Genomic DNA, 57,671 nt, shown 5'->3' with positions numbered 1-57,671 from the left:
GTCGCCCAAAAGCCGGGTGCGCGATAGAAATTCACGGCTTTCCAGCAGACGTGAAATCTCGCCGAACAGATTGTGGCGGCGAACGAAGGCGGTGTAGACGTCGGCGGGAATTTCCAGAACCTGGACGAAATTGACGGCGCAGCAGGTTTCCGACGGCGGCAAGCCGTGCAATCCGGTCAACTCGCCCAACAGCGCGCCGGCCGACAGCACGGCACGGAAATCGCTTTCGTCGTCCAACATCTCCACCTGACCGGTCAGCAGCAGATAGATGTTGGCATGGGCCTGACCGGCCTTGAACAGGATGGTTTCCGGGTTGAAGGTGGTCAGGGGCCCGTTCAGCACCGCCCCCAGATGGTCGCCCGACACAGTGGGGAAGTATTCCGCCATCAGGTGATAGGCCGAGCGGCCTAAAAAGTCGCGGTGCCCGGTGATCAGCACGTCGACGGTGCCGAAACTGGCGCCCGAGCCGATTTTCTTCTGTTCCGGCGTCAACGGCTGGGCGGTGTGGGCCAGGATCATCTTGCCCGAACGGTCGTCCTTGAAATCCTGGGCGCAGCCGTGGATCAGCCCACCGCCGATATCCACCTTCTTGACGTCGGCGGGTTCCAGATAATCCGCCACCACCTTGTCGTACCAGGCCTGCGACAGACCCGGCTGGGTCGGATCGTCGGTGATCATGCGCTCCAGAATATCCAGCCCGACCACGTCGGCCAGATGGGCATAGCTGCGCCAGCCGCCGGCGGCCATGGCGCGGAAATGGAAGATCGTGGTTTCCACCGGATGGGGAGAGAACACCGGCTTGACGTCCAGGCCGTCGACGTCGTTCCACTGGCCCATGACCAGATCGCGGACATTGAAATAGTCGTTGAAATCGTCCTCTTCGATGGACAGCAGCGCCGACAGCTTCTTGGCCACCGCCGAACGCACCATGGGCACGGCGAAATAACTGATACGGCGATCGGCCTGCATCAAGGTGGTCAGGCCGGCGAAATGGTCATCGTGGGAATGGGTGTGAAAGATGCCTTCGATCTCGTTGATGCCGATGCCCAGAGCGGTCAGCGAATGCAACAGATTGGGGCCGGCATCGACCAGATAGATGCGGCCCTGGAACGACAGCACCGAGCCCATGCTGGGCCGGCGCACGTCCCAGCCGTCGCCTTCGCCGGAATGGACCACGGCGAAATAATCGCGGCGGAACTGGAACGACCCCAGCGGGAACGGACATTCATGGGTCTGAAACGGCGGCAGGTTCAAGTCGATGTTCACCGTCTCGCCGTTATAGCTGAACTCGAAACGGTTGAGGCCGATGCGGCGCACGCACACGCCCGCCTTGATCTCCACCGGCTTGTCGTCGTCCAGCGCTCGCCCATCCAGCAGATCGCGCGGGTGGCTGATGCGGCCAAAGGCGAATTTCAGCTTCAGCCGCATCATGTCGCGGGCGAGATCGGGAGCCACCCCGGCCTCGGTCAGTTCCTGTTCCGAGATCAGGCCGTAATTGCCGCGATAGATGTACTGCATCTGGGCGTCGACCTGATCGCGCCGTCCGATGATGATGGGTTTCGACCCGTCATTGTTGGGATGGCCCGGCAACAGCAATCCCTGGCGGTAAAACATCTGCAACACCGGAAACTCGGCCAGATTGCAGAACACGCCGTTTTGCACCATGACGTCAGACAGCAAGATGGCGTTGGGGCCGGTCTCGAACTTGACGCCCTTGGCCTCCATCGGGCGGATCAGGCCGCGCCGCATCAGGTGCTTGACGCTGTCGGCGGGACAGCCGCACAAAACCCGCACATCGGCATCGGGGACGTGAATCCACGACATGCCGGCCATGACCTCGATCTTGAACAGGCTGGCCATGGGTTCAGCCGTCCACCATGAAGAACGCCGACCAGATGTAAGGCGAACTCCACTGACCGATGCGCAGCATTTCAAGCTGAGCGTCGCGCAGGGCCTGATGCGGTGGTTGCCCCTTCATCAGGCGCGAGTAAAGCGCGCTCATCAGCGCCTGGGTGCCGGCGTCGCTGACTTCCCACAACGACGACACCACCGACGACACCCCGGCTTCCTGGAAGGCGCGCCTGAGACCATAGACGCCCTCGCCCTCGTGGATTTCACCCAAGCCGGTTTCGCAGGCCGACAGAATGGCCAACCGGGTGCCGGCCAGATTGAGGTCCAGCACTTCCAGCGCCGTCAGCACGCCGTCATTGTCGGTGTCGATCTCACCCAAGACCGGGGCATTGGCATTGATGCCGGCAAAGGCCAAGCCCGCCCGCAGCAACGGATTGTCGCCCGGCGGCGGGATCTGGATATCGCCGCCACGCTGCAATTTCAGCAAGCGCTTACGCAAGGTGTCATCGGCTTTCAAGAAGAAGCCGTGGGTGGCGATGTGCAGCACCTCGGGCGCTTCGGTCATCTGCCGCAGCACCGATTCCTGGGCGCTGCCCTTGCTGAAGATGGTGCTCTTTTTCCCCTGCTGATCCACCGTGGTGCGGATGATCTGGCCTTCGCGCTCGGCGCCGGGCAGCGGGTCGAAACGCAGGCCGCGCATGCCCGACGACATGCCGCGCAGACCGTCCGACAGGCCGGCGGCCCGGCTTTTGCCGCGCACGCTGTCCAGCTTTTCCTTGCCGGTGACAGCGTCGGTTTCGTAATCGGGGCCGGCATTGATCATATAGCCGCCCTTGGCCGCCTTCAGCCGTGACGGCAACAGATTGCGCGACGAGGTGAAGATGTGCAGGTCCAGCCCTTCGATCAGATATTTGCCGTCGCTTTCCACCAAGGCGGCGAAGGGCATGATGTTCAAGACGCCATCGGGAATGATATAGGCCACCGGCGCCTGACCGATGGTCTTGGCGATGGGCTTCCAGATCAGGTCATAGGAATCCTGGCCGCTTTCCAGCAATTCGTCGAAATCCAGTTCTTCATCCTGGATGTCCTTGCGGTACTTCAGCACCGAATCGGCGACCTTCTTGGCATCGGCATAGGGCACCATGCCGAACACCGCCTTGCCGTCCTTTTTCGTCAAGGTCGCCGCCACCAGCTTTTGCTGGCCCTCGACCCCGTACAGCAGATAATCCACCAACACCGCCTTGTCGGCCAAGGCGGCGACCAGTTGGTCGACGCTGATCTTGTCGGTGGTTTGCAGGAACCGCGCACTGGCACGGCCCAACTGGCCTTGCAGGATGTCGATGCGGTCGCGCAGATTGACCAGGATTTCGGCGTGACGTTCGCCGGTTTCCGGCACCGGGCCGGACAGGGTCAGCGCCCCCAGCTTCTTGCGGGTGGCTTCCAACTCATTGGTCAGTTTGGCCAGTTCCGGGTTGCCGGACAGGCGGTTGGCCTGCTGGATTTCCGACGCCACCTTCAACAGCAGTCCCTTGCGGTACAGGCTGATCTCGATCAGGGCACGCCCGGCATCGGCGCCGCCGTGACGAACCAGCAGGTCCATATAGGCGGCCAGTTCCGGGTTGTGCAGGCGGATATAGCCCTCGCGCGCGTTCTCGCCGGTGACATAAAGCATGGTGTTGAGGAAGTCGTTGCGGCGAACGAAGGTTTCGCGCCGGATCTTCAAGGCGGCGGCGAAATCGCCCTTGTCTTCCAGAACCCCGGCCAGCGAGTTCAGCGTCTCGAAGGTATAGGGATGGACCTTGCCCAACACCGCGTCATCGGCGGCCAGGGTCTGTTCCAGCAGCGTGCGCGACGCATCGGCGCGGCCCTGCTTGCGCAACAGCACCCCCATGTCATGCATCGAGCGCAAGGTGTCCAGATGCTTGTCGCCCAGACTCTGACGGCGCGCCGCCAGGGTCTTGGTCAGGATCGGCTCGGCCTCGGCCAGTTTACCCTGGCCCATCAAGGCGCGGCCCAGATTGTTGGTTGCCTTCAGGGTGTCGATATGGTTGGCCCCGTTCAACTGGGTCCATTCCGCCACCACGCCCGCGAATTCCGTCGCCGCCTGCTCGTAACTGCCTTGCAGCATATGCAAGTACGCCAGATTGTTGGCGAAGGCCACCGTGTTGGGGTGCTTGCCGCCCAGACGGCGGGTGTGCACGGCCAGAGCCGATTTATAAAGCGCCTCGGCCTTGTCGAACTCGCCCTGGCTTTCATGCAGCAGGGCCAGATTGTTCATGCCGATGACGGTGTTGACATGATCGTCACCGTAAAGCTTGCGCGAGGCTTGCAGCGCATCGCGCAAATAAGGCTCGGCCCGGTCGAACAGACCGGCCTTTTCCAGGATTTCGCCCAGATTGTTGGCGGCGATGATGGTGAATTGATGATCGGCGCCCAAGACCTTCAAGAAGCGCTCATGCGCATCCTTGAAGGTGGCCTCGGCCTCGCGCAAGTTCCCTTGCTGGCGCTGGATGCTGCCCAGCGAAGACAGCGCCGACACCGTGGCCGGATGATCGGGACCATAGGCCTTGGTGTTGAAGGCGATCACCTCGCCGATGGTGGTTTCCGCCCCGGCATATTCACCGATGGCCACCAGCACGTCGGCCAGATCGCTCTTGCCGGCGATGGTGCGGGTGGTGTCGCCGGCGGCGCCGGCCTCGGCCACCACGCCCTCCAGCAAAGCGCGGGCCTGGGGGGCGTCGCCGCGCTTCAAGGCGATGCGGGCCGCTTCCAGCCGCGCATCCAGATTGGCTGCCTCGCCCGGCGGGTTGGTCACCCGCAGGACCAGCACCGCCTGGGTGGCGGCGGCGGCGGCTTCGGCCAGATTGCCGGCACCGCGCGACACGGCCGCCTGCAATGACAGACACTTGGCGGTGGTCGGGTGGAAGTCGGTGAACAGGCCCTTCAACTGGCCGCACACGTCCTGGGTGATCTTGTCGGCATCGGCATAACGACCGCCGTTGAGCAGCGGCGTCACCACCGCCAGCCGGGCGGCCAGCGCCTGCGGATGAGCGGGGCCGAAATCCTTGACCGCCGCGTCGGCACTGAGTTGGGCGATTTCCGCCGCTTTGTCGTATTGGGCCAGGGCGGCGAAATGATTGGCCAAGGCCGTGTTCAGCGCCAGGGCTTCCGGGTGGCCGGCGCCCAAGGTCTTGCCAGCCGCATCGATGGTCTGGCGCAGCACGGCTTCCGCTTCTTCCGCCTTGCCGGCCATACCCAGCACCCGGCCCAGATCGCCACCGCTGGCCAGCGTGGCCATATGGCCCTCGCCCAGATTGTCGCGGGCGATGCCCAGCGCCTGACGGGCGCGGCTTTCGGCAGTGGCCAGATCGCCACCGCCGGCAGCCGTGCTGGCCGCCTGCCGGGTGCGCTGCCACATGGCGACGATGCGGGCCTTGTCGTCACTGACGCCAGAGGCGGCCTGGGTTTTCTGCGCCACCCAGGCCGGCGGCACGTCCACCAGCTTGGTGATCTCACCGGCGTAAAGGATTGCGTCATCCGTCGCCTTGGCGGCGATGGCCAGGGGCAGGGCGGCCTTGAACAAAGGCAACGCCTGATCGGTCTTGCCCAACGCCATGGCCAGCGAGGCGGCGTTGTGGACGTGGTTACGGTCCGACGGCACCAATTGGTGCGCCTTGAGATAATCGGCATAGGCCTGTTCGGCATTGCCGGCGGCCAGGGCTTTCTTGGCCTGGACGACCAACTTGTCGGCCTGCGACTTAGCCTGGGCCGAAACCTTGACGGCAGCGGGGACGGCAGCCGGTTCGGCGGCGACGGCCATGCTCGGCGCCACCAGCAACAAGGCGGCGGCCAAAGCGGCGGAATGGTACAGAGCCTTCATTCTGATGCTCCTAGGGTGTGCCTTACTTTTCCTTGGCGGTATAAGAGCCATCCCAATCGGCGGGCGGCGGCTCGGCTTCATAATGGGCGATACGGTCGAGATAGATTTTATAAAGCATGCGGTTGGGTTCGAGTTCGGACAAGGCCTGAAACTCTGCCTTGGCCTCACTAAAGCGGGCAGCGCGATAAAGCGCCAGGGCCGCCGTATAGCGGGCCAGGATATCCAGCGTCTGCTGATCCACATCGCCGTCGAAGCCCAGGGGCTCGAAGGTGCGCACCGGCTGGTCCTTGCCCTTGACCTTGACCAGATCGACCTCGCGGGCGATCAGGCCGGGCACCTGGGCCAGGGTGTATTCGCTGATCTGGGTGAAGATGCCGTATTGCTTGGTCAGGCTTTCCAGGCGCGAGCCCAGATTGACGGCATCACCCATCACCGTATAGGCCAGCCGGAAGTCGGATCCCATGTTGCCGACGCTCATCACCCCGGTATTGAGGCCGACACCGATCTTCAACGGCTTCCAGCCCCGGGCGATGAAACTTTCCGACAATTCGTCCATGGTCTTGCCCATGGCCAGGGCGGCGCGCACCGCGTGTTCGGCGTGGTTCTCGTCGCGAAGCGGCGCCCCCCAGAAGGCCATGATGGCGTCGCCCATATACTTGTCGATGGTGCCGCGATTGGCCTGGATCACCCGGGTCATGGGCGACAGGAAGGCATTCATCAAGGTGGTCAGATCTTGCGGGCTCAGGCCTTCGGAGATGGTGGTGAAGCCGCGCACGTCCGAGAACAGCACGGTCATTTCCCGGCTTTCGCCGCCGACCGAGACTTCCTGGCCGCTTTCGTTCATTTCCTTGACCAGTTCCGCCGGGATGTACTGGCCGAAGGTCTTGGATATCTGCTTCTTCTGGTTACGCTCGACCATATAGGCGCGATACTCGATCAAGACGTAAGACAGGATGCCGGCGGCCAGGGCATAGGACAGCGGCAGCACCAGTCCGGCATGCACATAGACCGCGGTGACGGCGACGACGAAACCGCCCAGGATGATGACGGCGCCGACGGCGCGAAACACCGGACGGCTGAAGGCGACCGCCAGCAGGATCATCAGCATCATCAACACCGAGGTGACGGCGGCGGCCAACGGCGTGCCGGCGGCGCGCAGCGGCGCCCCCTTGAGGATCGAGCTGATGGTGTCAGCGATGATTTCCACCCCATAGACCATACCGACCGGGGTATCGAACCAATCATGCGACACTTCCGAGGTGTCGCCGACCACCACGATCTTGTCCTTGACCCAATAACCCAGCTCTTCCTTTTCCGCCTCGTCCAGTTGCGAGATGTCGAGAAACTCAAGGGCGCTGATTCCCGCCGACTGGCTGAGGAAACGGGTGCCGCTGGGCAGGGGCGGGAAGTCGATATAAAGATGGTTGCCGTGATCCAGCGGCACCTTCAGGTCGCCGAAGGACAGGACGTTGTTTTCCAGTTTGGGCTGTTGTCCCAGATACATGGCGACCGCCTGCACGGCGAAGGGCCAGCCGTGGCGTTCCTTGGTGATGTCCGGGTGAATCTTCAGCCGCGACAGCACGGTCAGCAGGGCCGAATTGGAGGAGATGTTCGTATAGCCGCTGACCGAGGCCTCGTCCAACAGCTTGGTCGGATAGTTGAGCTTGACGAACTTGCCGTGCTCGAACTGCCCTTGCGCCACCAAGATGGTGTTGCCGGCATCCTTCAACGCCGCCGCCAAGGTGGGGTCTTCATTATAAGAGCTGGGGAAATCCATCAGCATGTCGACGGCCACCACTTTGGCGCCGAGTTCCTTGATGTTGCTGATGATGGCACCGATATCGGTACGGCGCAGGGGATAGCTGCCATAGGCCTTGAAGAACGGTTCGTCCACATTGACCAGGACCACGTCCTTGGAAATGCTTAAATCCTTCTGGTCGCCATAGGCGATGCGCATCTGGTGGCGGAACGAATTGGCCTGATCCTCCAACAGGGCGAACCATTCAAAATGCTGCGCCGGCAAGGCCAGCAGAAACAGCAGCACGGTCAGCAGCACATCGCGCCTGGCCAGAAAACCCATCTTCCCTCTCCCCACGCCCACTCACGAAAAGAACGGCGGACACTCAACGAAAAAAGCGGCGGGACTGTTCGTCCCGCCGCTTCGGTCCGATCGATCAGTTGCCTTCCAACTGCTCGTTATAGACCAGAGCTTCCTTTTGCCGCAGGTCGCGCAGCTTGAGGTCGTTATAGGTCTTGATCAGCAGCGGACGCATGTCGTTGTCGTCCTTATGAGAAGCGAAGTGCTTGCGATAGGCATCCATGGCGGCAACGGTGACGCCCTTGGAGTCGAGATAATTGCCAAGCGCGAATTCATCGCCGGTCGAGGCCGCCTTGACGCGGGCGACGCCGTCGACCAGGGCCTTGTCCTCGGTCGCCGACAGCCAGACGATGGTGCCACCCTTTTCGGTCTGACCAACGGCCTGGCCGCCTTCGGTGACGGTGACGCCGAAGGAATGCGCCCCCGGGGTCAGGCTGGGCACGCGGAAGCGCACCATCTCGCCGCTGGTCGCCGGCACGGCATGGGAAGTGCCGTCGATGACCAGGGTATAGCCGTACTGGGCCCCCATGTTTTCCCACACCAGATCGGGATAGGTCGGGCTAAGGGTGATGTCGGAGGCGACGCGCAGCTTGAGGTCGGCGGCTTCCTTCTTCACCGAGCGACGCACGGTGGTGTATCGCTGGGCCTCGGCGAAGCGGTTGGACAGACCGGCGACCAGATCGCCGCTGGCCGCTTCGGGGGCCGACAGGCTGCCCGACACCGCCTTGGGGCCGGCGGCGGTGATTTCCACCACCGAATTGGCGCCGATGGTCTGGGCCATGCCGGAATTCTGGTCGATCAGCTTGCCGCCGCCATCGGCACCGGTGCGGACCTGAGTTCCGACGAACAGGAACTTGTTGCGGGTGACCGGCGCCCATTTGTCGCCGCCCTTGCTGGTCTCGACCGCGCCGGCAACCTGCATCAGCATGGAAACCGGCGGCTCCGAGGCCTGTACCGCCTGGGTCCATCCCATCATCATCAGGCCTGCCGCCAAGGCCACTGCGAGTATTCTGCTCATTGCCTGCTCCGTCGGTTAATGCCGCCCGGGCACCGCCCGGGCCGGATATCCGGATTGGATATCAAGATCGTTGCCCCGCACATCACGGGTTATAGTTCTTCATTATGCCCCCAAGCGCAAAAGAATGCATCAGGTGAGCACCGGAAGAATCGCCGGGTGATGAACTTTAATTTTAAGGACACCGGGCAAAACCTTTGGTTTTCAGCGGCACTCAACGGCCATTACTATAAAGGGTTGTGGCGCATCACCCCAAACAGAACCGAGTATGCACACCAAAGACAGCCTCGCTCCACTCTGTGCATATTGAATAAATACGCACAGCAGTTTGGTTATATTGCGTCAACCATTGTTGAAAACTTGACGTTTCCAAACGACCAAGACAAATTACATACGCGTAATATGTCCATGGGCATTGATGATTTGGGGACAGGCAATGCTGCAAAATCTACGTTTGTGGGCCAAGATCACCTTGGCCATGGGGATTTCCGTTGCCCTGGTTGTGGCCGCCCTAACCGCCGTCAACCTGGGCAATCTGGACGACGTGGTCGCCCAGGCGGAAAAGTCCGAGCTTGACGGCCATGTCCGCGCCATCGCCCAAGCCATCGCCATGGAAAGCCGTACGGCGGAAGCCTTGTCGCAATTCGTCGCCGCCATGCCCCTGGTCCAGGACAAGTTCAGCGACGGCGACCGTAACGCCCTGACCAACCTGTTCCAGGCCACTTTCAAGCCCATGGCCAGCGGTTTCGGCATCGAGCAGTTCCAGTTCCACACACCGCCGGCAACCTCGTTCCTGCGTCTGCACAAGCCCGAGAAGTTCGGCGACGATCTGTCGTCGTTCCGCTTCACCGTAGTCAACACCAACAAGACCGGCAAACCCACCCGCGGCCTGGAAGGCGGCGTCGCCGGCTTAGGGATTCGCGGTGTGGTGCCGGTGTTCGGTCGTTCCGGCCCGGTGGGCTCGGTGGAATTCGGCATGACCTTCGGCCAGAGCTTCTTCGATTCGTTCAAGACCCGCCAGGGTGTGGACGTGGCCCTGCATCTGGTGGCCGATGGCAAGCTCAGCACCTTCGCCTCGACCATGGGCAAGGACCCGGTGATGGCCAAGGACCTGCTGATGAAGGCCTTTGCCGGCGAGGCCCAATTGGCCCACCTGGAACTGAACGGCGCCCCCAAGGCGGTCTATGCCGCCACCATGCAGGATTATTCCGGCAAGGCCATCGGCGTCATCGAAGTAGCCATGGACCGCAGCCATTACCTCACTTCGTTTCAGCGGGCGCGCAACACCTCGATTTTGGTCGGGCTGGTCGCCCTGGCCGCCGGCTTGGCGCTGGCGCTGTTGACCGCCCGCGGCCTGACCCAGCGCATCGGCGCCCTGATGGAAGGGGTGCGCCACGTGGCCAAGGGTGACCTGACCGTACAGATCACCGCCGATGGCCAGGACGAATTGGGCGATCTGGCCCGCGCCGCCATGGACATGCGCGAACAACTGCACAAACTGGCGCTGGAAGTGCGCGCCCACGCCCAGGCGGTGCACGCCGCCGCCCAGGAAATCGCCGGCGCGGTCGAGGGTCAGGCCGCCACCTCGTCGGAGATGTCGGCCTCGGTGGCCGAGATCACCTCGACCATGGAGGAATTGTCGGCGTCGTCGACCCAGATCGCCGAACATTCCAAGTCGGTGGTCGATATCGCCAACACCACCTATGACAATTCCCGCAAGGGCACCGAGGCCATGGCCCAGGTGCTGGGCAAGATGGGCGACATCCAGCAAGACAACCAGCACTCGCTGAAGGAAATCCTGGACCTGGGGACACGGTCCAAGGAAATCAGCAAGGTGATGGAAATCATCAACGCGGTGGCCGACCAGACCAAGCTGATCGCCTTCAACGCCGCCCTGGAAGCGGCCAGCGCCGGCGAGGCCGGCCGCCGTTTCGGTGTCGTCGCCGCCGAAATCCGCCGTCTGGCCGACAGCGTCACCGATTCCACCGGCGAGATCGAAACCAAGATCAGCCAGATCCAGGATTCCATCTCGCGGCTGGTCATCACCTCGGAAAAGGGCGCCGCCGGCATCGACGCGGGCATGACCGCCACCGGCCACACCTCGGACCGCCTGGACGAACTGGTCGAGGCGGCGCACCACACCAGCAGCGCCGCCCAACAGATTTCGCTGTCCACCCAGCAGCAACGCACCGCCAGCAATCAGGTGGTGGTGGCCCTGCGCGAGATCGTCACCGCCTCCAGCCACACCGCCCAATCCATCACCCGCATTTCCGACGTCAGCCGCGACATGACCCGGCTGTCGGCGGAACTGGACACCCTGGTCAACCGCTTCCGCCTGGACCCCGGCTGAAAACGGCGGCGCCCCGGTGATGACCGCCCCCCCGATCCGCGTGCTGCTGGCCGATGACAGTGCCTTGGCCCGCGGGCTGCTGCGCGGCTTCCTGGAAGCCGATGGCGGTTTCCAGGTGGTGGGCGAGGCCTGCCATGGCCGCGAGGCGGTGGAGATGGTCCTCGCCCTGCGCCCCGATCTGGTGACCATGGACCTGGAAATGCCGGTCATGGGCGGGCTCGAGGCCATCGCCGAAATCATGGCCAGCAAGGCGGTGCCCATCTTGGTGGTGTCGTCGGTGGCCGATGCGGCCAACGCCTATGCCGCCGTGGCCAAGGGCGCCGTCGATGTGGTCAGCAAGCCCAGCCTGGACCCGGACGAGCAACGCGACTTCGTCGCCAAGGCCCGTTTGGTGTCGAAAATTCCGGTCATCACCCATGTCCGCGCCCTGCGCGTCGGCGCCCCGACGGTGGAAGCGCCGCCACCCCGGTCGCAACCGGCGCTGCCCGTTGATCTGGCCGCCGCCAGCGGTCGGGCCTTTTTCATCGCCTCGTCCACCGGCGGGCCGCAGGCCCTGGCCCATTTACTGACTCGTTTGCCGGCGGATTTCCCCTGTCCGGTGCTGGTGGCCCAGCATATCGCCGACGGTTTCGCCGCCGGCATGGCCGACTGGCTGGGCAGTCTTGCTCCGCTGCCGGTGCGGCTGGCGACCCAAGGCGATCTGGTCGCCCCCGGCATCATCTATGTGGCGCCGTCGGAACGCCATCTGGCCGTCACCCACAGCCGCCGCCTGACCTTGCTGGAGCGCCAGTCCAAAGATGTCTACCGCCCCAGTTGCGATGCGCTGCTGGAAAGCGGCGCGGCGGTGTTCGGACGCCGCGCGGTGGGCATCATCCTCACCGGCATGGGCCGCGACGGCGCCAGCGGCATGGCCGCCATCAAGGAAGCCGGCGGCACCACCATCGCCCAGGACGAGGCCAGCTCGGTCATTTACGGCATGAATCGGGTCGCGGTAGAGCAAGGGGCGGTGGACCGGGTGCTGGCCCTGGACGCCATCGCCGCCGCCATGGCCGAACTGGCGGGGAGGAACGGATGACTGGCCCAACCCTGCAAGGCTTCAAGGATCTGGTCAGAGGCCGCTGCGGCCTGATGCTGGAAGGCAATGGTGAGGAAACGCTGAAAGCGGCCATAGCCGCCCGCATGCAGGCCACCGGCGTGCTGGGCGAACAGGCCTATCTCGCCCGGTTGACCACCAATGAGGCCGAGTTCCAGGAACTGGTCACCTTGCTGACCATCAACGAGACCTATTTCTTCCGCGAGCCCGAGCAACTGGCCCTGCTGACCGAAAAGATGGTGCCGCGTCTGCTGGCCTTGCGCGGTCCGGGCCGGCCCATCCGCATCCTGAGCGCCGGCTGCTCCACCGGCGAGGAACCCTATTCCATCGCCATGGCCCTGTTGGACCAATACGGCGAGGCCATGGGGTCGCTGGTCCGCCTTTATGCCGGCGACATCGACCATCTGGCCCTGGCCAAGGCCCGCGCCGGTCATTACAGCGCCTTCTCCTTCCGCGCCCTGTCGCCCGAGCGCCAGCAGCGCTATTTCGCCCCCATCGGTCGCCACGGCTTCGCCCTGGCCGAAACCGTGCGGACACGGGTCGAATTCCATCACCTCAATCTATTGTCGGCGGAACCACCCGCCAGCCTGCATGATTTCGACATCGTGCTGTTCCGCAACGTCTCCATCTATTTCGACGCCGACACCCGCCGGGCCATCCAGCACAATCTGGCGCGGATGATGACATTGGACGGGGTGCTGCTGGTGGGCACGGCGGAGACCCTGGCCAATGATCTCGGCGTCCTGCGGCTGGTGGAAGAAGACGGCCATTTCTATTTCGCCAAGGGCGCCGCCGCTCCACCGCCGCCCAGGCCGTCGCGCTCGCCGCCGCCAGCACCACCAGCACCGCCGCCCAAGCCGAACCGCCCGGTGCCGGCCCCCGTCGTCGCCACCGTCGTCGCCACCGCCGCACCGGCTCCCGACCTGGACACCGCCCGCCGCCTGATCCGCGACAAACGCCACGACGAGGCCGGCGCCTTGTTGCGCGGCATTCTGGCCCAAAGTCCCGACCATCTGTCGGCGCTGGTGCTTTTGGCCCATGTCCAGGTGCTGCGGCGCGATCACCCGGCGGCCCAGACCTTGGCCCAACGGGCGCTGGAGCTTGATTCCTGGTCGGTCGAGGCCATGGTGGTCCAAGGCTTCGCCGCCAAATGGCAAGGCGACCACGACGCGGCCATCCGCTGGTTCAAGCAGGCGGTCTATACCCGCCATCATTGCTGGGTGGCGCAATATTATCTGGCGGAATCCTATCGCGCCGCCGGCCAACCCGATCTGGCCCGGCGTACCTATCGGGTCGCATTGCAGCACCTGACCCAGCACCCCGACGGCGACGGCGGCCTGAGCCTGCCGCTGGGCCTGCCGGTGGCCGAGGTGCGCTTCCTGTGCGAACGTCACGCCGGCGGACGGGGATAGACCATGGCCTTGGACGTCAAACGCTTTGTCGCCCGGTTCGTCGAGGAAGCCCGCGACCATCTGCGCCGCCTCGAGGAAGGCTTGAGCCTGTTGGCCGGCGGCAGTGCCGATACCGAGGCCATCAACGCCATCTTCCGCTCGGCCCATACGGTCAAGGGCTCGTCGCGCATGCTGAAACTGACCGCCATCACCGAAACCGCCCACAAGGTGGAAGACGTGTTGGGGGCGTTGCGCGACGGCAGCCTGAAGCCCAGCCCCGATCTGTGCCGGCTGTTGCAGCGCGGCGTCGATGCCATGGCCGCCCAGGTGGATCAGGTGGCCGAAACCGGCACCCCGTCGCCCGCCGATGCCGATCTGTGCGCCGCCCTGACCCAAGTGCTGGCCGGCGGCGAGACCGCTCCCACCCCGTCGCCGCCAGCGGAAGCGCCGCCGCCACCTCCACCGCCGCCCGAGGTCAAACTGAAATCGGCGGAAACCGTCCGCGTGCAATTGTCCAAGCTGGACGAGTTGATCAAGCTGATGGGCGAGGTGGTGTCCAGCCATGCCCGCCTGCGCCAGCGTCTGGTCGATTTGCGCGGCATCGACCGCGCCGCCGGTGAAACGGCGCCGTTGCTGCAAACCTTCGGCCGCGACCTGCGTGACGATGTCTTCACCCAGGAATTGCTGATGGAGGAGCTGCACAAAAAGGCGCTGATCATGCGCATGCTGCCCTTGTCCATCGTCTTCGAGCCGGCGGCGCGGATGATCCGCGACCTCGGCCGCTCGCTCGGCAAGGACGTGCAATGCGTCACCACCGGTATGGACATCGAACTGGATCGCCAGTTGATCGACCGCCTGTCCGACCCCATCGTCCATCTGCTGCGCAACGGCGTCGATCACGGCATCGAAAGTGCCGAGACCCGGCACGCCGCTGGCAAGCCTGCGCACGGAACGCTGAAATTGTCGGCGCGCCAGGACGGCGGCTTCGTCGTCGTCGAGGTCAGCGATGACGGCGGCGGCCTGCCGGTGGAGTTCATCCGCGACAAGGCGGTGAAGAAAGGCCTGCTGACGCCGGAACAGGCGCAAGCCATGACCGAGACCGAGATCATCGACCTGATCTTCCTGCCCGGCTTTTCCACCTCGTCCATCATCACCGATGTCTCCGGTCGCGGCGTCGGCATGGATGTGGTCAAGCGCTGCGTCGTCGACGACCTGCAAGGCTCCATCGCCGTGGAAACCCGCCCCGGCCAGGGCACCACCTTCGCCATGCGCCTACCCCTGTCGCTGGCGGTGATGCGGGTGCTGCTGGTGGAGGCGGGCGGCCAGACCTTCGGTTTCACCGCCCAATATGTCGCCCATCTGCTGGACGTGGCCGATGATCGCATCATCACCGTGGCCGAACGCAAGGCGGTGATCATCCAAAACGAATTCGTCCCCGTAGTGTCGCTGGCCGAACTTCTGGGCCTGCCCGCGCCCGCCGTCGCCCGGCGCGGCGGCAACCTGCTGGTGGTGGTGCGAGTGCGCAACGAAAAGCTGGCGCTCAAGGTCGGGCAGTTGCTGGACGAGCGTGACATGGTCATCAAGCCGCTGCCTGAACATCTGCGCCAGTTGCCGCTGGTGTCGGGCATGGTGATGACCGGACGCAACGATCTGGTCAGCGTGTTGCAGGCCTCGGCCTTGCTGGAGGCGGCACGGCGTCAGCGCGGCGGCGCCACCGCCATGACCGCGCCCGATGGCGGGCGGGCGGGTATCCGCGTGCTGGTGGTGGACGATTCGCTCAACACCCGCGAGATCGAAAAGGACGTGCTGGAAGCCCAGGGCTTCATCGTCACCTTGGCCGAGGATGGCCAGGACGGCCTCGACAAGGCCCGGTCCGGTCATTTCGACGCCGTGCTGACCGACGTGGAAATGCCCAACATGGACGGCTTCACCCTGACCGCGGCGCTCAGGCGCGAGGATCGCTACCGGGATATTCCCATCATCATCATCACCTCGCGCGAGAAGGCCGAGGACAAGCGGCGCGGCATCCAGGTGGGCGCCGATGCCTATATCGTCAAGGGCGATTTCGATCAAAGCAATCTGGTCGACACGCTGAAAAGTCTGCTGGGGTAAAGGATGGGCGCGATGAAGATTCTGGTGGTCGACGACGACGTCCTGGCCGGCGAGATGACGGCGGCGGTGCTGGAGGATGCCGGGTACGGCATCGTCCTCGCCGAAAACGCCATCGAGGCCATGGAAAAGCTGAACGACGAGGCGGGCATCGCCTTGATCGTGTCGGACATGAACATGCCCATGGTCAGCGGCATCGACCTGTTCCGCGACCTGCGCGAGCAGGGCGTGGACATTCCCTTCATCCTGCTCACCGGCGACGCGCCGGGGCCGCTGAAGGCAGCCGAGCCCAGGCTGGATGATTGCCTGACCAAGGACTTCACCTTGGAGACCTCGCTGATCCAGTCCATCAACGCGGTGATGGCGCGCCGCGCCTGAGACCTGGAAGCAGAAGCACGACCATGGAAAATCGATCCCCCTCGTTGCGCGAAAAGGTCAAACAGCTTCGCCGCACCTTCGTCGACAAGCTGCCGGGCACGCTGGCCGAAGCCCGCCGCCTGTGCGACCTGCTGGTGCGGGTGCCGTCCGACGATTCCACCTTGGATGATCTGTACCGCACCTTTCACAGCATCAAGGGCACCGCCGCCTCGTTCGGATTGCTGGAAATCAGCGCCGAGGGCGCCGGCGGCGAGCAATTGGTGTTGCAATTGCAGGGTCTGGAAGGCGGATCGCGCGGACAACAATTGCCGGCACTGCTGCCCGGCTTCCAGCAACGGCTGGAACGGCTGGAGGAGTTGTGGAAGCTGGCCCGCCAAGCCGATGAAAGCAACAGCAGCCCCGAATCCCCCAGCTTCGACCTGGGTAAGGAAGGGGCCAAGGCGGCAAGCAAGAAATTGTTCATCTGCGACGACGACGAAGCGCAGGCCGAGATTTTGGCGGCGCAATTGTCGTGCTTCGGCTATGGCGTGACCATCTTCACCAGCCCGGACAGCATGCGCGCCGCCTTGCTGGTGGCGCCGCCCGATGCGGTCATCATGGACATCGTCTTTCCCGGCGGTGTCAACGGCACCGACGTGGTCGCCAATCTGCACCGGGAAATGCGGGCGCCGCCGCCGGTGGTGTTCGTCTCGTCCCGGCGCGATTTCGAGCCGCGCCTGCGCGCCGTCCAGGCCGGCGGCGAGGCCTATTTCCCCAAGCCGGTCAAGGCCATCGAACTGGTGGAAATCCTCGATTCGCTGACCCTGGGACAAGAGCCGGAACCGTTCCGCGTCTTGGTGGTCGACGACGAACCGGAAGTGGCCGCCTATCACAGCTTCATCCTCGAACAGGTGGGCATGACCACCCGCCTGCTGCACGAACCGGCGACCATCTTGGACGTGCTGACCGAGTTCAAGCCCGATCTGGTGCTGATGGACATGTACATGCCCACCTGCACCGGGCGCGATCTGTCGCGGCTGATCCGTCAGGTGCCGGAATTCATCAGCCTGCCCATCGTCTTTCTGTCGAGCGAGACCAACAAGGTCAAGCAGGTGTCGGCGCTGCGCGTCGGTGCCGAGGGCTTTTTGACCAAGCCGATCCAGCCTGAAGACCTGATCAGCGCCGTGGCCATCCGGGCCGAACGCATGCGCACGCTGCGATCCTTGATGGTGCGCGACAGCCTGACCGGATTGTTCAACCACACCTTCATGTCGCAATTTCTGGAAACCTCGCTGGCCTCGGCCCGACGCGACGACGGCATGTTGTGCTTCGTCATGATCGACGTCGATCATTTCAAGCAGGTCAACGACACCTACGGCCACCCCGCCGGCGATCAGGTGCTGGTCGCCCTGGCCCGGCTGCTGCAACAGCGCCTGCGCAATTCGGATATGGTCGGGCGCTATGGCGGCGAGGAATTCGCCGTCATCTTGCAAGATATCGGCACCGACGAAGCCAGGCGCATCGTCGATGATCTGCGCGCCGATTTCGCCAAGGTGCGCTTTACCGCCGGCGACGGCGACTTTTCCTGCACCTTCAGTGCCGGCATCGCCGGCTATCCGGGCAAGGCCCAGGCCGATCTGTTGCTGGAAAGCGCCGATCAGGCGCTGTACGTGGCGAAGAAATCCGGTCGCAATCAGGTCCAGGTGGCGCCATGACCGACGACATGTCCCCCGACGACGACATCCTTGCCCTGGATCAGGTGCTGGCGGTCAAACGCAGTGCCGCCGGGCCGGTGGTCGATGTGGACGAACCATCGGTCAAGCTGGTGGTTTTCGTCCTCGGCACCGACTGGTTCGCCTTTCACGGCGAGCGCATCAAGGAAGTGCTGTCCGATTGCCCGGTCTATTTCCTGCCCGGTTGCCCGCCCAGCCTGGAAGGGGTGATCAATGTCCGCGGCGACATCGAATCGGTGATCCGCCTGCGCGTGCTGCTGCGTCTGGCCGAAGACAACGGCGCCATGACCGGATCACGTATCCTGCTGGGCCAAGGCGCCGCCATGCGCAGCGGCATCCGCGTCGACCGCGTCGAGGAAGTGATGGATGTGCCGCAAAGCGCCATCCAACCGCCGCCGCATACCATCGCCGAGCATCTGCGGCCCTTGGTCCTGGGCATCGTGTCGTTCCAGGACCACATGGTGACGGTGCTCGACCTGGAACGCATCTTCCAGGATTACCGGGCCGGGGGCCTTTAGGTCGTGGATCTGACCGGACATGGCGTGCGGATGGTGCGTTTCAGCGCCGGCGGCCACGCTTTCGCCGTCGAGGCCCGCCACGTCCGCGCCATGCTGACCACTGCGCCGGAACAGGCACGGCAGGCGGAAGATTTGCTGGGGCTGGCTCTGCTGCCCGGTCCGCGCCGCTGGCTGGTGATGGAAGCCGACGGCGTCCCCCACTGCATCGAGGTGGCCGAGCCGGTCCGGTTACAGGTCATCGACGCCCAGGATATCCACCTGCCGCCGCCCCTGCTGGCGGCCCGACTGACTCTGCCGGCCCTGATCGCCATCGCCTTCGATCACCAAGGGCCGGTGCTGGTGCTCGACCCGCTGTCCCTGTTGGTCAGATAAAGCAACAGCCGGCCCCAGGACCTGGGACCGGCTGCCATGGAACGGATCGGAAAAGCCCCGATCAGGGCCGACCGATGCTGATATAGGTGAAACCGGCTTCCTGCATTTCCACCGGGTCGTAGACATTGCGCAAATCCACCACCACCGGGGATTTCAGCGCCGCCTTCACCTTGGACAGGTTGAGGGCGCGGAATTCATTCCATTCGGTGACGATCACCAGGCAATCGGCCCCAGCCAGGGTGGTATAGGCATCGTCGCAATAGGTGATGCCGGACAGCATCTTCTTGGCTTCTTCCATGCCCTCGGGATCGAAGGCCTTGACCACCGCCCCGGCTTCCACCAGTGCCGGCACGATATCCAGCGACGGGCTGTCGCGCATGTCGTCGGTGTTGGGCTTGAAGGTCAGGCCCAACACGGCGACGGTCTTGCCCAAGACCGAGCCGCCGCAGGCGGCGACCACGCGCTCGGCCATGGCCTTCTTGCGCTTGTCATTGACATCGACCACGGTCTCGATGATGCGCAAGGGGGCGCCGAAATCCCGCGCCGTCTTGACCAGGGCCAGGGTGTCCTTGGGGAAGCACGAGCCGCCATAGCCGGGACCGGGATGCAGGAACTTCTTGCCGATGCGGCCATCCAGGCCGATGCCCCTGGCCACGTCATGGACGTTGGCGCCGACCTTTTCGCACAGATCGGCGATTTCGTTGATGAAGGTGATCTTGGTCGCCAGGAAGGTGTTGCCGGCGTACTTGATCAGTTCCGAGGTGCGGCGCGAGGTGAAGACGATGGGCGTCTCGATCAGATAGAGCACGCGGTAAAGCTGCTTCATCACCGCCCGGGCCTTGTCCGATTCGGTGCCGATGACCACGCGGTCGGGCCGCATGAAATCGTTGATGGCCGAGCCTTCGCGCAGGAATTCCGGGTTGGAGACCACATCGAACTGGGCGTCGGGCCGGCGCTTCCTGATGATCGCCTCGACCTCGTCGCCGGTGCCCACCGGCACGGTCGACTTGGTCACCACCACCGTATAACCGGTCATGGCATCGGCGATTTCCTCGGCCGCGGCATAGACATAGGACAGATCGGCATGGCCGTCGCCGCGCCGCGACGGCGTGCCGACGGCGATGAATACCGCGTCGGCGTCCTTGACCGCCGCCTTCAGATCGGTGGTGAAGGACAGGCGCCCGGCCTTGACGTTGTCGGCGACCAGTTCGTCCAGACCCGGCTCGTAGATGGGCATGACGTTTTCGTGCAGCAATTCGATCTTGCGCACGTCCTTGTCGACGCAAACCACGTCGATGCCGAATTCCGAGAAACAGGTCCCCGACACCAGACCCACATAGCCGGTGCCGATCATGGCGATACGCATGAGGTGCGATCCTTAAAGGTTAGAGCATGTTCACGCGAAGCGTGGATATGCGATGAGCCCGGAATCGTAGACGTGTGCCCCGCACACGGTGGCGCCTGCCCCCCCGGCACGGGCCATTCGCACGTCTAGAATTTATACTTGGCCAGGGCTTCGCGCACGGCATCGCCGGTATCCTCGCGCTCGAGAGCGAAGGCGATATTGGCTTCCAGCCAACCCACCTTGTCGCCGCAATCGAAACGCTGGCCGTCGAAACGCAGGCCGTGAAACGGCACCATGCCGATGGTCTGGCTGATGGCGTCGGTCAGCTGGATTTCACCGCCTGCACCCTTTTCCTTCTTGTCGAGGACGTCGAACACCGCCGGATGCAGGATGTAGCGGCCGATGATCGACAGCGTCGACGGCGCCACCGCCGGATCGGGCTTTTCAACCAACCCCTTGGCCTTGGCGACCCGACCGTTGTCGTGTTCCACATCCAAGATGCCGTAGCGCTTGGTGTGTTCGCGCGGCACGTCGGTGACGGCGACCACATGGCCGCCCAGTTCGGTGTGGGCGGCGACCATCTGCTTCAGACACGGGGTCTTGGCCAGGATCAGGTCGTCGGGCAGCAGCACGGCGAAGGGCTCGTCCTCGACCAGATCGCGGGCGCACCACACGGCGTGGCCCAGGCCCAGAGGCTCGGTCTGGCGGGTATAGCTCATCTGACCGGATTTAGGCATCCACGAGGTCACCGCCTCGACCAGATCGAACTTGCCGCGCTCCTTCAGCGTGCGCTCCAGTTCAGGGTTGTGGTCGAAATGGTCTTCCAAGGCGTTCTTGCCGCGACCGGTGACAAAGATGAAATGCTCGCAACCGGCGGCAGCGGCTTCTTCCACCGCGTATTGGATCAGCGGCTTGTCGACCACCGGCAGCATTTCCTTGGGCATGGCCTTGGTTGCGGGCAAAAACCGGGTGCCCATGCCGCCGACGGGAAACACTGCCTTGCGAACACGACGTGCCATGTACCAGCTCCTAGAATTCGTTAATCCACAATGATGGTGCGGATGGCCGCTGTTTTGCCATGGCCTCGCGCCGGACGCAACGAAAGCGTAGGATTTTTACGACAACAAGCGGTCGCGGGCCTGGTTCAGCCGCGCCGCGATCCAGGTCGAACCACCGCGATCGGGATGGTTGGCCTCCATCAGCCGGCGATGCGCCGCCTTGATGGCGGCCACATCGGCTTTAGCATCGATACCCAGGATTTCGCGGGCTTCCTCGAGGCTCATGCCGCCCGCATTCATCGGTGGGCCGGACGATGATCGGGGCGGCGGCTCGGCCCGCTGGCCCAGACCGCGCAGGCTTTTCCACACGGCATGGGCCTTGAGCGCGCGTTGCAGCCAGATCCACAGACCGGCGCCGATGGCGGCCAGACCGGACAGCTTGCCGGTCAGCACCAGAAACGTCCCGGCCAGCAGCAGCAGGCCCGCCCCCAATCCGGCCATCACCTTGGCGGCATGGCGAGGATGGTGGCGCTTGAGCCAGCCGAACAACAGCCAGGCGGCGGCGGCAAGGGCGACAAGAAGGGCAAGAGGCGCGAACATGATCCCTGGAGTATAAGCGCGAACGACCGGGATCAAGTATCCCGGCAAAAAATTCCCCCCGAAAAGCACGTGATCCCGGTAGGCGTTTTTTGCCCACCGGGATCACCATCCACCATCAGAAGGGCAGGATCACATCCAGCAATTGCTGACCATAGCGCGGCTGGGTCAGGTCGGAATTGACACCACGGCCGCCGTAATAGATGCGGGCCTCGGCGATCTTGTCGTAGGTCACCGAATTGGCGGACGAAATATCCTCGGGCCGGATGATGCCCTGGACGTTCAGTTCGCGCATTTCGTAGTTGACCCGGATTTCCTGCTTGCCGGCGATGACCAGATTGCCGTTGGGCAGCACCTGGGTGATGATCGCCGCCAGACTGACGGTCAGGCTTTCATTGCGTTCGGTCTTACCCGAATTGGTGTTGGTGCTGGTGCCGGTGGCCCCCACCAAGGTGGCCGGATTGACCGCGTCGGGCAAAATCTTGTTGAGCGAGTTCTCGAAGCCCAGCAGACCGGTGATACCGGCATCTTCCTCGGCTTCGCGCGACCGGGTCAACTTGCTCTCGAAGCTGGCGGTTTCGTTGGTGATGGCCACCGCCACGGTCAGGATGTCGCCGATTTCCTTGGCCCGCTGGTCCTTGAAGAACGCGCGCGAGCCTGGACGCCACAGGGAATTGGCGTTTTGCGGCGGCGCCACCGGCTGCGGCATGGGCATGACCACCGGTTGGTAACCGGCCCGCTGGGTCGGATCCTCGATCTTCGACACGGTGGGGCCGGAGCCCACTTCCGACAGCCGCGACAGGGCGTTGCACGCCGACAACGAGCCCACGGCCAGGGCGATCACGGTGGTGCGGAGAAGAATGCGGGAAATCATGATCGGTCGCTCCTGATCGAAACGGACTTAGTTGGACAGCACACGGGGACCGCCGGGGGTCACCGACACCAGGCCGGGACCTTCGACGACGGCTTCCACCGTGCGCTTGGATTGCAGATTGGTGATGCGGATGACGTCGCCCTTGCCGCCGGCCTCGGTGGCCTTGGCCTGGCTGGTCAGCGACATGTTGGCGGTCTTCAGCGTCACCGTGACCATGGCGTTGCGCTCCACCAGCACCGGGCGGCGCAGTTCGCTGGCCCGCAACGGCGCGTCGGCGCGTACCGGCTGGCGCGGCTCCTGACCGATGATCTGATCGACGTCGATGATGATGTCGCGCCGCGCCACGTCGGCACGCAGTTCGACCCACTTGATGTCGGCTTCGGTGATGATGTCGCCGCGGTTCAAGGGCCGCGCCAGCACCGGCACCTTGGCCACCGGGAAAAACCTGCCGTTGACGCGCTGACGCACGGCGTTGGGGCTGTTGGGGCTGTCGGCGGGCACCTCGACGGTGGCGGCGAAACGGTTGTTGCGGACATCGACGGCGACGTCGCGGATGGCGATCAGGCCCGAGACATTGGCCGGCACCATGATGTTGAGGGCGGAACGGTTGGAGACTTCCATCTCGAAGGCACCGGGCAGGCCTTCCATGGCCAGGGCGTCGCGCAGTTCCGCCTCGATCAGGCGCATGTCGACCAACTGACCGGGGCGTTCGATGACGATGCGGTCGAAACCCGAGGACGGCTGCCAGTTGATGGCGTTGGCCTGGGCCACGGCGGCCAGCCAGCGGGCATCGGCGACGATGCGCTTGCCCGGCTGCGGCGCCCCGGCCAGAACCACGTCAGCCTTGGCTCCCAGGTTGTCCCACAAATCACCCAACTTGACCACGTCGCCTTGGATGGTGGCGGTCTGCTTCAGGCTGACCGGCAAATCGGCGGCCCAGGCTTGGGCGGCGCAGAGGGTCAGGATGGTGGCGGCAAGGATGCGCTTCATGATCCGCCTCACTTCAGCTGGTTGATGGTGGACATCATTTCGTCCGAGGTCTGGATGACCTTCGAGTTCATTTCATAGGCGCGCTGGGCGCTGATCAGATTGGTCACCTCGGCCACCACGTTGACGTTCGAGGTTTCCAAGAAGCCCTGCAACAGCGTGCCGTAACCGGGCGAACCGGGATTGCCGGCCAAAACCCCGCCCGAGGCCGGGGTTTCCAGGAACAGATTGTCGCCGCGGGCTTCCAGGCCGGCTTCGTTGGCGAAATTGGCCAATTGCAGCTGACCGACCACGGTCTGATCGATGGAGCCATCGACCTTGACCATCACCTGACCGGAAGCGTTGATGGAGATGCCCACCGCGTTGTTGGGAACGGTGATGCCGGGCAGCACGGTATAGCCTTCATGGGTGACGATCTGGCCGGCTTCGGACAACTGGAACGAGCCGTCGCGGGTATAGGCGGTATCGCCCGAGGGAAGGCGGATCTGTAAGTAGCCCTTGCCCTGAATGGCCACGTCCAGCGTGTTGTCGGTGGATTGTACCGAACCCTGTTCGGTGATGCGGTAAACGGCGGTGGTCTTGACGCCCAGGCCAAGCTGCACGCCGGTCGGCACGATGGTGCCGGCGTCCGACGAGGCGGCGCCGACGCGGCGCAGGTTCTGATACAACAGGTCGCTGAACTCGGGCCGCCGCTTGGTGTAAGCGGTGGTGTTCATGTTGGCGATGTTGTTCGAGATGACTTCGACGTTGGTCTGCTGGGCCAGCATGCCCGTGGCGGCGATATTGAGCGAGCGCATCCTGATAACTCCTTCAAACGGGCATTAATTACGAGAGACGAAGACTTCCATGGCCTTCATCTGTCGTTCGTGTTCTTTTTCCAGGATGTTCTGCAACGCCTGATACTGGCGCAGAACCTCGGTCATCTTGGTGATTTCCACCACCGGCTGAACGTTGGATTCTTCCATCATCCCCTGGACGATGCTAGGCCGGGCGATGGTGTCCGGGTCCTGGGTGGTCTCGTACAGGCTGTCGCCGATCTTGCGCATGTCCTGGTCATTGGCGAAGCGCACCACCTTGATCTTAGCGACGATGCCGTTTTCGGTGGAAACCGAGCCATCGGGGGTGACGGTGATGCGGGTTTCGTTGGGGGCCAGGATGATCGGATTGTCGCCCGTGTCCATCACCGCCGCACCCTGGGAATTGACCAGCATGCCGCCTTCGTCCAGGCGGAAATGGCCGTTGCGGGTATAACGCATGCCGGCTTCGGTCTCGACCTGGAAGAACCCGTCATTGTGCAGCGCCAGGTCCAGCGGGTTGTCGGTCTTGGTGAAGGCACCTTCGCGGGTGTCACGCAGCAGGCCGATATCTTGCACGTAAGACAGCTTCTTGCCGGTGGCGCGGTCGGACGAGCGGGTGTCCATCAGATATTCGCGGAACATCATCTGTTCGCTCTTGTAGCCGGGCGTGTTGGCGTTGGCCATGTTGCCGGCGATGACGTCGAGCTGACGCCACAGGGCGTTCTGACGTGATAGCGCGATGTAAGATGTGTTTTCCATGATCGGATACCTGATTGCCAAACGAGCCAAAACCATCTTGCATTTGCCGTGCCAAGTCCTGGAAACCGCCGATTTCCGCCATTTCACTTTTTTGCACCCGCTCACTTGGCAAGGCCTGCCGGGCAGATATTGCCGCCTAGTCCATCTATGGCTATGGTCTGGGCGGCGGTCGGGCCTGGAGCCGGGGCAGAAGCCGGTGCAGAAGCCGGTTCCTGGGGCAACGTTCTGTTAACCCCGGAAGGCGTAGTTTAGAGGTCCGGGCGTGCGACCGGCCGCGACGCATGCGTGGACCTTATTTCGTCAGGCAGGGAAACATGGCCGAAGATCTGGAAGAAGATTTCGACGAAGGTGAAGGCCTAGAGGATCTGCCGTCATCAAGCTCGAAGAAGCCGCCGATCAAAAAGATTCTGATGATCGTGCTGCCCATCTTGCTGTTGCTGGGTGCGGGCGCCGGTCTGTTCTTCTCGGGCGTGCTCGACGGGTTGATGGGCAAGGGCGACCACAAGGCCGAAGCCCCGGTCGAGGCGCCCAAGGGCGACGCCCCCAAGGCCATCGGCCCGGCGCACTTTTATAACCTGCCGGAAATGCTGGTGAACCTGCAAAGCAACGGTCGCAAGCAGGCCTTCTTGAAGATTTTGGTCGCCCTCGAGCTGGAAAGCCCGTTGGATGAGCCCAAGGTGCAGGTGGTGCTGCCGCGCATCGTCGATTCGTTCCAGGTCTACCTGCGCGAACTGAGGGTCGAGGATCTGCAAGGTGCCGCTGGCATGCATCTGCTGCGCGAGGAATTGCTGACCCGCGTGCAGGCGGCGGTCAAGCCGGTCAAAGTAAACGATGTATTGTTCCGCGAGATGCTGGTCCAGTAGGCGAAGCACATGGCGATGGATGAAGATGGCGGCGAAAGCCGCTCGGCAGACGACGAAGAAGCCCTGATGAAGGAATGGGCTGCCATGGCCGGTGACGACACCGGCAGTGGCGGCGGCGAGGGCGGCGAGTCCGATGCCATGGCGGCGGAATGGGAAGCCATGCTGGGCGGCGGCGGCGGCGGCGACGAAGCCGACGACACGCCCAAGGATTCCACCCGCGTCCTCAACCAGGACGAAATCGACTCGCTGTTGGGCTTCGATGACGACCACGGTCGCGGCGACGACCGCTCGGGCATCCAGGCCATCCTCAATTCCGCCCTGGTGTCGTACGAACGCCTTCCCATGCTGGAAGTGGTGTTCGACCGTCTGGTGCGCATGATGTCCACCTCCATGCGTAACTTCACCTCCGACAACGTCGAAGTGTCGCTGGACAACATCCTCTCCTTGCGTTTCGGCGATTACCTCAACTCGATCCCGCTGCCGGCCATGCTGGCGGTGTTCAAGGCCGAGGAATGGGACAATTACGGCCTGCTTACCGTGGATTCGTCCCTGATCTACTCCATCGTCGACGTGCTGTTGGGCGGACGCCGCGGCACTGCGGCCATGCGTATCGAAGGCCGGCCCTACACCACCATCGAACGCAATCTGGTGGAGCGCATGGTCCACGTGGTGCTGTCGGACCTGTCCGCCGCCTTCGACCCGCTGTCGCCGGTCACCTTCCGTTTCGACCGTCTGGAAACCAATCCGCGCTTTGCCACCATTTCGCGCCCCAGCAACGCCGCCATCGTCGCCAAGCTCAGAATCGACATGGAAGATCGCGGCGGTCGCCTGGAATTGCTGCTGCCCTACGCCACCTTGGAACCGGTGCGCGAATTGCTGCTGCAGATGTTCATGGGTGAAAAGTTCGGTCGCGATTCCATCTGGGAGACCCACTTGGCGGAAGAGCTGTGGTTGACCGAGGTGCAGATGGAAGCCGTCCTCGACGAGCAGGTCATGGGCCTGCGCGACGTGCTGAACTGGAAGGTGGGGTCGAAGATCCTGCTGAACGCCCAGCCCAATTCGCCCATCGACCTGCGCTGCGGCGACGTTTCCATGTTCCGCGGGCGCATGGGGCGCAAGGGTCCGCATATCGCCATCCGCGTCGACGACAAGATCAAGGGCTAGGCCATGTTGGATTGGAAGATCATCCTCGACTTGCTGGTCTCGGTCCTGTTGGTGGCCACCATCGGCTATGCGGTGATGCTGAACCAGCGGCTGACCCAGTTGCGCAAGAACCGCGACGACCTGGCCAAGATCATCGTCAGCTTCAATGAAGCCACCGTGCGGGCCGAATCGTCCATTCCCAAGCTCAGAAAGGCGGCGGAAGATGCCGGCCAATCGTTGCAGGAACGGGTGGAAAAGGCCCAGTCCCTGCGCGACGACCTGGCCTTCATGATCGAACGCGCCGACACCATGGCCAACCGCCTGGAAAATGCCGTGCGCTCGGCCCGGACCGAGGTCAAGGGCGCCCCGGCGGCAGTGCCGCCGCCGGCCCCGCGCGCCCAGACCGGTGGTGCCGCCCAAGCTGGCGCCATGGGCTCGGCCATGGGCTCGGGTGGTGGCGGCTTCTCGCCGTCCTCGGCCCGCGCCGCCACCATGGCGGCAGCCGCCGCCGCCAGTGAACAGGACGTGGACGAACGCTCGGAAGCCGAGCGCGAGTTGCTGCGCGCCCTGCAATCCATGAGGTAACGCCATCATGGCCCGCGCCGCACAGCCCAAAGCCAAAGTCAAAGCCAAAACGCCCCGCACCCCGTTCTTCCGCCTGCTGCCGGTGCTGATCGCGGTGGCGGCGCTGATGCTGTCGGTACGGGTCATCGACATCAGGAACGGCTTCGTCGACCTGTCCAGCGTCCGTCTGGCCGGCGAGTTGCAGGCCCAGCAGGCCGAACCCAAGGCGACCGAGGCCCCGCCGCCGGCCCAGACCAACGGCGGCAACACCCCGCGTCCCCCGGCCGCCGCCCCAACCGCCGCGTCCTCGCCCCCCCCCGGCCCAGCCCCAGCCCCGACGCCCCGGTCGGAACAGCAGGCCTCGGTGCCGTCCGATGCCGGCGTCTTCAGCCAGACCGAATTGGAGGTTCTGCAGAAACTGCAGGAACGTCGTGGCACCTTGGATGCGCGCGAACGCGACATCGAGCGGCGCGAAGCCTTACAAAAAGCCGCCGAGAATCAAATCGAGCGGAAAATAACCGAAATGAAGACGCTGCAAAGCACCATCGAGGGCTTGCTGCGCCAATATAACGATCAGGAAGATTCAAAGATGCGATCCCTGGTCAAGATTTATGAAAACATGAAACCCAAGGATGCGGCCAAAATCTTTGAACAGCTGGAAATGGGCATCATGCTCGACGTGGTCGAACGCATGAAAGAGCAGAAAGTTGCCCCGATTTTGGCGGAAATGGACCCCACCAAGGCGAAAAACCTGACTTCGGAACTGGCTGTACGCCGGCAAATGCCGACGACCAAGCCAGCAAATGGGGGATAAGTGTTCTTTTATTGGCGAAACGGGTGAAAAATGCCTTGCGTGACCCTGCTTCCCTACCTTAACTAATCAAACTCGCGCCGGCGGTCTGTTGGATTTGGCGGCTAGTGCCTCGAAGGAGCTTTTGGATGTCTGTCGACAAGAATATGAACGTGCTCATCGTCGACGATTACAAGACGATGCTGCGAATCATCCGCAACCTGCTGAAGCAGCTTGGTTTCAATAATGTGGATGAAGCCACCGACGGCTCGATGGCACTCCAGATGCTGCGCGTCGGCAATTACGGCCTGATCATTTCCGACTGGAACATGGAACCCATGACCGGCCTGCAATTGCTGCGTGAAGTGCGCGCCGATGCCAAGCTGAAGTCCATTCCCTTCATCATGGTCACCGCCGAGTCCAAGTCGGAAAACGTCATTGCCGCCAAGGAAGCGGGCGTTTCCAACTATATCGTCAAGCCGTTCAACGCCGAGACGCTGAAGACCAAGATGTCTTCGGTCCTGGGCGACTTCAACTAAGACCACCGCTGAAGGGGGACGACCATGGCGGCGAAAGGCGTTGACCGCGATCTGGAATTGCGTCTTGACGCCATTCGCCGCGAGCATGGCGATACCGTTGGGGTGGAGAAAATCGCCGAAGTGGTGCGGGCCATGCTCGACACCATGACCGGCGATCTGGACGGCAGTGATCTCAAGCTGTTCCGCGAAGTGGAATCGCTGGCCGATTACATCCACGCCGCCAAGGCGGAAATCGCCGCCCTGCGCCCCGGCGAAATCAAAAATGAATTCATCGCCTCGGCCACCGACGAGTTGGACGCCATCGTCGGCGCCACCGAGGCGGCCACCAACGAGATCATGGATTCCGCCGAACATCTGGAAGGTTTGGCGCCGATGATGGACGCCGAGGTGGCCGAGCGGTTGACCGAGATCACCACTCGTATTTTCGAGGCTTGCACCTTCCAAGACATCACCGGCCAGCGCATCACCAAGGTGGTGCGCATGCTCAAGGAAATCGAATCCCGGGTCGAAAGCCTGGTCAAGGCCTTTGGTGGCGAGATCGAGCCCCAGGCCCGCCAGGAAAAAGCGATCGTCTCCGACGAGGATTTGTTGAACGGCCCGCAGCTTCCATCCGGCGCCGCAGATCAGGCCGAGATCGACAGGCTGCTGGCGAGCTTCGACTGACCTTCATGACGGCTTTCGGCCAAGCTGGGAAATGGGGGCGGGCAACGTTACCCATGGCCGCTTTGGCCATACGGATCGCCATGCAGCCGCTGTCGCGCCTTTTAACCGTCCTGCTTCTGACCGCTTTGTGCTGCGGCTTCTTTGGCCATGGCGCCTGGGCGCAATCCAGCCCGCGCGGCGCCCAGCACCCCACCTTCGGGCGCATGGTGTTCGACTGGGCCGGGCCGGTGCAATGGTCGGCGGAAGCCAACGGCGACAAGCTGGTGGTCCGCTTCGACAAACCGGTTGCCGGTGACCCCAAGGCCTTGATCAAGGCCCTGCCCAAATACCTGAAGGCGGCCAGTCTGTCCGCCGACCGCCAAATGGTCACCTTCGATTTGCTGCGCCCGGTGCAGGTGAAGACCTTTCAGTCGGGCACCTCCACCGCCATCGACCTGACCGAGGCCAAGCCAGCGGAGGCGAAACCGGTCGAGGTCAACCCCGCCGCCCCCAAGCCCGCCGAGGCCAAGGCACCCGAACTGGCCAAGCCGGTGGTGGAAAACAAGCCCGAGGAAACCAAGCCGGCAGATCCAGCCAAGAATGGCGCCCCCGGCACCGACATCATGGTGCGCGGCGGCGAACACACCGGTTTCAACCGTCTGGTTTTCGACTGGCCCAAGCCGGTCGGCTATACCGTCACCAGTACCGACACCAGTGCGGTGATCGCCTTTGACCGCCCGGCGCGGATCAACACCACCGCCCTGGCCGCCGCCCTGCCCGCCGATGTGCGGGTGGCCGAGATCAAGGCCCAGGGCAACGGCACCGCCATCGTCCTGACCATCCCCGCCGGCATGCGAGCGCGGCACTTCACCAGCGGCCCCAAGGTGGCGGTGGATCTGGTCCGCGCCGCCGGCAGCGCCCCGCCGGCCCGCGCCGATGGCGCCCCGCCGCCGCCGCTGGCACCCGCCATGGGCACGTCCGAGCCGCTGCCCACCACCACCGCCGCCAAACCGGAACCGGCGCCGTCTTTGCCGGTGGTGACGCAGCCGGTTCTGCCCGGCCTCCCCCCTGCCCCCGCCGCCCCGACCGTCGGCGCCCCCGCCGCCCCGACCGTTGCCACCCCCGCCGCCGAAACACCACCGCCGCCGCCGAAGGCCGTGGCCCTGGTCAGCCTGGGCGTGCCCTTCGACCAGCCCACCGGCGCCGCCGTGTTTCGTCGGGCCGGCTGGCTGTGGCTGGTATTCGATCGCAAGACCGAGGTGGACACCAAGCTGTTGCGCCGCACCGGCGGTGACGTGATCATCCAGGCCGAGCAGGTACCCAACCTCAGGACCGGCACCGCCATCCGCCTGCTGACCCGTAATGGCTTCAACCCGACAATGCGCAAGGACGGCATGTTGTGGGTGTTCGATATGGCCGAGCAACCCTTGACTCCCAAGACCTATCTGCCGGTCAACCGCCAATTCGATTTCGAGGATCGCGGTCGCCTGCTGATCCCGGTGGCCGACGCCCCGCAGAAGCCCATCATCTTCCGTGACCCGGAAGTGGGCGACATGGTGCAGGTGATGCCGGTTCCGGCCATCGGCGCCGGCATCAAGGACAGCCTGCTGGTGCCCGGCGCCGAGTTGCTGGCCACCGGTCAGGGCGTCGCCCTGGTGCCGCTGGCCGACGGCGCCCGCTTGGATGCCGATCGCAACGGCATCGAAGTGTCCATGCCCGGCGGTCTGTATTTGTCGCGCGACCTGCCGGCACCGGGCAGCGCCCCGGGCGCCGGCCCCGAGGGCGATGGCGCCCTGATCTCGCCCGGCGGGCCGGTGGATCTGTCGCGCTGGATGCGCGGCGGCACCGATAAATTCGTGCCCGAACATCAGAAGCTGATGGCCCGCATGGCCTATATCCGGCCCGAGGAAAAAAACGCCCAGCGCCTGGAAGTGGCCCGCCACTACCTGGCCAACGGCATGGCCGCCGAGGCCTTGGGCATCTTGCGCCTGATCGCCCAGACCGACCCGGCCATGGTCGACACCCCCAATTTCGCCGGTGTGCACGGTGTCGCCCAATACATGATGGGCCGCTATCCCGAGGCCGAACGCGACCTGTCCCAGGCCGGATTGGCCAAGGATCCGCAGGCGCAATTGTGGCTGGCCGCCGCCCGTTCCAAGCAGAGCGACCAACCCAACAAGCAGTCCCTGCTGCTGCGTCTGGCCCCCGACGACATGAAGGGTCTGCACGCGCGCCTGCGCATGGCGCTCGGCACCGAGGCGGTGCGTTCCACCGCCGCTGCCGGCGATTCCAAGGGCGCCAACCGCATCATCGAGGCCATGAACGGTCCCGGCCTGTCGCCGCGTGACCTGGGCGCCATCAGCCACATGCAGGGCATCGCCGCCCAGGCTGGCAAGCAATGGGATCAGGCCATCGCCAAGTACCGCGAGGCCGAAGACTCCGCCAGCCGTCCCGACCGCGCCTATGCCGCCCGCGCCCGCATCGAATTGCAGTTGAAGCGCGGCCTGATTTCCGCCGGTGAAGCTATCGCCCAGTTGGAAAAGCTGCGCTTCGCCTGGCGCGGCGAGGATTTCGAGTATCAATTGCTGAAGCGCCTGTCGGAACTGATGGTGGCCGATGCCCGCTATGCCGACGCACTTCGGCTGATGCGCACCGTGGTGTCCAACTTCCCCGAACATCCCGATGTGCCCAATGTCCAGCAGGCCATGTCCGATACCTTTGAAAAGCTTTTCCTGGGCGGTCTCGCCGACAATCTGTCGGCCTTCGCCGCCATCGGCCTGTTCGACGAGTTCCAGGACCTGACGCCGTCGGGGACCAAGGGCGACGAGATGATCCGCAAACTGGCCGACCGTCTGGCCCAGGTGGACCTGATCGACCGCTCTGCCGATTTGCTGCGCCATCAGGTGCGGTTCCGCCTGAACGGGGTGGAAAAGGCCCGGGTTGGGGCGCGTCTGGCCTTCCTGCAATTGTCCGACCGCAAGCCCGGCCCGGCGCTGGAAGCCCTGGATGCCAGCGAGGTGCCCGACCAGCCGGCCGATCTTTATGACCAACGCCGCTACATGCGGGTGCGCGCCCTGGCCGATCTGGGCCGATCCGCCGAAGCCCTGGCCCTGATTCTCAACGACAATTCCGACAAGGCCAAGGAATTGCGGGCGGAAATCTTCTGGGAGCAGAAGCGTTGGCCGGAAGTGGTCAGCGCCGTCGAACAGATGGTCGAACCGCCCTTGGGCAATCTGCCCATCGAGCCCAAACTGGCGCGACGGCTGGTCGATCTGGCCACCGCCATGACTTTGGCCCATGACGAACGCGGACTGGCCCGCCTGCGGCGCAATTTCGGCGCCAAGATGGCCAAGACCGAGTTCCGCGAGGCTTTCGCCCTGCTGACCTCGGAACCCGAGCGCGGCATCATCGATCCGGCCAGCGTCGCCGACAAGATCAAGCAGGTGCAAAGCTTCCAGGGTTTCATGGCCGATTGGACCAAGCGCATGCAGACGCAAGGGCTGTCTTCCATAAATTAGTTGCATCCCCGTCCCCTTTAGGGGATAACCCGCCCCTTATCCGTCACGTCCATCTACTGGTTTGGAGGGGGAGCAATGGCTCAGGCTCTTGCCCGACTGGGGATGAACTCGGGGACTGATCCGAGGAATACCCAAGACAGCACCGTCGTCGACATCGCCCAGGACAAGAAGTCCTGGCCCGAAGCCGATAACGGCAAGGATTATTATGTGTCGCGCAACGGCGTTAAATTCGCCGGCACGCATTTGCTGATCGACCTGTGGGGCGCAAGCCGGCTGGACGACATCGACTTGGTGGAAGAGGCTTTGCGCCGTTCGGCCATTGCCGGCGGCGCCACCATCTTGCATTGCCATCTGCACCACTTTCAGCCCAATGGCGGTATTTCCGGCGTGCTGGTGCTGGCGGAAAGCCACATCTCCATTCATTCGTGGCCGGAACGCGGTTATGCGGCGCTCGACATCTTCATGTGCGGCGATTGCGACCCCTACAAGGCGGTGCCGATCCTGAAGGAGGTCTTCACCCCCGATTACGTCACCTTGGCGGAAAACAAGCGAGGCCTGACGCCGTGACCGAGGCATGGTTCCGCGAGGAGCTGTACCCCCACTGGCGCCAGAGCTTCGCCGTCAGCCGCGAGCTTTACCGCGCCGATGACGGCTTGCAGGACATCGTCCTGTTCGAGACCCCCGGTTTCGGTCGGGTGCTGACCCTGGACGGGGTGATCCAGGTCACTACCGGCGACGAGTTCATCTACCACGAGATGCTCGCCCATGTGCCCATCTATGCCCACGGCGCCGTCAAAACCGCCTGCGTGGTCGGCGGCGGCGATGGCGGCATGCTGCGCGAGATCCTCAAGCATCAAGCCATCCAACAGGCTGTGCTGGTGGAAATCGACGCGGCGGTGGTGGAGTTCTGCCGCACCCATATGCCATCGGTGTCGGACGGCGCCTTCGACGATCCGCGCACCGAGATCGTCATCGCCGACGGCCTGCGCTATATGGCCGAGACCGAGCGCAAGTTCGATCTGATCGTCATCGATTCCACCGATCCCATCGGCCCCGGCGGCGTCTTGTTCACCGAGGCATTCTACAAGGATTGCGCCCGCTGCCTGACGCCTGACGGCATTGTCGTCAACCAGAACGGCGTACCTTTCCTGCAAGGCGAGGAAGTCACCGATACCTGGCGCCGCCGCCGCCCGCATTTCGCCGATGTGAGCTTTTATACCGCCGCCGTGCCCACCTATGTGGGTGGCCTGATGGCCTTGGGCTGGGCGTCGCACAGCCTGCGCCCTCGCCACGAAAGTTCCGACACCATCGCCGCCCGTTTCCAGGCAGCGCCGGTGGCAACCCGTTATTACACCCCCGACATCCACAAGGCATCCTTTGCCTTGCCCAAATACGTGCAAAACTTGATCCCCGGGCCGTGAAATGTAAAACGCCTCCGCCTTCGGTCGGAGGCGTTTTCTTTTACGGTTCATTGGCTTGACTCTGTTTTGGCGCCATGCCCCAATCCAGAAAATCATATCCTGGGATGAGCTTCATGGCTGCACTCGACAACCTGCGTATCGGCCCGCGCTTGGCTATTCTCACCGGCTTTCTCGCCGTGCTGGTGCTGGCCGTGGGGGTCAAGGGACTGACCTCGCTGGGGCAATTGGCCGACAGCCTGCGCACGGTTTATGAGGACCGCGCCATCCCCCTGGTGCAATTGTCGGAAATCCAGGACAAGCTGCACCGCATGCGGGCCAACGCCATCCTGGCCTCGACCAGCGGCAATACCGCCGAAGCGGCGCGCCTCACCGCCAACACCGCACAACTGGACCGTCAGACCGACGACATCTGGTCGGCCTACATGGCCACCTATCTGACGCCGGAAGAAAAAGTGCTGGCGCAGGATTTCGCCCGCCACCTGCTGGCCTATCGCAGCAGCCGCAACATCACCATGAAATTGTCCAATGACGGCCAGTTCGACGATGCCGGGCGCAACATGCGCGACGATGCCGGGCCGAAATTCGCCAAGGCGATGGAAGCCATGGCGGCACTGACCCAGTTGCAGGCCCGCATCGCCCAGGCGGAATACCAATCGGCGCAAACGACCCTGTCCACCTCCCGCATCGTCGATATCGGCCTGATGGCGGGCGGCCTGCTGCTCGCCGCCGTGCTGGCGGCATTGATCGTCCGCTCGGTGGCCGGCGGCATCGGCGCCATGACCCGATCCATGACCGCTCTGGCCCAAGGCCGGTTGGATACCGCCATCCCGGCTTTGCAGCAACGGGATGAAATCGGCGAAATGGCCCAGGCGGTGCAGGTGTTCAAGGACAACGCCATCGACAAGCTGCGGCTGGAGCAGGAACAGCGCCAGCGCGAGGAAGCGGAACGCCAGGCCGAGGCGGCACAACGTGCCCGCGAAACCGCGATCGTCGGCGAAATCGCCGCCGTGGCCAAAGCCGCCGCCGACGGCGACATGGACAAACGCATCGAAACCGCCGGCAAGGACGGTTTTTTGCTGGCCTTGTGCCAAAGCGTCAATTCCATGGTCGGGCGCACCGGCCATGCCTTGGGCGATGTCGCCCAGGTGCTGGGGGCCCTGGCCAATGGCGACCTGACCCAGCGCATCACCGGCACTTATGACGGCGTCTTCGGCCAGTTGAAGAACGACGTCAACCAGACGGCGGAAAAACTGGCGGTCATCGTCACCAAGATCGGTCAGGCGACCGGGCAGATTTCCACCTCGTCGGCGGAAGTGGCCGCCGGGGCCCAGGATCTGTCGGAACGCTCGGAACAGCAGGCCAGCGCCCTGGAAGAAACCGCTGCCAGCATGGAAGAACTGGCCGCCACCGTGCGCCAGAACGCCGCCAATGCCCAGCAGGCCAACCAATTGGCCGCCGGTGCCCGCGACGTCGCCGCCGGTGGCGGCCAAGTGGTCGCCGATGCCATCGGCGCCATGGGCCGCATCGAAAATTCGTCGCAAAAGATCGAGGACATCGTCGGCATGATCGACGAAATCGCCTTCCAAACCAATCTGCTGGCGCTTAATGCGGCGGTGGAGGCGGCGCGGGCCGGCGATGCCGGCAAGGGCTTCGCCGTGGTCGCCCAGGAAGTGCGTAATCTGGCCCAGCGTTCAGCCCAGGCGTCCAAGGAAATCAAGGGACTGATCGCCGAGAGCTCGGCACAGGTGCGTACGGGTGCCGATCTGGTCAAGGGCGCCGGCAAGACCTTGGAAGATATCCTGGGCAGCGTGAAGAGGGTGGCCGATATCGTCGCCGAAATCGCCGCCGCCAGCTCCGAGCAAGCGTCGGGCATCGATCAGGTCAATGCCGCCGTCAACCAGATGGACGAAATGACCCAGCAGAATGCCGCCTTGGTGGAGGAATCCGCCGCCGCCGCCCAGTCCCTGGCCCATGCCGCCACCGGATTGGAAGAGCAGATGGCCTTCTTCGTCCTCGATTCGTCCGCCGCCCAAGGCCTGCAACGGCACGCGGCCCTGGTCCGCTCGACCAAGATCGATCACGAGAACTTTTGCCGATCGGTGCGCGATGCCGTCGCCGGCAAGAATACCCAAACCGCCGACAAACTCAGTGACCATCATTCCTGCCGCCTGGGTCATTGGTACGACGAGGTCAAGGAACCCGCCATCCGCAACTCGCCCCATTACGCCGCCTTGCGCGATCCCCATGCCCGGGTCCACGATGCCGGCAAACGTGCCTTGGCCTGCCATGCCCGTGGTGACCACGCCGGCACCAATGCGGCCCTGACCGACATGGACAAGGCCTCGACCGCGGTCATGAGCGGACTGGAGCGTCTGGCTGCCGACATTCAGCAAAACGCCAAACCCGCCATGGGGGGACGCCGATGAGGCTCTCCCTCGCTTTTGCCCTCATTCTGGCCCTATGGTCGGCCCCCGCCCATGCCGATCGCGCCGACCGCGAAACCCTGCGCCAAGCCTTCCACAAGGCCGGCATAAGCGTGAAACTGGCCGAGCGGCAGGTGGACTTGCTGGACGAGATCATCGAGGCCATCGCCGACCGCCATGTGGATGCCCCCGACAGCCATGTCCTGGCCGACAAGATGGCCGCTGCCATCGCCGCCAAGAACCAGCCCCTGGACGAGGCGGTCAAGGCCGGGCTGGCCGAACTGACCCATGTTCTTGATCCGCATACCGCCTATTTGCCGCCCAATGAATGGAACGACATGCAGGTGTCGGTTTCGGGCAAGTTCAGCGGTGTCGGCATGGAACTGGCCATGAAGGATAAGGCGGTCATGGTGGTCAGCCCCATCGACGGCAGCCCGGCGGCCCAAGCCGGCATCCGCACCGACGACCGCGTGTTGGCGGTGGACGGCGAAAGCGTCGATGGCCTGACCCTGGGCCAAGTGGTGGCCCGCATCCGCGGCCCCGTCGGCAAGGAAGTGCGGCTGCGCCTGCGCAACCCCGCCGGAGCCGACCGCGACCTGGCTATCATCCGCGACGTCATCCGCCTGCAACCGGTCAAGGGGCGATTGGATGGCGATATCGGTTATGTGCGGGTCAGCCAGTTTTCCGGCGGTGTCGCCGCCCTGCTGCGCAGTCAGGTGATGGAATTGGACCGTCAATCAGCCTTCGGCCTGAAAGGCCTAGTGCTGGATTTGCGCCGCAATCCCGGCGGCGTGCTGGACGAGGCGGTGAAGATGGCCGATCTGTTCCTGGGTGACGTGGCCATCGTCTCCACCAAGGCCCGCAACCCCGCCGACAATGACAGCCGCTATGGCCGCCAGGGCGAGATCGTCGCCGGCACCCCCATGGTGGTGTTGATCGATGGTGGCAGCGCCTCGGCCTCGGAAATCGTCGCCGGCGCCCTCAAGGACCAGGGCCGCGCCACCCTGGTGGGCCAAAAAAGCTATGGCAAGGGCAGCGTGCAAGTGCTGGAAGAAGTGTCGGAAGGCGGCGTGCGCGTGACCATCGCCCGCTATTTCCGCCCCAACAAACAGCCGGTGGACGGTGTCGGCATCAGCCCCGACATCGAAATCACCCCGGCGGAAAACAGTGACCCGCAATTGGAGCGGGCGCTGGAGGTGGTGCGCAAGCGCTGACCTCCGGCGCCATGGGCGCCGGGGGTCAAAAACTTCAGTCCTCCAAGGCGCCGACGGCGGATTGCAGATAATTCTGCTCGCCCATCTTCTTCACCAGTTCCAGCTGGGTTTCATAGAAGTCCATGCGTTCCTCGCATTCTTCCAGAAACTCGCTCAGCAGATCGCGGCTGACGTAATCGGCCTGCTTTTCGCAAAGCGCGATGGTCTTCACCAAATCCGCATGGGCGTCCTTTTCCATGGCGAAGTCGTTCTTCAGCATTTCCGGCACGTTTTCGCCGATCAGCAGCTTGCCCAGATCCTGCAGATTGGGTAGGCCTTCCAGCAGCAAGATGCGCTCGATCAGCTTGTCGGCGGCCTTCATCTCCTCGATGGATTCCTTGTATTCATGCTTACCCAGGGCGTTGAAGCCCCAATTCTTCATCATGCGGGCGTGCAGGAAATACTGATTGATGGCGGTCAGCTGATGGCGCAGCACGTCGTTAAGCGCGGCCAGCACGGTGCGGTTGGCTTTCATCGGACGTCTCCTTACGCGATCTCGCCAGCGGCGCTTTGCAGATAATTCTTCAGGCCCAGCTTGTCGATCAGGCCGACCTGCACTTCCAGCCAGCGCACGTGGTCCTGCTCGGTCTCTTCCAGCAGATGGACCAGGATGCGGCGGGTGTCGTAATCGCGCTCGGATTCGCAAAGGGCGATGGCCGCTTTCAACTCGTCCACCACTTGCAGCTCATAGGCCAGATCGTTGGCCATCATCTTGGGCACATCGGAACCGATATTCAGCGCCGCCCGGCTGGCCACGTCGGGCACGCCTTCCAAGAACAGGATGCGGTTGATCAGCAAGCCGGCATGGTCCAACTCGTCATGGCGTTCATGCTCGATGCGTTCATAAAGCACTTTGAAGCCCCAGTTTTCCAACATGCGGGCATGGACGAAATACTGGTCGGCAGCGGTCAGCTCCCCCGTCAGCAGCCTATTGAGAACGCTTATCACTTTCGGGCTTCCGCGCATATTCATCTCCTTAAGTAACCGGGCATTTTTCGCATCTTGTACGAAGTGGTTACTTGCAACAACTTCTTCCAGTCTAAAATTGACAGTTCTGGCAAAATTTTTCACAAGTACTAAATCATTATTTACTTATATTGAAATTATGGGATTGCCACTATTTTGCGATTGCCTCGCAATTGCGTATCGACTAGGGTGAGACAAACCCAAGCGAGGCCGCCCATGTATGTGTGTGTCTGCAACGCCATCACCGACCGCGAGGTTCATGCCGCCATGGCCGGCGGCGCCGTTGCCGCCGACGAGGTTTTTCGCCATTTCGGCGCCGAGATGCGGTGCGGTCGCTGTGTCGCCACCCTGCGCGGCCTGCTGGGCGAGTGCGGAGGCGTCGGTGAACGTCGTCACGCCCATGACGGCGAGCCGGCGACCAAGCACAAACGCTGCCGCGGCTGCACCCGTTAGGATGACACCAACATGATGATGTGGCGCAGTCTGGACGTTAACAGTCTGATCCGGTTATTGCGCAGCCTCGCCGGGCGCATTCCCTCAGCCCCGACTCCACCCGCCAAGGGTGATCAATAGCCGCACAGAGTGTGCGGCCCGATATCCAGATGCAGATGGTCGTGGTGCAGGCGATCATGGTTGGGGGTCAGCGTCACGTTGAACACCGAGCATGAGGCCCGCGCCACCTCTTGCAGAAAGGCCGACTTGGCCCCTTGGCCGCGCCAATCCTTCTTCACCGACACCATGGTGCCGTCATCGAGTTCGAAGGCCATGATGTCGATGGCCCTGCCCTTCGAATGCTCTGACAGACGCCCGCCGCGACTGCCGCCCAAGGCCGCCGCCACCTTGGTCGAGGTGCGCCGCACCCGGCAATCATAGGTGCCGGCATGATGAACGCGCTTGACCCCCTGACCAAAACGCGCCCGCGCCGCCGGCTGCACCACCTCGTTTTCAAAGCGACCGATGGTGCGGGCCATGGGGCAGGCAACCACGCCGGGGCGGTTCCAGGCCCCGCCCGTGCCCGAGACCTTCACCGGATTATCGATGCCGCAGCCTTCCTCGGGGTCGCCAAAGGCGGCTACCGGCTCGAAACGGACGCGCATATCCTGCAATTCGGCCAAACAGGCGCTGTCGGGGTCAAGGACCGGCGGCGGCGCCTGCATCACCCGCGGTGCAGGTTGGGCACAAGCAGCCAGACCAGCCAGCAGGACCAACAGGGCAAAACGATGGAGCATGGCGGCGGTCCCGGCGATGAACAATCGCCGAAGTCTAGCGAATTTTTACGGTAAAAATCAACAGAGTCAGTGGATTGCAGGGACGTCTTCAAGCTGAGAGGAAATAAAGGGCGATAACCCCGGACCCCAACATGATCCGCCACAGGCAAAACGGCAGAAAAGTGTGCCGCCCCAACCACGCCAACATGCCCCCGGCAGCCAGCCAAGCCGCCGCAGCCGCCAGACCGGCGGTCAACAGCAGATCGGTGGACAGCAGCAACGGCACCGCCTCGCGCACGTGCCACAGCTTGAACAAACCCAAGCCAATCAGGGCCGGAATCCCCAGCAGCAGAGCCAGACGCGCGGCCTCGCGCCGTTCATAGCCCAACACCCGCGCCACGGTGACCGCCAAGCCGGTGCGCGACACACCAGGGATCAACGCCACCATCTGCACCAGACCGATGATGGCGGCAGCGCCATACCCCAGGTGCTCGATGCGGCTGACCGTCACTCCCCAGCGATCGGCCAAGGCCAGTAACAAGCCAAAAATCAGCAGGCATGCCGCCGCCAGCACCTGACCATTGGCCGGCACCAACACGGTCAGCAGCCACGCCGACAGCAAACCCGCCGGCACCGATGCCGCCAACAACAGCAGAAACAGCCGCCCGCCGGGATCGGACTTGCCCTTGACCATGCGGCCAATCCCGGTGGCCATGGCCAGGCAATCCCGCCACAACCACAGCATCAGCCCCGCCGCCACCCCCAGATGGGCGGCGATGGAAACGACGGCGAAGCCCTTGGGATCGGAGGCCAGACCCGAGAACAGGGCGAAATGCCCACCAGCCGACAACGGCAATACGCCCGCCAGCCCATGGATCACCGCGATCAGCACAATATCCAGATAGGTCATCGCAACACCCCAGCCTTCCAAACGCCTATATAGCATTGGCGCCGAAATGCAGGAACATTGGGATTAGTCCCATATCGGTATTATTTTACTTTGGGACAGTCTGTTTGGCGCCACCCCATCACCGCCCACGCCGACGCGGCGGTTAAATTAGTCAACCAAGCTGACCTTTGTGCAAAATTTCAGTGGAATTTGGCATTTCTTCTGCCGTATAGATATTGGCGCTGAATTAGGCAGCCCGATCCATGCCCGAAAAAGAGGCCCCGGCTATGACCCGCAAGATGCTTCAGTTCACCCGGCTCGACCAAAAGCAGCCCGACAAGCGGGCCGCCACTGCGCGCAAGGGCGATTTCGGCGAAATCAGCCTGGCCTTCGACCTGGACCGCGCCGGCGACCAAGCGTCGCGCTGCGAACAATGCGGCATTCCGTTCTGCCAGATCGGTTGTCCGCTGGGCAACAACATCCCCGACTGGCTGATGCTGAATGCGCAAGGGCGCATGGAGGAAGCCTACGCCATGTCGGCCGCCACCAACACCTTCCCGGAAATCTGCGGTCGCATCTGCCCGCAGGACCGCCTGTGCGAAGGCAAATGCGTGCTGGAGCAATCCACCCACGAGGCGGTGACCATCGGCGCCATCGAAAAGCACGTGACCGAATTCGCCTTTGCCCAGGGCTGGGTCCATCCGCCCCGGCCGCACAAGGAACTGGCCCAGTCCATCGGCATCATCGGTGGCGGTCCCGGCGGTCTGGCGGCAGCCGAGGCCTTGCGCAAGAAAGGCTATCAGGTCACCGTCTATGATCGCCACGACCGCATGGGCGGGCTGTTGATCTATGGCATCCCCGGCTTCAAGCTGGAGAAAAGCGTGGTCGAACGGCGCACCCAATTGCTGGCCCAGGCCGGCATCAAGCTGGAAACCGGCATCCATGTGGGCGTCGATGTCAGCCTGGCCGAGCTGCGCGACCGCCATGACGCCGTGCTGATCGCCACCGGCGTCTACAAGGGCCGCGAACTGGGCATCAAGGGCGACAAGCTGCCCGGCATCCATGCCGCCCTGGATTACCTGATCACCCAGAACAAGGTCGGCCTGGGCGACAGCGTCGCCGCCTATGACGACGGCACGTTGAACGCCAAGGGCAAGGACGTGGTGGTCATCGGCGGCGGCGACACCGCCATGGATTGCGTGCGCACCGCCATCCGCCAGGGCGCCAAGTCGGTGAAGTGCCTGTACCGCCGCGACCGCGCCAACATGCCCGGCAGCCAACGCGAAGTCGCCCACGCCGAGGAAGAAGGCGTCGAGTTCGTCTGGATGGCGGCGCCGACCGAAGTGCTGGGCACGGACAAGGTCAGCGGCGTCAAGTCCGTGCGCATGCATCTGGGCGTGGCCGACGCCTCGGGCCGGCAGGCGCCGGAACCCATCGACGGCTCGGATTTCGAGCTCAAGGCCGACATGGTCATCAAGGCCCTGGGCTTCGACCCCGAGGACATGCACAGCCTGTTCGGCGAAAAGCGGCTGGACGTCACCCGCTGGGGCACCCTGGTCATGGACGAGCGCACCCACATGACCACGCTGGACGGTGTTTTCGCCGCCGGCGACATCGTGCGCGGCGCCAGTCTGGTTGTGTGGGCGATCAAGGACGGGCGCGACGCCGCCCTGTCCATCGACCGTTACATCAAGGCCAAAAGCCGCATCGCGGCGGAGTAATCACCATGCCGACCCTCTATGACAACCCGCTGTCGCGCAACGGCTACAAGGTCCGGCTGCTGGCCAGCCATCTGGGATTGCCGCTGCACGTGGTGACCAAGGATCTGAAGGCGGGGGAATCCCGTCAGCCGGATTTCCTGGCCAAGAACACCGCCGGCAAGGTGCCGGTGCTGGAACTGGAAGACGGCACCTGCCTGCCGGAATCCAACGCCATCGTGCTGTACATGGCCGAAGGCACGCCCTTGTTGCCGACCGCGCCGTTGGAGCGGGCCCAGGTGCTGCGCTGGATGTTCTTCGAGCAAAGCCAGATTCTGCCCAATATCGGGCTGGCCCGCATGCTGAAGATCACCGGCCGCGACACCCAGCGCCCCGACGTCTATGCCCAGCGCCTCGAGGTGGCCCAAGACAGTCTGGCGGCGTTGGAACGCCATTTCGGCTCCCATGACTGGGCGGCCTTGGGCCGCTTCACCGCCGCCGACATCGTCCTTTACGCCTATGCCAGCGTGGCCGAGGAAGCGGGAATCGACACCAGCCCCTATCCGTCGATGGTCGCCTGGAGAAAACGGGTCGAGGCCCTGCCGGCGCATGTGAAGCCCGATTGGGGCTTTGCCGCCTGACCGCCACCCCGCCGCCATACGACTTGAACTTTACCGGGCCTCAGGCCCGCATCTGATGGAGAGCACCATGATCCGGAACAACGGCGAAACCTTCGTTGCCGAGTATCTGGAAAACGCCGCGACACTGGAAGAAGCCGGCATCGACACCAGGCCCCACGACGCCTGCGGCGTCGGTCTGGTGGCCAGTCTTGACGGCCGTCCGCGCCGCGACGTGGTGGTCGCCGGCATCGAGGCGCTTCGGGTGCTGTTCCATCGGGGCGCGGTGGACGCCGACGGCAAGACCGGCGACGGCGCCGGCATCCACGTGGAATTGCCGCAGGATTTCTTCAAGGAACACATCCGCCATTCCGGCCACGAGCCGGTGCCGGGGCGGCTGGCGGTGGGCATGATCTTCCTGCCCAAGACCGATCTGGGGGCGCAGGAACGCTGCCGCTGCATCGTCGAGACCGCCATCTTGAACATGGGCTACGCCATCTATGGCTGGCGTCAGGTGCCGGTGGACGTCTCGATCATCGGTGAAAAGGCCAATGCCACCCGGCCCGAGATCGAACAGATCATGGTCGCCAACACCCAAGGCACGCCGGAAGAGCGGTTCGAGACCGACCTTTACATCCTGCGCCGCCGCATCGAAAAGCAGGTGCTGGCCGAGCACATCACCGATTTCTACATCTGCTCGCTGTCGTGCCGCTCAATCATCTACAAAGGCATGTTCCTGGCCGAGCAGCTGACCAGCTTCTATCCCGATCTTTTGGACGAGCGCTTCATTTCCCGCTTCGCCATCTATCACCAGCGTTATTCCACCAACACCTTCCCCACTTGGCGGCTGGCCCAGCCCTTCCGCATGTTGGCCCATAACGGCGAAATCAACACCTTGGCCGGCAACCTCAACTGGATGAAGGCGCACGAGCCGCGCATGGCCCATGACGCCTTCGGTCCGGCCATCGAGGACATCAAGCCGATCATCCAAGCCGGCAGCTCGGATTCGGCGGCGCTCGACAGCGTGTTCGAGGTCATGGTCCGCGCCGGCCGCCCCGCCCCCATGGTCAAGCAGATGCTGGTGCCGGAATCCTTGGGCTCCAACACCCAGATGCCGGAAGCGCACCGCGCCTTCTTCAGCTATTGCAATGCCGTCATCGAGCCGTGGGACGGCCCGGCGGCCATCTGCGCCACCGATGGCCGCTGGGTGGTGGCCGGCATGGACCGCAACGGCCTGCGCCCCATGCGTGTCACCATCACCAAGGACGGCCTGCTGATCGTCGGATCGGAAACCGGCATGGTCAAGGTGGCGGAAACCGACGTCATCGAGAAAAGCCGGGTCGGACCGGGCCAGACCATCGCCGTCGACCTGGAAGCGGGCAAGCTGTACCGCGACCGCGACTTGAAGGACATGCTGTCGGGCCGCGCCCCCTATGACAAGTGGACCAGCCGCATCACCGAACTGGATTCCCTGGTCAAGACCGGGGCGCCGGAACCGGCGGAGCTGTCGGCGGACGAATTGAAGCGCCGTCAGGTCGCCTGCGGCATCACCATGGAAGACATGGAACTGATCCTGCAGCCCATGGTCGAAGAGGCCAAGGAAGCCATCGGCTCCATGGGCGACGACGCGCCGCTGGCGGTTTTGTCCGACCATTATCGCGGCCTGCACCACTTCTTTAAGCAGGATTTCAGTCAGGTCACCAATCCGCCCATCGATTCCTTGCGGGAATCCCAGGTCATGAGCTTGCGCACCCGTCTGGGCAATCTGGGCAACATCCTGGACGAGCACGAAAGCCAGTGCGACGTCCTGGCGCTGAACAGCCCAGTGCTGTCCACCGCCGAGTTCGAGGCCATGCGCCGCTACATGGGCGTTGCCGCCGCCGAGGTGGATTGCACCTTCGACCCGTCGGCGGGGGAAAACGCCCTCAAGGACGCCCTGGCCCGCATCCGCCGCGAGGCGGAAGAGGCGGTCCGCGCCGGCTGCACTCATTTGATCCTGTCGGACAAGTCCATGGACGAATGCCGCGCCGCCGTGCCCATGATCCTGGCCGCCGCCGGCGTCCATTCCCATCTGGTGCGGGAGAAATTGCGCACCTGGACCAGCTTGAACATCCGTTCGGCGGAAGCGCTCGACGTACATTACTTCGCCGTCCTGGTCGGTGTCGGTGCGACCACCGTCAACGCCTATCTGGCCCAGGAAGCCATCGCCGACCGCTGGCGGCGCGGCCTGTTCCCCGGCCAGACGCTGGAAGAATGCGTGCGCAATTACAAGAAGGCCATCGACCAGGGTCTGTTGAAGATCATGTCGAAGATGGGCATCTCGGTCATTTCCAGCTATCGCGGCGGCTGCAACTTCGAAGCCATCGGCCTGTCGCGCGCTTTGGTCGCCGAGTTCTTCCCCGGCATGACCAGCCGTATTTCCGGCATCGGCCTGACCGGCATCGCCAAGAAGACCATCGAACAACACGCCACCGGCTTCACCGCCGCCCAGGCCGTGCTGCCGGTGGGCGGCTTCTACCGCGTCCGCCGTGGGCAAGAGGCCCATTCCTTCGACGGCACCTTGATCCACCTGCTGCAAAGCGCGGTGGCCACCGATTCCTACGCCACCTATAAAAAGTACTCGGACGGCCTGCGCCGGCTTCCGCCCATTTCCATCCGCGACCTGCTCGACTTCACCCCCACGGGGGCGGCGGTTAATGTGGACGAGGTGGAAAGCATCACCGAAATCCGTAAGCGTTTCCTCACCCCCGGCATGAGCTTGGGCGCCTTGTCGGCGGAAGCCCACGGCACGTTGAACATCGCCATGAACCGCATCGGCGCCAAGTCGGTGTCGGGCGAGGGCGGCGAGGACCCGGAACGCTATCGCCCGCGTCCCAACGGCGACAACGCCAATTCGGCCATCAAGCAGATCGCCAGCGGTCGTTTCGGCGTCACCGCCGAGTACCTCAACAATTGCCGCGAGATCGAGATCAAGGTGGCCCAGGGCGCCAAGCCCGGTGAGGGTGGCCAGTTGCCCGGCTTCAAGGTGACGGTGGAAATCGCCAAGCTGCGCCACTCCACCCCCGGCGTCATGCTGATCAGCCCGCCGCCGCACCACGATATCTATTCCATCGAAGATTTGGCCCAGTTGATCTATGACCTCAAGCAGATCAACCCCATCGCCAAGGTGACGGTGAAGCTGGTGTCGCGGTCCGGCATCGGCACCATCGCCGCCGGCGTCGCCAAGGCCAAGGCCGACATCATCCTGATTTCCGGCAATGTCGGCGGCACCGGCGCCAGCCCCCAGACCAGCATCAAATTCGCCGGCCTGCCGTGGGAATTGGGCCTGTCCGAGGCCCATCAGGTGCTGACCCTCAACCGCCTGCGCCACCGGGTGAAATTGCGTACCGATGGCGGGTTGAAGACCGGGCGCGACATCGTCATCGCCGCCATGCTGGGGGCGGAAGAATTCGGCATCGGCACCACCAGCCTGATCGCGCTGGGCTGCATCATGGTGCGCCAGTGCCATTCCAACACCTGCCCGGTGGGGGTGTGCACGCAAGACCCGGCACTTCGGGCTAAGTTCACCGGCAGCCCGGAAAAGGTGGTCAACCTGTTCAGCTTCATCGCCGAGGAAGTGCGGGAAATCCTGGCCAGCCTTGGTGTGCGCAGCTTGAACGAGATCATCGGCCGCACCGACTTGCTATCCCAGGTCAGCCGTGGCGCCGCCCATCTGGATGATCTGGACTTGAACCCGCTGTTGGCCCAGGCCGATGCTGGCGGTCACGCCCGCTATTGCACGCAAGTAGAGCGCAACGAAGTGCCGGAAACGCTGGACGCCCAGATCATCGAGGACGCCAAGCCGCTGTTGGAAGAAGGCGAAAAGATGCAGCTGGCCTATAACGTCCGCAACGTCCAGCGCGCCATCGGCACCAAGCTTTCGCACAAGATCGTCAAGAAGTACGGCATGACCGGCTTGCAGCCCGGTCACATCACCGTGCGCCTCAGGGGTTCTTGTGGGCAAAGCTTGGGCGCTTTCGCCGTGCAGGGGCTGAAGCTGGAAGTGTTCGGCGATTCCAACGATTACGTCGGCAAGGGCCTGTCGGGCGGCACCATCGTCGTGCGCCCGCCGGTGTCCAGCCCGCTCAAGTCCAACGACAACACCATCATCGGCAATACCGTGCTGTACGGCGCCACCGCCGGCAAATTGTTCGCCGCCGGTCAGGCGGGGGAACGCTTCGCCGTCAGGAATTCCGGCGCGGTGGCGGTGATCGAGGGCTGTGGTTCCAACGGCTGCGAATACATGACCGGCGGCACCGTAATCATCCTGGGGTCGGTCGGTGCCAATTTCGGCGCCGGCATGACCGGCGGCATGGCCTTCGTCTTCGACACCGACAACCGCTTCGGCCACAACGCCAACCCGGAAAGCATCATCATCCAGGGCGTCGAAACCGATTATTGGCAAGGCGTGTTGAAGGGCCTGATCAAGGAACACGTGGCCGAAACCCAATCGGCCTGGGCGGAAAGCATCCTGGCCGACTGGGATCGCCAATTGCCCAAGTTCCGCCAGATCGTGCCCAAGGAAATGCTGAACCGGCTGGAACACCCGGCGACCAAACCGGCGGAAGTGGCGGCGGAATAATACCAAGTCCCGATGAGCTCGACTCACCGGGACTTGGTTAGGCGCAAAGCGCCGCGCGGCTTATGCCGTGGGAGGCAAGCATCCCGGAGGGATGCGCCCGCCGCATGAGGGCGTCGGTGATCGGTTCCGATCACCGGAATATGGAGTAACCCCCGCTCAGGGGGTCCAGCCGGGCGGCGCCATCTCGAAACCGGCGAAGTCGAAGGCCGGGGCGACGACGCACGACACCAGGGTCCAGGCGCCCAAGGGTTCCGCCGCTTGCCAGGCGTAAGCGGGGACCACCGCCTGGACCTGCTGACCGGCCAGGACGTCACCGCCCAGGATGATCTCGTGGACGGGGGCGTCCGCGGCGGCGGCGATGGACAGTTTCAGCCCCTCGCCGCCATGCCACAGCCAGATTTCCACCGCATCGACCCGATGCCAGTGGGATCGTTCACCCGCTTGCAGCAAATAATGGATGGCGGTACAGGCGCCGCGTCCGCCATCGCCCGCTTCATGGCGATAGGTTTCGCCGTAATGGCCGCCTTCCGGGTGGGGCCGCAGCCCCAACCGGTCGATGATTGCTTGTGCGCTCATTCCTGCGGTTCGGTGTCGCGCACCGAGCGGCGGTTATGGATGGTGGTGAACCAATGGCTCAGATGCGGCCTGCCGGTCCGCCAATCAGCCACGGCCTTGCGGAAATCCAGGTAGCCGAGGGCGCAGGCGACGCTGATCGGACCGATCAGGAAGACACCGCCCCAATGGCCGACTTCCTTTTCCAGCACGTCGAGGGCGCGGATGATGGCGGCTTGCTGCCGCTCCATCCAGCCGTCCCAGCGCTTGTCCTCGGGCCGGATGGTCTGTTCGATGCGGATGGCCACGGCGGCATCCAGGATGCCATCGGCCAGGGCTTGCAGCGTCAACTGGCGCCAGCGTTCCACCGGATGATCGGGGAACAGCTTGTGGCCGCTGTGCTGGCTGTCCAAATATTCACAGATCACCGGCGAATCGTACAAGGTGACGCCGTTTTCCAAGGTCAATGCCGGAATTTTCGACAGCGGGTTTTCGGCGACGAAATCGGCCTCGGACGCCCAGGCGTTGGTCTTGATCATTTCCAACTTGTCGTCCAGGCCGCATTCGATGGCGGTCATCCAGGCCTTGCGGGCATAAGGCGAGGTGTGGGAATAGCGCAATTTCATGGAAGACGTTCTCCTGGGTGATTGGGGATGGCCTTGCGTTTCGCCGCAGGTCTTGGTTCCCCTCTGCCGGATTGATTAAAACACATCCTTGCGTCGGCGCAATTCAGCGAAAACCAAAATCGGGTCGGTTCCCGCGTCCATGCCGACGGCACGGGCCACCGCCGGCACGTCGGCGCGCAAAAACGGATTGGCGGCGCGTTCCTGGGTCAGCGTGCTGGGCACCGACGGGCGCCCGGCCAGACGCGCCACTTCATCGACACGGGCCAGCATGGCCGGGTTGTCGCGTTCCACCAGCCGGGCGAAACGACCATTGCCGGCAGTATATTCATGGGCGCAATAGACCAGGGTGTCGCCGGGGAGATCACGCAGCCGCGCCAGGGAATGCCACATCTCGGTCGGGGTGCCTTCGAACATCCGCCCGCAGCCTAAGGAAAACAACGTGTCGCCGCAAAACAGCGCATGGCTGTCGGGAAACCAGAAGGCGATGTGACCGCTGGTATGGCCGGGGGTTTCCATCACCATGGCCGCAGCATGGCCGAGCAGGAACGATTCGCCCTCGCCCACTTCAATGTCGATACCGGGGATGCGCAGGGCGTCCTTGCGTGCGCCCACCACCTGGGCACCGGTGGCCGCCTTCAGTTCCAGATTGCCGCCGGTATGGTCGCCGTGGTGATGGGTATTGAGGATATGGGTCAGCCGCCAGCCCTTGGCCGCCAGCGCCGCCAGCACCGGCCCGGCTGCCGCCGGATCGATGACGGCGGTGGCGCCGCTTTCCGGCTCGTGCGCCAGATAGATGTAATTATCGGACAATACGGCAATCTGGTGGACGACGAGACGGGCCATGATCCGATCTCCTGGCAGGGGGCGGAAAAACTCTGTTTGCCTCCCTCTGATCCGTCACTCCCGCGAAGGCGGGAGTCCAGAGGGTGCACCACCACCTTTTCCGCGACTCCTGGATACCCGCCTGCGCGGGTATGACGGGGGAAAGGTGGAAGCGCCAATGGATTCACATCCCCCGCTTCATCTGAAGCAAGTCTAGCCGACGATTTTGTAGATCACCACCTCGCGCGTGGTGCGGTCTTCCAACTCCAGGCTGGTGGCGACCTTTTTGCGCGCCACCTCCAAAAGCCCATGCTTGGGCAGATAGGCGCGGCCCGGATCGGCCATCAGCACCAGGGCACCGTCGGCGGCCAGCTTACGCAACCACGGAAAGATGTATTCGGTCATCGGCTTTTCATAACAGACGTCGCCGGCCACCACCACGTCCCAGCGGTTTTCCTGACCGACGATATCGGCGCAGATGACCTCGATTGTCACCGCGTTCAATTCGGCATTGAGACCGATGGCGGTGGCAGCCATGGCATCGATTTCCACCGCCTGGACATGAGCGGCGCCGTTCCTGGCGGCGGCGATGGCCGAGGCGCCGCTGCCGGCGGCGAAATCCAGCACCCGCTTGCCGCGCACCATGTCCGGGTTGTCGAGGACATAGCGGGTCAAGGCTTGGCCGCCGGCCCAGCAAAACGCCCAATAAGGCGGCGGCAAATTGACACGCAGCAAGGCCGCCTCGGTCGCTTCCCACAGCGGCGTCACTTCGGTGGCGGTCCACAGGGAAATTTCCGGGCAGGCCGGCGGCTGTGCCACCTCGGTATTGGCCTTGATGAAACCGGCGGGGTCTTCGATCATATCTAAAGCACCTTGCCGGCGATGATGGCGGCCAGCAGCCCCCACCCGAACAGGCGGTTGGATTTGAATTTGACCAGGCAATCGGCGGCATCGTCCATACGCAACGACCGCACCTGCCAAGCCAGTTGTCCGGCGGACAGCAGCAACAGAAGATAAAACGGCCAGGACAAGTGGGCGGCCATCCCCGCCGCCGCCATCAGCACCACCGCGCCGGCATAAAAGCCGGCCAGGGCCGGGCCAGTGTGGGCGCCCAGGCGCAGGGCGGTGGATTTGACGCCGATCAGCTGGTCGTCGTCCTTGTCCTGATGGGCATAGATGGTGTCGTAGCCCAGGGTCCACAGGATGCCGGCGGCATACAGCAGCAAGGGCGCCGCCGCCATCTGGCCGGTCACCGCCACCCAGCCCAGCAAGGCCCCCCAATTGAAGGTCAGGCCAAGCCAAGCCTGCGGCCACCAAGTGATGCGCTTCATCAGCGGATAGGGGAAGACCAGGGCCAGCGAGGCCGCGCCCCACCAGATCGCCGCCGCATTCAATTGCGTCAGGATGACCAGCCCGGCCAGCAATTGCGCGACCAGGAACAATCCGGCCTGGGTGACACTGACGGCCCCCGACGGGATGGGGCGGCCCTTGGTGCGCTCGACCAGCGCGTCGAATTTGTGGTCGGCCATGTCGTTGATGGTGCAGCCGGCCCCGCGCATGATAACGCTGCCGGCGGCGAATAAAATCATCAGCCGCCAATCGGGCCAGCCTTCACCGGCCAGGGCGATGCTCCACCAGCACGGGAACAGTAACAGCCACGTGCCGATGGGACGATCCAGCCGCATCAGCCGCAGATAGGGGCGCATCACCGCCGGTATCCAGCGGTCGATCCAATTGCCGACGGGGATATCCCCGTTCAGGGTCGGGCTTGCGTTCATGGCCGCAGCCTACGGCAAAGCGGGCGGGAATGTCAGGGTTTATTCCACGCCTTTTTCGGCACCGAAGCGGTCCTTGATGTCCTTGACCATCTGGGCGTTTTCCTTCAGCCAGACATCGAACTCGGCCACCACTTCAGGGCGGCGGGTGGTGGACAGATGGTAATAATCGCGTGAATGCGGCAGCGCCGGATTGAAGATCAGCGCCCCTTGCATGTTGAGGATGTTGTTGAGCACGTGATTGGCCACCGCCACGTTGACATAGGCGCCGTCCACATGGCCGACCACCGCCTGACGCAGCAGCAATTCCATACGCGGATTTTCCTTGAGCGCCACCTTGTCGGCCTTGATCCGGTCCAGCCAGGCATAAGGGGTGAAACCGGCCACCGTGCCCAGATTGCGGAACTGGTCCACCGGCTTGGCGATGGAACCCGGGCGCACCACCACGCCGTCGATATAGGCCGCCACCGGTTTGCTGTAGGCCATCTTCAGGCCGGCCTTGGCCTCGCCGCCCCAACCGGGATTGTCGGGCAGCTTGACGTCGATGCCGCCGCCTGCCAGTTCGGCATACAGCCGCTTGATCGGCAGCGGGCGATAGGTGACGCGATAATCCTTGGCACGGGCGAAAGCGTCGACGATCTCACGCATGGCCCCCACATATTCACCATCACGGATGGCGAAGAGCGGGTAATACTCGATGTCCTCGACGCCGACGACCAGATCGCGGGATGCCGCCTGAGCGCCACCGATGGCGCCGCACATCAAGGCCAAAGCCAGCCAGAACCGTTTCATCGTCCCGTTCCTTTGTGCATAAAGCCCCGATAACGTAAGCACAGGTAGTGCCTATGGGCAAGCCAGCCGCTGCATCTGCCCATCACGCAGCAGAAACAGGGCATCTTGCGGGCTGTCTTGGGCCAGGGCGGAATCGGGGTCCCAGCCGCAATAAAGCCCACGCAATACCTTGCCGGCGATGCCGTGGCTGACCGCGATCACGTGGTCGTTTTCGCTCAAACTTTCCAGCCAAGCCGACAGCCGCGCCACCATGTGGTCATGGGATTCGCCGCCGGGGCAGTGGAAGAACCACGATTGCCGCCCGCTACCGCCCAGTTCGCCGGGCGGGAACTCGGCCTTCAGCCGACCGGAATACTCGCCGGTGGAGACTTCCTTCAAGCGGGCATCACGTTCCACCCGGGCGAAGTCCAAGCCGGCAACCTCGCAAAAGATGGCCATGGTCTGCATGCAGCGCGACAAGGGCGACGACACCAAACGCCATTGCGCCGCCCCCAGCAGCGGAGCGACGGCGCGGCCATAGGCACGGGCCTGATCGATGCCTTTCAAGGTCAGGGGCGAATCGCCGTGACCTTGAATGCGCTGTTGGCGATTCCAATGGGTCTCGCCGTGGCGCAGCAGAATGATGGTGGGCATGCTAGCCTCGCAAAACCCCACCCGAAACCTTGACCACCGCCTCGACGATCTTCTTGCTGACCGCCTCGATTTCCTCGTCGGTCAGGGTCTTGTCGAAGGGCTGCAAGGTCACCGAGATGGCCAGCGACTTCTTGCCTTCGCCCACATTGGGGCCTTCGTAGAGGTCGAAGACGGCAACGTCGGTGATCAGCGCCTTGTCGGCGGCCTTGGCCGCCCGCAGCACCGCATCCGCCGATACGGATGCGTCCATGACGAAGGCGAAGTCGCGTTCCAACGGCTGGAAGGCTGACAGCTTGACCAGGGGCTTGGCCTTGGTCGCCTTGGCCTTTTGCGGCGGCAACGCTTCCAGGAACAGCTCGAACGCCACCACCGGCCCCTTGACGTCCAGCGCGTTCAGCACGCCCGGATGCAGCTCGCCGAAATACGCCACCGGCTTGTTGCCCAGCTTGAGCACGCCGGAGCGGCCCGGATGGTACCAATTGGGAGCGTCGGTGCCGATCTGGAACGAATCCGGGTTGGCGCCGGCGGCGGCGATGGCGGCCAGCAGATCGGCCTTGGCATCGAACACATCGACGGCGCGGGCCTTGTCGGCCCAATGGCGCGGTGTGGCCTTGCCGGCGCGCAGACCGGCGGCGACATTGCGCTGCTGGCCCGGCTCGGGGCCGTCGAATTGCGGCCCGATCTCGAACAGGCCCACATCCTTAATGCCGCGATCGGCGTTGCGCCCGGTCGCCGCCACCAGATTGGGCAACACCGACGGGCGCATGCAATCCAGATCGGACGAGATGGGGTTGGCCAGATGCATGGCGAGGGCCCCACCGCCGAACAGCTTGGCCTGAGCCGAGGGCAGGAACGACCACGTCACCGTCTCCACCAGACCACGGCTGGCCAGCTGGCGCCGCACCCAGGCGGCGCGGCGCTGGCCGGGGGTCAGCACCGGCTTGGACATGCTGGGACGCGGCAGCGGTGTCGCCGGCAGCAGGTCATAGCCGTTGATGCGGATGATCTCTTCCACCAGATCGTGCTCGGCGGTGATATCGGCGCGCCACGACGGCGGCACCACCAACAGGCCGTCGCCATGTTCCGACACGGTGCAGCCCAGCGCCGTCAGGATGGCCTGCTGGCGCTGATTGTCCACCGCCACGCCGCCCAGGGCTTCCACCCGTTCGGGACGGAGCGCGATGGATTGGCGCCAATCGGGTTCGGCCCCGGCGATGACCAGTTCCGACGCTTCGCCGCCGCAAATCTCCAGGATCATGGCACTGGCCAGTTCGGCCGCATCCACCAGGAAAGCCGGGTCGACGCCGCGCTCGAAGCGGAAGCGGGCATCGGACAGGATGTCCAGCTTGCGCCCGGTGGTGGCGGTGCGGATGGGGTCGAAGAAGGCCACTTCCAGGAAGACGTCGGTGGTCGCCTCGGTACAGCCGGAATGTTCGCCGCCCATCACCCCGGCCAGGGCTTCCGGGCCACCCGCATCGGCGATGACGGTCATCGCCGGCGACAGGGTGTATTCCTTGCCGTTGAGCGCGGCCAGCGTCTCACCGTCGCGGGCCAGCCGGGCGGTGATGGTGTCGCCCTTGACGCGGGCGGCATCGAACACGTGCAGCGGCCGGGCCAGATCGAAGGTGAAGTAATTGGTGATGTCGACCAAAGCGGAAATGGGGCGCAGGCCGATGGCGGTCAGCCGGTCCTTCAGCCACTGGGGGCTTTCACCGTTCTTCACGCCACGGAAGTGACGACCGACGAACAGCGGGCAGGCGCTTTCGGCATCCTCGGGGAAATCCAAGGCCACATTGATCGGGCTGGCGTAAGCGCCCTTGACCGGGGCGACCGGCAGTGGCTTCAGCCGGCCCAGACCCGATGCCGCCAAATCGCGGGCGACACCGCGCACGCCCAGGCAATCGGCGCGGTTCGGCGTGATGGAAATCTCGATCACCGGATCGAAATGCATGGTGTCGATCAACCTGGCGCCGATGGGGGCGTCGACCGCCAACTCGGCGATACCGTCATGGTCCTCGCCCAGTTTCAGCTCGCGCCAGGAACACATCATGCCCTGGCTTTCCACACCGCGCACATTGCCCTTTTTCAGCTTTTCGCCGCTGACCGGGATGAAGCAGCCCGGCTGCGCCAGGATCACCTTGATATCGGCTCGGGCATTGGGGGCGCCGCACACCACCTGGATGATGCCGCTGCCGGTATCGACCTTGCACACGCGCAGGCGGTCGGCATTGGGGTGCGGTTCCGCCTCGACGATACGGGCGATGGTGAAGCCGGCCAAATCCTTGGCCGGATCGTGGATGTCCTCCACCTCCAGGCCCAGCATGGTCAGGCGGGCATCGATCTCGGCCAGGGAGGCATCGGTCTCCAGATGGGCCTTCAGCCACGACAGGGTGAATTTCATCGGGTCAGCCCTCCGGCCAGGGTCGGCACGTCCAGCGGCACGAAGCCGTAATGCTTCAGCCAGCGCATGTCGGAATCGAAGAAGGTACGCAGATCGGGGATGCCGTATTTCAGCATGGCCATGCGCTCGACGCCCATGCCGAAGGCGAAGCCCTGCCACTCATCCGGGTCGAGGCCGCAGGCCTTCAGGACGTTGGGATGGACCATGCCCGAGCCGCCGATTTCCAGCCAGCTGGCGCCCTTGCCGATCTTGAGTTCGCCGCCTTCGCGCGAACAGCCGATATCCACTTCCGCCGACGGTTCGGTGAAGGGGAAGAAGCTGGGGCGGAAACGCACCGGCACTTCGTCGACCTCGAAGAAGGTGGTGACGAATTCCAGCAGGCAGCCCTTCAAATGGCCCATATTGGTGGTCTTGTCGATCACCAGCCCCTCGATCTGATGGAACATGGGCGTATGGGTCATGTCGGAATCGCAGCGATAGGTGCGACCGGGCGCGATGATGCGGATGGGCGGCTTCTTCCCCAGCATGGTGCGGATCTGCACCGGGCTGGTATGGGTGCGCAGCAGATGACGGGACCCATCGTCGCGCTCGCCGAAATAGAAGGTGTCATGCATCTGCCGGGCGGGATGTTCCGCCGGGATGTTGAGCGCGGTGAAATTGTGGAAATCGTCCTCGATATCCGGACCTTCGGCCACGTCGAAGCCCATCTGGGCGAAGATGGCGGCCATCTCCTCCATCACCTGGGAAATGGGGTGGACCCGGCCCGCCAGGGTATCGGGGCGTACCGGCAAGGTGACGTCAAGCTTTTCCCGCGCCAGCCGCTGATCCAACGCCTTGGCCTCAAGCAAAGTCTTGGCGACGTTGATGGCTTCGGCCACCTCGTCCTTGACCTTGTTCATGGCCGCACCGGCGGCCTTGCGCGCGTCCGGGTCCATCTTGCCGAGCGCGCCCATCAGGGCGGAGATACTGCCCTTTTTGCCCAAGGCGGCGACGCGGGCGGTTTCCAGCGCCTCGATGGTGTCAGCGGCGGCGACCGAAGCCAAAGCCTCGGCACGGATACTCTCCAACTCGTCCATGCGTCATCCCTTTCGGACACGAAAGGGGGCCGCCCGCTGGGCAGCCCCCTTAAGCAAAACAGACCTGCTTCGTCGCGCAGAGCCTTAGCCCAGGGCCGCCTCGGCCTTTTGCACCAACGACTTGAAGGATTCCGGCTCGCGCGCGGCGATGTCGGCCAGCACCTTGCGGTCCAGCACGATACCGGCCTTCTTCAGGCCATTCATGAAGCGGGAATAGGGCATGCCGTACTGACGGGTACCGGCGTTGATACGCTGGATCCACAGGGCACGGAAATTACGCTTCTTGGCCCGACGGTCGCGATAGGCGTAACGCAGCGCCTTTTCGACCTTTTCGATGGCCACACGGAAGCAGGTGGAGGAGCGGCCACGGAAACCCTTGGCCAGCTTCAAAATCTTCTTGTGACGGGCGTGAGTGGTTACGCCCCGCTTGACGCGCGCCATTACTTAGCTCCGTTCGGCAGGTAGTATTGCTTGACCTTCTCACCATCAGCCTTGAACAGGATGAAGGTGCCGCGGGCTTGACGCTTCATGTCGTTCGGCTTGGCCGACAGGCAGTGGCGCTTGTTGGCGGCGCCGGCCTTGACCTTGCCGGACGCGGTGAGCTTGAACCGCTTCTTGGCGGCGCTCTTGGTTTTCATCTTGGGCATTTTCGCTTCCTTCGCGAAAAGGGTTTCACTGCGATACACAAGCGGCGGGGCATGCCCTTACAGGCCCAC

Annotated in this window: 49 protein-coding genes (1 of these 49 running past the window's edge); 23 read left to right on the top strand and 26 right to left on the bottom strand. The window is 63.8% G+C overall.

The genetic code is table 11. The features are described 5' to 3' along the window. The 4 genes from MGMSRV2_RS18310 to MGMSRV2_RS18295 all read right to left on the bottom strand — a co-directional run. Positions 1 to 1,860: the 5' portion of a bacteriohemerythrin gene (locus MGMSRV2_RS18310; protein WP_024081873.1), read on the bottom strand. The gene continues 759 nt to the left of window position 1, outside the view; only the first 1,860 of its 2,619 coding nucleotides appear in the window; it begins with the start codon at positions 1,858 to 1,860; its stop codon lies off the left edge, out of view. A 4-nt stretch (positions 1,861 to 1,864) separates the two neighbouring features. Next, positions 1,865 to 5,731, bottom strand: a complete 3,867-nt coding sequence (locus MGMSRV2_RS18305) for a CHAT domain-containing protein (RefSeq protein ID WP_024081872.1) — start codon at positions 5,729 to 5,731, stop codon at positions 1,865 to 1,867. Between the two features lie 22 nt (positions 5,732 to 5,753). Beyond that, positions 5,754 to 7,811: an adenylate/guanylate cyclase domain-containing protein gene (locus MGMSRV2_RS18300; RefSeq protein WP_024081871.1), complete on the bottom strand. Its 2,058-nt coding sequence runs from the start codon at positions 7,809 to 7,811 to the stop codon at positions 5,754 to 5,756. 94 nt (positions 7,812 to 7,905) lie between these two features. After that, entirely contained in the window at positions 7,906 to 8,847 is a 942-nt protein-coding gene (locus MGMSRV2_RS18295) for a DUF7354 domain-containing protein (protein ID WP_024081870.1), read from the bottom strand. 433 nt (positions 8,848 to 9,280) lie between these two features. Here MGMSRV2_RS18295 and MGMSRV2_RS18290 point away from each other — a divergent pair, with 433 nt between their 5' ends. From MGMSRV2_RS18290 to MGMSRV2_RS18255, 8 genes are read left to right on the top strand one after another with little or no spacing between them, the layout of a single operon-like run. After that, the gene (locus MGMSRV2_RS18290; protein WP_024081869.1) at positions 9,281 to 11,194 is read left to right on the top strand and encodes a methyl-accepting chemotaxis protein; all 1,914 of its coding nucleotides are present in this window, start codon (positions 9,281 to 9,283) and stop codon (positions 11,192 to 11,194) included. 19 nt (positions 11,195 to 11,213) lie between these two features. Then, positions 11,214 to 12,269, top strand: coding sequence for a chemotaxis-specific protein-glutamate methyltransferase CheB (gene cheB, locus MGMSRV2_RS18285; RefSeq protein ID WP_024081868.1), 1,056 nt, complete (start codon positions 11,214 to 11,216; stop codon positions 12,267 to 12,269). Next, entirely contained in the window at positions 12,266 to 13,699 is a 1,434-nt protein-coding gene (locus MGMSRV2_RS18280) for a CheR family methyltransferase (RefSeq protein WP_024081867.1), read from the top strand. Before cheB ends, MGMSRV2_RS18280 begins: the two co-directional genes overlap by 4 nt. Before the next feature lie 3 nt (positions 13,700 to 13,702). Next, positions 13,703 to 15,790 (top strand): hybrid sensor histidine kinase/response regulator, encoded by a 2,088-nt coding sequence (locus MGMSRV2_RS18275; RefSeq protein ID WP_024081866.1) that lies wholly within the window; start codon positions 13,703 to 13,705, stop codon positions 15,788 to 15,790. A gap of 12 nt (positions 15,791 to 15,802) precedes the next feature. Beyond that, positions 15,803 to 16,165, top strand: coding sequence for a response regulator (locus MGMSRV2_RS18270; RefSeq protein ID WP_041633768.1), 363 nt, complete (start codon positions 15,803 to 15,805; stop codon positions 16,163 to 16,165). Positions 16,166 to 16,188: 23 nt separating this feature from the next. After that, positions 16,189 to 17,859: a diguanylate cyclase gene (locus MGMSRV2_RS18265; protein ID WP_024081864.1), complete on the top strand. Its 1,671-nt coding sequence runs from the start codon at positions 16,189 to 16,191 to the stop codon at positions 17,857 to 17,859. Then, the gene (locus MGMSRV2_RS18260) at positions 17,856 to 18,395 is read left to right on the top strand and encodes a chemotaxis protein CheW (protein WP_024081863.1); all 540 of its coding nucleotides are present in this window, start codon (positions 17,856 to 17,858) and stop codon (positions 18,393 to 18,395) included. Before MGMSRV2_RS18265 ends, MGMSRV2_RS18260 begins: the two co-directional genes overlap by 4 nt. A 3-nt stretch (positions 18,396 to 18,398) precedes the next feature. Next, the gene (locus tag MGMSRV2_RS18255; RefSeq protein WP_024081862.1) at positions 18,399 to 18,767 is read left to right on the top strand and encodes a hypothetical protein; all 369 of its coding nucleotides are present in this window, start codon (positions 18,399 to 18,401) and stop codon (positions 18,765 to 18,767) included. Positions 18,768 to 18,828: 61 nt separating this feature from the next. On the opposite strand, the gene MGMSRV2_RS18250 is transcribed toward MGMSRV2_RS18255, so the two are convergent. The 7 genes from MGMSRV2_RS18250 to flgF form a co-directional block, all read right to left on the bottom strand. Next, a complete protein-coding gene (locus MGMSRV2_RS18250; protein WP_024081861.1) occupies positions 18,829 to 20,133 on the bottom strand; it encodes a UDP-glucose dehydrogenase family protein in 1,305 nt (434 codons plus the stop codon). A gap of 125 nt (positions 20,134 to 20,258) precedes the next feature. After that, positions 20,259 to 21,131: a UTP--glucose-1-phosphate uridylyltransferase GalU gene (gene galU, locus MGMSRV2_RS18245; protein ID WP_024081860.1), complete on the bottom strand. Its 873-nt coding sequence runs from the start codon at positions 21,129 to 21,131 to the stop codon at positions 20,259 to 20,261. A gap of 96 nt (positions 21,132 to 21,227) precedes the next feature. Next, positions 21,228 to 21,710, bottom strand: a complete 483-nt coding sequence (locus tag MGMSRV2_RS18240; RefSeq protein WP_024081859.1) for a J domain-containing protein — start codon at positions 21,708 to 21,710, stop codon at positions 21,228 to 21,230. A 115-nt stretch (positions 21,711 to 21,825) separates the two neighbouring features. After that, positions 21,826 to 22,581, bottom strand: coding sequence for a flagellar basal body L-ring protein FlgH (gene flgH, locus MGMSRV2_RS18235; protein WP_024081858.1), 756 nt, complete (start codon positions 22,579 to 22,581; stop codon positions 21,826 to 21,828). A 27-nt stretch (positions 22,582 to 22,608) separates the two neighbouring features. After that, positions 22,609 to 23,571 carry a flagellar basal body P-ring formation chaperone FlgA gene (gene flgA / locus MGMSRV2_RS18230; RefSeq protein ID WP_024081857.1) on the bottom strand — a complete coding sequence of 321 codons (963 nt, stop codon included), beginning with the start codon at positions 23,569 to 23,571 and terminating at the stop codon, positions 22,609 to 22,611. 8 nt (positions 23,572 to 23,579) lie between these two features. Further along, the gene (flgG, locus tag MGMSRV2_RS18225; protein WP_024081856.1) at positions 23,580 to 24,365 is read right to left on the bottom strand and encodes a flagellar basal-body rod protein FlgG; all 786 of its coding nucleotides are present in this window, start codon (positions 24,363 to 24,365) and stop codon (positions 23,580 to 23,582) included. Between the two features lie 24 nt (positions 24,366 to 24,389). Then, the gene (flgF, locus tag MGMSRV2_RS18220) at positions 24,390 to 25,124 is read right to left on the bottom strand and encodes a flagellar basal-body rod protein FlgF (protein WP_024081855.1); all 735 of its coding nucleotides are present in this window, start codon (positions 25,122 to 25,124) and stop codon (positions 24,390 to 24,392) included. Between the two features lie 314 nt (positions 25,125 to 25,438). On the opposite strand from flgF, the gene MGMSRV2_RS18215 reads away from it, so the two are divergent. From MGMSRV2_RS18215 to MGMSRV2_RS18165, 11 genes are all read left to right on the top strand, one after another. After that, a complete protein-coding gene (locus tag MGMSRV2_RS18215; protein ID WP_024081854.1) occupies positions 25,439 to 25,987 on the top strand; it encodes a flagellar basal body-associated FliL family protein in 549 nt (182 codons plus the stop codon). Positions 25,988 to 25,996: 9 nt separating this feature from the next. After that, complete coding sequence (gene fliM, locus MGMSRV2_RS18210) at positions 25,997 to 27,151, top strand: flagellar motor switch protein FliM (RefSeq protein WP_024081853.1); 1,155 nt, start codon at positions 25,997 to 25,999, stop codon at positions 27,149 to 27,151. A gap of 3 nt (positions 27,152 to 27,154) precedes the next feature. Next, entirely contained in the window at positions 27,155 to 27,715 is a 561-nt protein-coding gene (locus MGMSRV2_RS18205) for a DUF6468 domain-containing protein (RefSeq protein ID WP_024081852.1), read from the top strand. A 7-nt stretch (positions 27,716 to 27,722) separates the two neighbouring features. Then, a complete protein-coding gene (locus MGMSRV2_RS18200) occupies positions 27,723 to 28,508 on the top strand; it encodes a MotE family protein (RefSeq protein WP_024081851.1) in 786 nt (261 codons plus the stop codon). A gap of 125 nt (positions 28,509 to 28,633) precedes the next feature. Next, complete coding sequence (locus MGMSRV2_RS18195) at positions 28,634 to 29,023, top strand: response regulator (RefSeq protein WP_024081850.1); 390 nt, start codon at positions 28,634 to 28,636, stop codon at positions 29,021 to 29,023. 24 nt (positions 29,024 to 29,047) lie between these two features. Beyond that, a complete protein-coding gene (locus tag MGMSRV2_RS18190) occupies positions 29,048 to 29,686 on the top strand; it encodes a protein phosphatase CheZ (RefSeq protein ID WP_024081849.1) in 639 nt (212 codons plus the stop codon). Between the two features lie 53 nt (positions 29,687 to 29,739). Next, positions 29,740 to 33,183 carry a tetratricopeptide repeat protein gene (locus tag MGMSRV2_RS18185; protein ID WP_024081848.1) on the top strand — a complete coding sequence of 1,148 codons (3,444 nt, stop codon included), beginning with the start codon at positions 29,740 to 29,742 and terminating at the stop codon, positions 33,181 to 33,183. 75 nt (positions 33,184 to 33,258) lie between these two features. Then, on the top strand, positions 33,259 to 33,750 hold the full coding sequence (gene speD, locus MGMSRV2_RS18180) for an adenosylmethionine decarboxylase (protein WP_024081847.1): 492 nt from the start codon (positions 33,259 to 33,261) through the stop codon (positions 33,748 to 33,750). Next, positions 33,747 to 34,604, top strand: coding sequence for a polyamine aminopropyltransferase (gene speE / locus MGMSRV2_RS18175; protein ID WP_024081846.1), 858 nt, complete (start codon positions 33,747 to 33,749; stop codon positions 34,602 to 34,604). The genes speD and speE overlap by 4 nt, the downstream gene beginning before the upstream one ends. Positions 34,605 to 34,717: 113 nt before the next feature. Then, positions 34,718 to 37,030, top strand: a complete 2,313-nt coding sequence (locus MGMSRV2_RS22260) for a methyl-accepting chemotaxis protein (RefSeq protein WP_024081845.1) — start codon at positions 34,718 to 34,720, stop codon at positions 37,028 to 37,030. Further along, positions 37,027 to 38,241, top strand: a complete 1,215-nt coding sequence (locus MGMSRV2_RS18165) for a S41 family peptidase (protein WP_024081844.1) — start codon at positions 37,027 to 37,029, stop codon at positions 38,239 to 38,241. The genes MGMSRV2_RS22260 and MGMSRV2_RS18165 overlap by 4 nt, the downstream gene beginning before the upstream one ends. 34 nt (positions 38,242 to 38,275) lie before the next feature. On the opposite strand, the gene bfr (MGMSRV2_RS18160) is transcribed toward MGMSRV2_RS18165, so the two are convergent. Beyond that, positions 38,276 to 38,755 carry a bacterioferritin gene (bfr, locus tag MGMSRV2_RS18160; RefSeq protein WP_024081843.1) on the bottom strand — a complete coding sequence of 160 codons (480 nt, stop codon included), beginning with the start codon at positions 38,753 to 38,755 and terminating at the stop codon, positions 38,276 to 38,278. 11 nt (positions 38,756 to 38,766) lie between these two features. Continuing rightward, positions 38,767 to 39,246, bottom strand: coding sequence for a bacterioferritin (gene bfr / locus MGMSRV2_RS18155; RefSeq protein WP_024081842.1), 480 nt, complete (start codon positions 39,244 to 39,246; stop codon positions 38,767 to 38,769). Between the two features lie 216 nt (positions 39,247 to 39,462). Here bfr (MGMSRV2_RS18155) and MGMSRV2_RS18150 point away from each other — a divergent pair, with 216 nt between their 5' ends. Then, positions 39,463 to 39,699 (top strand): (2Fe-2S)-binding protein, encoded by a 237-nt coding sequence (locus MGMSRV2_RS18150; protein WP_024081841.1) that lies wholly within the window; start codon positions 39,463 to 39,465, stop codon positions 39,697 to 39,699. Between the two features lie 113 nt (positions 39,700 to 39,812). Here the strand turns inward: MGMSRV2_RS18150 and MGMSRV2_RS18145 are convergent, their stop codons facing one another. Both MGMSRV2_RS18145 and MGMSRV2_RS18140 read right to left on the bottom strand, forming a co-directional pair. Next, complete coding sequence (locus MGMSRV2_RS18145) at positions 39,813 to 40,475, bottom strand: extensin family protein (protein WP_041634815.1); 663 nt, start codon at positions 40,473 to 40,475, stop codon at positions 39,813 to 39,815. Between the two features lie 88 nt (positions 40,476 to 40,563). Beyond that, complete coding sequence (locus MGMSRV2_RS18140) at positions 40,564 to 41,364, bottom strand: undecaprenyl-diphosphate phosphatase (protein WP_024081838.1); 801 nt, start codon at positions 41,362 to 41,364, stop codon at positions 40,564 to 40,566. 266 nt (positions 41,365 to 41,630) lie between these two features. Between MGMSRV2_RS18140 and MGMSRV2_RS18135 the strand changes: the two genes are divergently transcribed. The 3 genes from MGMSRV2_RS18135 (at position 41,631) to gltB (ending at position 48,278) form a co-directional block, all read left to right on the top strand. Continuing rightward, positions 41,631 to 43,064 carry an NAD(P)-dependent oxidoreductase gene (locus tag MGMSRV2_RS18135; RefSeq protein ID WP_024081836.1) on the top strand — a complete coding sequence of 478 codons (1,434 nt, stop codon included), beginning with the start codon at positions 41,631 to 41,633 and terminating at the stop codon, positions 43,062 to 43,064. Positions 43,065 to 43,069: 5 nt separating this feature from the next. Beyond that, positions 43,070 to 43,681, top strand: a complete 612-nt coding sequence (locus MGMSRV2_RS18130; protein ID WP_024081835.1) for a glutathione S-transferase family protein — start codon at positions 43,070 to 43,072, stop codon at positions 43,679 to 43,681. Between the two features lie 67 nt (positions 43,682 to 43,748). Next, positions 43,749 to 48,278 (top strand): glutamate synthase large subunit, encoded by a 4,530-nt coding sequence (gene gltB / locus MGMSRV2_RS18125; RefSeq protein WP_024081834.1) that lies wholly within the window; start codon positions 43,749 to 43,751, stop codon positions 48,276 to 48,278. A gap of 156 nt (positions 48,279 to 48,434) precedes the next feature. Here the strand turns inward: gltB and MGMSRV2_RS18120 are convergent, their stop codons facing one another. From MGMSRV2_RS18120 to rpmI, 11 genes are all read right to left on the bottom strand, one after another. Beyond that, positions 48,435 to 48,854, bottom strand: coding sequence for a cupin domain-containing protein (locus MGMSRV2_RS18120; RefSeq protein ID WP_024081833.1), 420 nt, complete (start codon positions 48,852 to 48,854; stop codon positions 48,435 to 48,437). Beyond that, positions 48,851 to 49,456, bottom strand: a complete 606-nt coding sequence (locus MGMSRV2_RS18115; RefSeq protein WP_024081832.1) for a glutathione S-transferase N-terminal domain-containing protein — start codon at positions 49,454 to 49,456, stop codon at positions 48,851 to 48,853. The genes MGMSRV2_RS18120 and MGMSRV2_RS18115 overlap by 4 nt, the downstream gene beginning before the upstream one ends. Positions 49,457 to 49,531: 75 nt before the next feature. Continuing rightward, entirely contained in the window at positions 49,532 to 50,299 is a 768-nt protein-coding gene (gene gloB / locus MGMSRV2_RS18110; protein ID WP_024081831.1) for a hydroxyacylglutathione hydrolase, read from the bottom strand. 192 nt (positions 50,300 to 50,491) lie between these two features. Further along, a complete protein-coding gene (locus MGMSRV2_RS18105; RefSeq protein WP_024081830.1) occupies positions 50,492 to 51,139 on the bottom strand; it encodes a class I SAM-dependent methyltransferase in 648 nt (215 codons plus the stop codon). A 2-nt stretch (positions 51,140 to 51,141) separates the two neighbouring features. After that, on the bottom strand, positions 51,142 to 52,056 hold the full coding sequence (gene ubiA / locus MGMSRV2_RS18100) for a 4-hydroxybenzoate octaprenyltransferase (protein ID WP_024081829.1): 915 nt from the start codon (positions 52,054 to 52,056) through the stop codon (positions 51,142 to 51,144). Between the two features lie 39 nt (positions 52,057 to 52,095). Beyond that, positions 52,096 to 52,845, bottom strand: a complete 750-nt coding sequence (locus tag MGMSRV2_RS18095) for a substrate-binding periplasmic protein (RefSeq protein WP_024081828.1) — start codon at positions 52,843 to 52,845, stop codon at positions 52,096 to 52,098. A gap of 51 nt (positions 52,846 to 52,896) precedes the next feature. Continuing rightward, positions 52,897 to 53,478, bottom strand: a complete 582-nt coding sequence (locus tag MGMSRV2_RS18090) for a histidine phosphatase family protein (protein WP_024081827.1) — start codon at positions 53,476 to 53,478, stop codon at positions 52,897 to 52,899. A gap of 1 nt (position 53,479) precedes the next feature. Continuing rightward, positions 53,480 to 55,879: a phenylalanine--tRNA ligase subunit beta gene (pheT, locus tag MGMSRV2_RS18085; RefSeq protein WP_024081826.1), complete on the bottom strand. Its 2,400-nt coding sequence runs from the start codon at positions 55,877 to 55,879 to the stop codon at positions 53,480 to 53,482. Beyond that, positions 55,876 to 56,955, bottom strand: coding sequence for a phenylalanine--tRNA ligase subunit alpha (pheS, locus tag MGMSRV2_RS18080; protein WP_024081825.1), 1,080 nt, complete (start codon positions 56,953 to 56,955; stop codon positions 55,876 to 55,878). The genes pheT and pheS overlap by 4 nt, the downstream gene beginning before the upstream one ends. Before the next feature lie 84 nt (positions 56,956 to 57,039). After that, positions 57,040 to 57,396: a 50S ribosomal protein L20 gene (gene rplT / locus MGMSRV2_RS18075; protein ID WP_024081824.1), complete on the bottom strand. Its 357-nt coding sequence runs from the start codon at positions 57,394 to 57,396 to the stop codon at positions 57,040 to 57,042. Then, positions 57,396 to 57,602, bottom strand: a complete 207-nt coding sequence (rpmI, locus tag MGMSRV2_RS18070) for a 50S ribosomal protein L35 (RefSeq protein ID WP_024081823.1) — start codon at positions 57,600 to 57,602, stop codon at positions 57,396 to 57,398. Before rpmI ends, rplT begins: the two co-directional genes overlap by 1 nt. Positions 57,603 to 57,671 lie beyond the last annotated feature (69 nt).

It is taken from the genome of Magnetospirillum gryphiswaldense MSR-1 v2 (assembly GCF_000513295.1).
GTDB lineage: Bacteria > Pseudomonadota > Alphaproteobacteria > Rhodospirillales > Magnetospirillaceae > Magnetospirillum > Magnetospirillum gryphiswaldense.
The sequence above is the reverse complement of the archived record's forward strand: the minus strand, read 5'-3'. Positions and strand labels throughout refer to the sequence as shown.

Coding starts and splice junctions, on each gene's coding strand:
- ubiA (WP_024081829.1), bottom strand. CDS start 52,056: ATGAACGCAAGCCCGACCCTGAACGGGGATATCCCCGTCGGCAATTGG.
- MGMSRV2_RS18275 (WP_024081866.1), top strand. CDS start 13,703: ATGGCCTTGGACGTCAAACGCTTTGTCGCCCGGTTCGTCGAGGAAGCC.
- speD (WP_024081847.1), top strand. CDS start 33,259: ATGGCTCAGGCTCTTGCCCGACTGGGGATGAACTCGGGGACTGATCCG.
- MGMSRV2_RS18140 (WP_024081838.1), bottom strand. CDS start 41,364: ATGACCTATCTGGATATTGTGCTGATCGCGGTGATCCATGGGCTGGCG.
- MGMSRV2_RS18135 (WP_024081836.1), top strand. CDS start 41,631: ATGACCCGCAAGATGCTTCAGTTCACCCGGCTCGACCAAAAGCAGCCC.
- MGMSRV2_RS18280 (WP_024081867.1), top strand. CDS start 12,266: ATGACTGGCCCAACCCTGCAAGGCTTCAAGGATCTGGTCAGAGGCCGC.
- MGMSRV2_RS18240 (WP_024081859.1), bottom strand. CDS start 21,710: ATGTTCGCGCCTCTTGCCCTTCTTGTCGCCCTTGCCGCCGCCGCCTGG.
- rplT (WP_024081824.1), bottom strand. CDS start 57,396: ATGGCGCGCGTCAAGCGGGGCGTAACCACTCACGCCCGTCACAAGAAG.
- MGMSRV2_RS18090 (WP_024081827.1), bottom strand. CDS start 53,478: ATGCCCACCATCATTCTGCTGCGCCACGGCGAGACCCATTGGAATCGC.
- galU (WP_024081860.1), bottom strand. CDS start 21,131: ATGGCACGTCGTGTTCGCAAGGCAGTGTTTCCCGTCGGCGGCATGGGC.
- MGMSRV2_RS18150 (WP_024081841.1), top strand. CDS start 39,463: ATGTATGTGTGTGTCTGCAACGCCATCACCGACCGCGAGGTTCATGCC.
- MGMSRV2_RS18185 (WP_024081848.1), top strand. CDS start 29,740: ATGGCCGCTTTGGCCATACGGATCGCCATGCAGCCGCTGTCGCGCCTT.
- flgF (WP_024081855.1), bottom strand. CDS start 25,124: ATGGAAAACACATCTTACATCGCGCTATCACGTCAGAACGCCCTGTGG.
- MGMSRV2_RS18165 (WP_024081844.1), top strand. CDS start 37,027: ATGAGGCTCTCCCTCGCTTTTGCCCTCATTCTGGCCCTATGGTCGGCC.
- flgA (WP_024081857.1), bottom strand. CDS start 23,571: ATGAAGCGCATCCTTGCCGCCACCATCCTGACCCTCTGCGCCGCCCAA.
- MGMSRV2_RS18265 (WP_024081864.1), top strand. CDS start 16,189: ATGGAAAATCGATCCCCCTCGTTGCGCGAAAAGGTCAAACAGCTTCGC.
- fliM (WP_024081853.1), top strand. CDS start 25,997: ATGGCGATGGATGAAGATGGCGGCGAAAGCCGCTCGGCAGACGACGAA.
- MGMSRV2_RS18205 (WP_024081852.1), top strand. CDS start 27,155: ATGTTGGATTGGAAGATCATCCTCGACTTGCTGGTCTCGGTCCTGTTG.
- MGMSRV2_RS18115 (WP_024081832.1), bottom strand. CDS start 49,456: ATGAAATTGCGCTATTCCCACACCTCGCCTTATGCCCGCAAGGCCTGG.
- flgG (WP_024081856.1), bottom strand. CDS start 24,365: ATGCGCTCGCTCAATATCGCCGCCACGGGCATGCTGGCCCAGCAGACC.
- cheB (WP_024081868.1), top strand. CDS start 11,214: ATGACCGCCCCCCCGATCCGCGTGCTGCTGGCCGATGACAGTGCCTTG.
- MGMSRV2_RS18105 (WP_024081830.1), bottom strand. CDS start 51,139: ATGATCGAAGACCCCGCCGGTTTCATCAAGGCCAATACCGAGGTGGCA.
- MGMSRV2_RS18145 (WP_041634815.1), bottom strand. CDS start 40,475: ATGCTCCATCGTTTTGCCCTGTTGGTCCTGCTGGCTGGTCTGGCTGCT.
- MGMSRV2_RS18190 (WP_024081849.1), top strand. CDS start 29,048: ATGGCGGCGAAAGGCGTTGACCGCGATCTGGAATTGCGTCTTGACGCC.
- MGMSRV2_RS18250 (WP_024081861.1), bottom strand. CDS start 20,133: ATGCGTATCGCCATGATCGGCACCGGCTATGTGGGTCTGGTGTCGGGG.
- MGMSRV2_RS18195 (WP_024081850.1), top strand. CDS start 28,634: ATGTCTGTCGACAAGAATATGAACGTGCTCATCGTCGACGATTACAAG.
- MGMSRV2_RS22260 (WP_024081845.1), top strand. CDS start 34,718: ATGGCTGCACTCGACAACCTGCGTATCGGCCCGCGCTTGGCTATTCTC.
- pheS (WP_024081825.1), bottom strand. CDS start 56,955: ATGGACGAGTTGGAGAGTATCCGTGCCGAGGCTTTGGCTTCGGTCGCC.
- MGMSRV2_RS18095 (WP_024081828.1), bottom strand. CDS start 52,845: ATGAAACGGTTCTGGCTGGCTTTGGCCTTGATGTGCGGCGCCATCGGT.
- bfr (WP_024081842.1), bottom strand. CDS start 39,246: ATGCGCGGAAGCCCGAAAGTGATAAGCGTTCTCAATAGGCTGCTGACG.
- MGMSRV2_RS18215 (WP_024081854.1), top strand. CDS start 25,439: ATGGCCGAAGATCTGGAAGAAGATTTCGACGAAGGTGAAGGCCTAGAG.
- gloB (WP_024081831.1), bottom strand. CDS start 50,299: ATGGCCCGTCTCGTCGTCCACCAGATTGCCGTATTGTCCGATAATTAC.
- gltB (WP_024081834.1), top strand. CDS start 43,749: ATGATCCGGAACAACGGCGAAACCTTCGTTGCCGAGTATCTGGAAAAC.
- MGMSRV2_RS18270 (WP_041633768.1), top strand. CDS start 15,803: ATGAAGATTCTGGTGGTCGACGACGACGTCCTGGCCGGCGAGATGACG.
- pheT (WP_024081826.1), bottom strand. CDS start 55,879: ATGAAATTCACCCTGTCGTGGCTGAAGGCCCATCTGGAGACCGATGCC.
- flgH (WP_024081858.1), bottom strand. CDS start 22,581: ATGATTTCCCGCATTCTTCTCCGCACCACCGTGATCGCCCTGGCCGTG.
- MGMSRV2_RS18260 (WP_024081863.1), top strand. CDS start 17,856: ATGACCGACGACATGTCCCCCGACGACGACATCCTTGCCCTGGATCAG.
- MGMSRV2_RS18300 (WP_024081871.1), bottom strand. CDS start 7,811: ATGGGTTTTCTGGCCAGGCGCGATGTGCTGCTGACCGTGCTGCTGTTT.
- rpmI (WP_024081823.1), bottom strand. CDS start 57,602: ATGCCCAAGATGAAAACCAAGAGCGCCGCCAAGAAGCGGTTCAAGCTC.
- MGMSRV2_RS18305 (WP_024081872.1), bottom strand. CDS start 5,731: ATGAAGGCTCTGTACCATTCCGCCGCTTTGGCCGCCGCCTTGTTGCTG.
- MGMSRV2_RS18295 (WP_024081870.1), bottom strand. CDS start 8,847: ATGAGCAGAATACTCGCAGTGGCCTTGGCGGCAGGCCTGATGATGATG.
- MGMSRV2_RS18290 (WP_024081869.1), top strand. CDS start 9,281: ATGCTGCAAAATCTACGTTTGTGGGCCAAGATCACCTTGGCCATGGGG.
- MGMSRV2_RS18120 (WP_024081833.1), bottom strand. CDS start 48,854: ATGAGCGCACAAGCAATCATCGACCGGTTGGGGCTGCGGCCCCACCCG.
- MGMSRV2_RS18200 (WP_024081851.1), top strand. CDS start 27,723: ATGGCCCGCGCCGCACAGCCCAAAGCCAAAGTCAAAGCCAAAACGCCC.
- bfr (WP_024081843.1), bottom strand. CDS start 38,755: ATGAAAGCCAACCGCACCGTGCTGGCCGCGCTTAACGACGTGCTGCGC.
- MGMSRV2_RS18130 (WP_024081835.1), top strand. CDS start 43,070: ATGCCGACCCTCTATGACAACCCGCTGTCGCGCAACGGCTACAAGGTC.